Origin of the sequence: Bradyrhizobium sp. 1, from assembly GCF_023073315.1 — a bacterium.
Classification (GTDB): domain Bacteria; phylum Pseudomonadota; class Alphaproteobacteria; order Rhizobiales; family Xanthobacteraceae; genus Bradyrhizobium.
Genome location: NZ_JADPJH010000022.1, coordinates 472,246 through 515,516, shown reverse-complemented (window position 1 = coordinate 515,516; position 43,271 = coordinate 472,246). Strand labels below are relative to the sequence as shown.

Annotated in this window: 54 protein-coding genes, 1 pseudogene and 1 riboswitch; of the genes and pseudogenes, 24 read left to right on the top strand and 31 right to left on the bottom strand. The window is 63.4% G+C overall.

Annotated features, from left to right (window positions below; all coding sequences use genetic code 11):
* Window positions 1–131 precede the first annotated feature (131 nt).
* Both IVB29_RS19190 and IVB29_RS19185 read right to left on the bottom strand, forming a co-directional pair.
* Entirely contained in the window at window positions 132–974 is an 843-nt protein-coding gene (locus tag IVB29_RS19190; protein ID WP_247504925.1) for a MoxR family ATPase, read from the bottom strand.
* 101 nt (window positions 975–1,075) lie between these two features.
* A complete protein-coding gene (locus IVB29_RS19185; RefSeq protein WP_129268120.1) occupies window positions 1,076–1,321 on the bottom strand; it encodes a GlsB/YeaQ/YmgE family stress response membrane protein in 246 nt (81 codons plus the stop codon).
* 123 nt (window positions 1,322–1,444) lie between these two features.
* Here IVB29_RS19185 and IVB29_RS19180 point away from each other — a divergent pair, with 123 nt between their 5' ends.
* The 3 genes from IVB29_RS19180 (at window position 1,445) to sseA (ending at window position 4,080) form a co-directional block, all read left to right on the top strand.
* Window positions 1,445–2,620, top strand: coding sequence for a VWA domain-containing protein (locus tag IVB29_RS19180; RefSeq protein WP_247504924.1), 1,176 nt, complete (start codon window positions 1,445–1,447; stop codon window positions 2,618–2,620).
* Between the two features lie 65 nt (window positions 2,621–2,685).
* Window positions 2,686–3,099, top strand: coding sequence for a rhodanese-like domain-containing protein (locus tag IVB29_RS19175; protein ID WP_247504923.1), 414 nt, complete (start codon window positions 2,686–2,688; stop codon window positions 3,097–3,099).
* 132 nt (window positions 3,100–3,231) lie between these two features.
* Window positions 3,232–4,080 (top strand): 3-mercaptopyruvate sulfurtransferase, encoded by an 849-nt coding sequence (sseA, locus tag IVB29_RS19170; protein WP_247504922.1) that lies wholly within the window; start codon window positions 3,232–3,234, stop codon window positions 4,078–4,080.
* A 68-nt stretch (window positions 4,081–4,148) separates the two neighbouring features.
* On the opposite strand, the gene IVB29_RS19165 is transcribed toward sseA, so the two are convergent.
* Window positions 4,149–4,907 (bottom strand): hypothetical protein, encoded by a 759-nt coding sequence (locus tag IVB29_RS19165; RefSeq protein WP_247504921.1) that lies wholly within the window; start codon window positions 4,905–4,907, stop codon window positions 4,149–4,151.
* Window positions 4,908–5,273: 366 nt separating this feature from the next.
* On the opposite strand from IVB29_RS19165, the gene IVB29_RS19160 reads away from it, so the two are divergent.
* Together IVB29_RS19160 and IVB29_RS19155 are read left to right on the top strand one after the other, a co-directional pair.
* A complete protein-coding gene (locus tag IVB29_RS19160) occupies window positions 5,274–6,479 on the top strand; it encodes a L,D-transpeptidase (protein ID WP_247505143.1) in 1,206 nt (401 codons plus the stop codon).
* A 161-nt stretch (window positions 6,480–6,640) separates the two neighbouring features.
* A complete protein-coding gene (locus tag IVB29_RS19155) occupies window positions 6,641–7,609 on the top strand; it encodes an NAD(P)-dependent oxidoreductase (protein ID WP_247504920.1) in 969 nt (322 codons plus the stop codon).
* A 4-nt stretch (window positions 7,610–7,613) separates the two neighbouring features.
* Here IVB29_RS19155 and IVB29_RS19150 read toward each other — a convergent pair whose 3' ends face one another.
* Window positions 7,614–8,576, bottom strand: coding sequence for a D-2-hydroxyacid dehydrogenase family protein (locus IVB29_RS19150; protein ID WP_247504919.1), 963 nt, complete (start codon window positions 8,574–8,576; stop codon window positions 7,614–7,616).
* A gap of 104 nt (window positions 8,577–8,680) precedes the next feature.
* Entirely contained in the window at window positions 8,681–8,884 is a 204-nt protein-coding gene (locus tag IVB29_RS19145) for a hypothetical protein (protein ID WP_247504918.1), read from the bottom strand.
* Window positions 8,885–9,117: 233 nt separating this feature from the next.
* Here IVB29_RS19145 and ettA point away from each other — a divergent pair, with 233 nt between their 5' ends.
* Window positions 9,118–10,767: an energy-dependent translational throttle protein EttA gene (gene ettA, locus IVB29_RS19140; RefSeq protein ID WP_247504917.1), complete on the top strand. Its 1,650-nt coding sequence runs from the start codon at window positions 9,118–9,120 to the stop codon at window positions 10,765–10,767.
* 7 nt (window positions 10,768–10,774) lie between these two features.
* Entirely contained in the window at window positions 10,775–12,001 is a 1,227-nt protein-coding gene (locus IVB29_RS19135; RefSeq protein ID WP_247504916.1) for a lytic murein transglycosylase, read from the top strand.
* Between the two features lie 90 nt (window positions 12,002–12,091).
* On the opposite strand, the gene IVB29_RS19130 is transcribed toward IVB29_RS19135, so the two are convergent.
* Together IVB29_RS19130 and IVB29_RS19125 are read right to left on the bottom strand one after the other, a co-directional pair.
* On the bottom strand, window positions 12,092–12,376 hold the full coding sequence (locus IVB29_RS19130) for a hypothetical protein (protein ID WP_247504915.1): 285 nt from the start codon (window positions 12,374–12,376) through the stop codon (window positions 12,092–12,094).
* Between the two features lie 252 nt (window positions 12,377–12,628).
* Window positions 12,629–12,964: a hypothetical protein gene (locus tag IVB29_RS19125; RefSeq protein WP_247504914.1), complete on the bottom strand. Its 336-nt coding sequence runs from the start codon at window positions 12,962–12,964 to the stop codon at window positions 12,629–12,631.
* Window positions 12,965–13,096: 132 nt separating this feature from the next.
* On the opposite strand from IVB29_RS19125, the gene IVB29_RS19120 reads away from it, so the two are divergent.
* The 3 genes from IVB29_RS19120 to bfr all read left to right on the top strand — a co-directional run bounded on the left by IVB29_RS19120 (window position 13,097) and on the right by bfr (window position 14,455).
* The gene (locus IVB29_RS19120; RefSeq protein ID WP_247504913.1) at window positions 13,097–13,396 is read left to right on the top strand and encodes a hypothetical protein; all 300 of its coding nucleotides are present in this window, start codon (window positions 13,097–13,099) and stop codon (window positions 13,394–13,396) included.
* A gap of 167 nt (window positions 13,397–13,563) precedes the next feature.
* Window positions 13,564–13,836: a (2Fe-2S)-binding protein gene (locus IVB29_RS19115; protein ID WP_247504912.1), complete on the top strand. Its 273-nt coding sequence runs from the start codon at window positions 13,564–13,566 to the stop codon at window positions 13,834–13,836.
* A 130-nt stretch (window positions 13,837–13,966) separates the two neighbouring features.
* Window positions 13,967–14,455, top strand: coding sequence for a bacterioferritin (gene bfr / locus IVB29_RS19110; RefSeq protein ID WP_092021671.1), 489 nt, complete (start codon window positions 13,967–13,969; stop codon window positions 14,453–14,455).
* Window positions 14,456–14,515: 60 nt separating this feature from the next.
* On the opposite strand, the gene IVB29_RS19105 is transcribed toward bfr, so the two are convergent.
* The 4 genes from IVB29_RS19105 to IVB29_RS19090 form a co-directional block, all read right to left on the bottom strand.
* Entirely contained in the window at window positions 14,516–15,118 is a 603-nt protein-coding gene (locus IVB29_RS19105; protein WP_247504911.1) for an MSMEG_1061 family FMN-dependent PPOX-type flavoprotein, read from the bottom strand.
* Between the two features lie 50 nt (window positions 15,119–15,168).
* Window positions 15,169–15,600 carry a DoxX family protein gene (locus IVB29_RS19100; RefSeq protein ID WP_247504910.1) on the bottom strand — a complete coding sequence of 144 codons (432 nt, stop codon included), beginning with the start codon at window positions 15,598–15,600 and terminating at the stop codon, window positions 15,169–15,171.
* 32 nt (window positions 15,601–15,632) lie between these two features.
* On the bottom strand, window positions 15,633–15,986 hold the full coding sequence (locus IVB29_RS19095) for a hypothetical protein (protein WP_247504909.1): 354 nt from the start codon (window positions 15,984–15,986) through the stop codon (window positions 15,633–15,635).
* Window positions 15,987–16,118: 132 nt separating this feature from the next.
* Window positions 16,119–17,180 carry an alpha/beta fold hydrolase gene (locus IVB29_RS19090; RefSeq protein ID WP_247504908.1) on the bottom strand — a complete coding sequence of 354 codons (1,062 nt, stop codon included), beginning with the start codon at window positions 17,178–17,180 and terminating at the stop codon, window positions 16,119–16,121.
* Window positions 17,181–17,301: 121 nt separating this feature from the next.
* On the opposite strand from IVB29_RS19090, the gene IVB29_RS19085 reads away from it, so the two are divergent.
* Both IVB29_RS19085 and IVB29_RS19080 read left to right on the top strand, forming a co-directional pair.
* Window positions 17,302–17,568, top strand: coding sequence for a DUF2277 domain-containing protein (locus IVB29_RS19085; RefSeq protein ID WP_247504907.1), 267 nt, complete (start codon window positions 17,302–17,304; stop codon window positions 17,566–17,568).
* 96 nt (window positions 17,569–17,664) lie between these two features.
* Window positions 17,665–17,886, top strand: a complete 222-nt coding sequence (locus IVB29_RS19080; protein WP_247504906.1) for a hypothetical protein — start codon at window positions 17,665–17,667, stop codon at window positions 17,884–17,886.
* 143 nt (window positions 17,887–18,029) lie between these two features.
* Here the strand turns inward: IVB29_RS19080 and IVB29_RS19075 are convergent, their stop codons facing one another.
* Window positions 18,030–18,524, bottom strand: a complete 495-nt coding sequence (locus tag IVB29_RS19075) for a collagen-like protein (protein ID WP_247504905.1) — start codon at window positions 18,522–18,524, stop codon at window positions 18,030–18,032.
* Window positions 18,525–18,682: 158 nt separating this feature from the next.
* On the opposite strand from IVB29_RS19075, the gene IVB29_RS38415 reads away from it, so the two are divergent.
* Window positions 18,683–18,817 (top strand): hypothetical protein, encoded by a 135-nt coding sequence (locus IVB29_RS38415; protein WP_256466895.1) that lies wholly within the window; start codon window positions 18,683–18,685, stop codon window positions 18,815–18,817.
* A gap of 100 nt (window positions 18,818–18,917) precedes the next feature.
* Here the strand turns inward: IVB29_RS38415 and IVB29_RS19070 are convergent, their stop codons facing one another.
* Window positions 18,918–19,163, bottom strand: coding sequence for a helix-turn-helix domain-containing protein (locus tag IVB29_RS19070; RefSeq protein WP_092021689.1), 246 nt, complete (start codon window positions 19,161–19,163; stop codon window positions 18,918–18,920).
* Between the two features lie 201 nt (window positions 19,164–19,364).
* Window positions 19,365–20,132 carry an SDR family oxidoreductase gene (locus IVB29_RS19065; protein WP_247504904.1) on the bottom strand — a complete coding sequence of 256 codons (768 nt, stop codon included), beginning with the start codon at window positions 20,130–20,132 and terminating at the stop codon, window positions 19,365–19,367.
* A gap of 280 nt (window positions 20,133–20,412) precedes the next feature.
* Here IVB29_RS19065 and IVB29_RS19060 point away from each other — a divergent pair, with 280 nt between their 5' ends.
* Window positions 20,413–21,978, top strand: a complete 1,566-nt coding sequence (locus IVB29_RS19060) for an outer membrane beta-barrel protein (RefSeq protein ID WP_247504903.1) — start codon at window positions 20,413–20,415, stop codon at window positions 21,976–21,978.
* Between the two features lie 205 nt (window positions 21,979–22,183).
* Window positions 22,184–22,669 carry a J domain-containing protein gene (locus IVB29_RS19055; RefSeq protein ID WP_247504902.1) on the top strand — a complete coding sequence of 162 codons (486 nt, stop codon included), beginning with the start codon at window positions 22,184–22,186 and terminating at the stop codon, window positions 22,667–22,669.
* Between the two features lie 6 nt (window positions 22,670–22,675).
* Here IVB29_RS19055 and IVB29_RS19050 read toward each other — a convergent pair whose 3' ends face one another.
* The 3 genes from IVB29_RS19050 to IVB29_RS19040 form a co-directional block, all read right to left on the bottom strand.
* Window positions 22,676–23,311, bottom strand: coding sequence for a hypothetical protein (locus tag IVB29_RS19050; RefSeq protein ID WP_247504901.1), 636 nt, complete (start codon window positions 23,309–23,311; stop codon window positions 22,676–22,678).
* 255 nt (window positions 23,312–23,566) lie between these two features.
* On the bottom strand, window positions 23,567–23,827 hold the full coding sequence (locus IVB29_RS19045; RefSeq protein ID WP_247504900.1) for a hypothetical protein: 261 nt from the start codon (window positions 23,825–23,827) through the stop codon (window positions 23,567–23,569).
* A gap of 111 nt (window positions 23,828–23,938) precedes the next feature.
* Window positions 23,939–24,325, bottom strand: coding sequence for a RidA family protein (locus IVB29_RS19040; RefSeq protein ID WP_247504899.1), 387 nt, complete (start codon window positions 24,323–24,325; stop codon window positions 23,939–23,941).
* 489 nt (window positions 24,326–24,814) lie between these two features.
* On the opposite strand from IVB29_RS19040, the gene IVB29_RS19035 reads away from it, so the two are divergent.
* A complete protein-coding gene (locus tag IVB29_RS19035) occupies window positions 24,815–25,249 on the top strand; it encodes a hypothetical protein (protein ID WP_247504898.1) in 435 nt (144 codons plus the stop codon).
* 125 nt (window positions 25,250–25,374) lie between these two features.
* On the opposite strand, the gene IVB29_RS19030 is transcribed toward IVB29_RS19035, so the two are convergent.
* Entirely contained in the window at window positions 25,375–26,067 is a 693-nt protein-coding gene (locus IVB29_RS19030) for a glutathione S-transferase family protein (protein WP_247504897.1), read from the bottom strand.
* A 151-nt stretch (window positions 26,068–26,218) separates the two neighbouring features.
* Here IVB29_RS19030 and IVB29_RS19025 point away from each other — a divergent pair, with 151 nt between their 5' ends.
* The gene (locus tag IVB29_RS19025; protein WP_247504896.1) at window positions 26,219–26,443 is read left to right on the top strand and encodes a DUF6429 family protein; all 225 of its coding nucleotides are present in this window, start codon (window positions 26,219–26,221) and stop codon (window positions 26,441–26,443) included.
* Between the two features lie 171 nt (window positions 26,444–26,614).
* Here IVB29_RS19025 and IVB29_RS19020 read toward each other — a convergent pair whose 3' ends face one another.
* From IVB29_RS19020 to IVB29_RS19010, 3 genes are all read right to left on the bottom strand, one after another.
* Window positions 26,615–27,262 (bottom strand): glutathione S-transferase family protein, encoded by a 648-nt coding sequence (locus IVB29_RS19020; protein WP_247504895.1) that lies wholly within the window; start codon window positions 27,260–27,262, stop codon window positions 26,615–26,617.
* Between the two features lie 242 nt (window positions 27,263–27,504).
* A complete protein-coding gene (locus IVB29_RS19015) occupies window positions 27,505–28,032 on the bottom strand; it encodes a mismatch-specific DNA-glycosylase (protein ID WP_247504894.1) in 528 nt (175 codons plus the stop codon).
* Window positions 28,033–28,120: 88 nt separating this feature from the next.
* The gene (locus tag IVB29_RS19010) at window positions 28,121–28,720 is read right to left on the bottom strand and encodes a hypothetical protein (RefSeq protein WP_247504893.1); all 600 of its coding nucleotides are present in this window, start codon (window positions 28,718–28,720) and stop codon (window positions 28,121–28,123) included.
* Between the two features lie 356 nt (window positions 28,721–29,076).
* On the opposite strand from IVB29_RS19010, the gene IVB29_RS19005 reads away from it, so the two are divergent.
* Together IVB29_RS19005 and IVB29_RS19000 are read left to right on the top strand one after the other, a co-directional pair.
* On the top strand, window positions 29,077–29,949 hold the full coding sequence (locus tag IVB29_RS19005) for an HAD family hydrolase (RefSeq protein WP_247504892.1): 873 nt from the start codon (window positions 29,077–29,079) through the stop codon (window positions 29,947–29,949).
* On the top strand, window positions 29,939–30,685 hold the full coding sequence (locus IVB29_RS19000) for a hypothetical protein (RefSeq protein WP_247504891.1): 747 nt from the start codon (window positions 29,939–29,941) through the stop codon (window positions 30,683–30,685). Before IVB29_RS19005 ends, IVB29_RS19000 begins: the two co-directional genes overlap by 11 nt.
* Before the next feature lie 41 nt (window positions 30,686–30,726).
* On the opposite strand, the pseudogene IVB29_RS18995 reads toward IVB29_RS19000, so the two are convergent.
* A pseudogene (locus IVB29_RS18995) lies at window positions 30,727–30,963 on the bottom strand (mismatch-specific DNA-glycosylase); the annotation flags it as partial.
* 100 nt (window positions 30,964–31,063) lie between these two features.
* On the opposite strand from IVB29_RS18995, the gene IVB29_RS18990 reads away from it, so the two are divergent.
* The gene (locus IVB29_RS18990) at window positions 31,064–31,351 is read left to right on the top strand and encodes a hypothetical protein (protein WP_247504890.1); all 288 of its coding nucleotides are present in this window, start codon (window positions 31,064–31,066) and stop codon (window positions 31,349–31,351) included.
* 265 nt (window positions 31,352–31,616) lie between these two features.
* Window positions 31,617–32,123, top strand: a complete 507-nt coding sequence (locus IVB29_RS18985) for a class I SAM-dependent methyltransferase (protein ID WP_247504889.1) — start codon at window positions 31,617–31,619, stop codon at window positions 32,121–32,123.
* 22 nt (window positions 32,124–32,145) lie between these two features.
* Here the strand turns inward: IVB29_RS18985 and thiC are convergent, their stop codons facing one another.
* The 6 genes from thiC to IVB29_RS18955 form a co-directional block, all read right to left on the bottom strand.
* Window positions 32,146–34,044 carry a phosphomethylpyrimidine synthase ThiC gene (thiC, locus tag IVB29_RS18980; RefSeq protein WP_247504888.1) on the bottom strand — a complete coding sequence of 633 codons (1,899 nt, stop codon included), beginning with the start codon at window positions 34,042–34,044 and terminating at the stop codon, window positions 32,146–32,148.
* 168 nt (window positions 34,045–34,212) lie between these two features.
* Window positions 34,213–34,821 (bottom strand): thiamine phosphate synthase, encoded by a 609-nt coding sequence (locus IVB29_RS18975; protein WP_247504887.1) that lies wholly within the window; start codon window positions 34,819–34,821, stop codon window positions 34,213–34,215.
* Complete coding sequence (locus IVB29_RS18970) at window positions 34,808–35,590, bottom strand: thiazole synthase (RefSeq protein ID WP_247504886.1); 783 nt, start codon at window positions 35,588–35,590, stop codon at window positions 34,808–34,810. Before IVB29_RS18970 ends, IVB29_RS18975 begins: the two co-directional genes overlap by 14 nt.
* 192 nt (window positions 35,591–35,782) lie before the next feature.
* Window positions 35,783–35,980, bottom strand: a complete 198-nt coding sequence (thiS, locus tag IVB29_RS18965; protein ID WP_092021728.1) for a sulfur carrier protein ThiS — start codon at window positions 35,978–35,980, stop codon at window positions 35,783–35,785.
* Window positions 35,971–36,990, bottom strand: a complete 1,020-nt coding sequence (locus IVB29_RS18960; protein WP_247504885.1) for an FAD-dependent oxidoreductase — start codon at window positions 36,988–36,990, stop codon at window positions 35,971–35,973. The genes thiS and IVB29_RS18960 overlap by 10 nt, the downstream gene beginning before the upstream one ends.
* Window positions 36,978–37,122, bottom strand: a riboswitch (TPP riboswitch). (Overlaps the previous gene by 13 nt.)
* A gap of 26 nt (window positions 37,123–37,148) precedes the next feature.
* Entirely contained in the window at window positions 37,149–37,688 is a 540-nt protein-coding gene (locus IVB29_RS18955) for a lytic transglycosylase domain-containing protein (protein ID WP_247505142.1), read from the bottom strand.
* Window positions 37,689–37,934: 246 nt separating this feature from the next.
* Between IVB29_RS18955 and IVB29_RS18950 the strand changes: the two genes are divergently transcribed.
* Window positions 37,935–38,150: a hypothetical protein gene (locus tag IVB29_RS18950; protein ID WP_247504884.1), complete on the top strand. Its 216-nt coding sequence runs from the start codon at window positions 37,935–37,937 to the stop codon at window positions 38,148–38,150.
* A 2-nt stretch (window positions 38,151–38,152) separates the two neighbouring features.
* Here IVB29_RS18950 and IVB29_RS18945 read toward each other — a convergent pair whose 3' ends face one another.
* Together IVB29_RS18945 and IVB29_RS18940 are read right to left on the bottom strand one after the other, a co-directional pair.
* Window positions 38,153–39,478, bottom strand: a complete 1,326-nt coding sequence (locus IVB29_RS18945; RefSeq protein ID WP_247504883.1) for an ATP-binding protein — start codon at window positions 39,476–39,478, stop codon at window positions 38,153–38,155.
* A gap of 13 nt (window positions 39,479–39,491) precedes the next feature.
* Window positions 39,492–40,232 (bottom strand): response regulator, encoded by a 741-nt coding sequence (locus IVB29_RS18940; protein WP_247504882.1) that lies wholly within the window; start codon window positions 40,230–40,232, stop codon window positions 39,492–39,494.
* Window positions 40,233–40,412: 180 nt separating this feature from the next.
* Between IVB29_RS18940 and IVB29_RS18935 the strand changes: the two genes are divergently transcribed.
* Window positions 40,413–40,997: a hypothetical protein gene (locus tag IVB29_RS18935; protein ID WP_247504881.1), complete on the top strand. Its 585-nt coding sequence runs from the start codon at window positions 40,413–40,415 to the stop codon at window positions 40,995–40,997.
* Window positions 40,998–41,240: 243 nt separating this feature from the next.
* Window positions 41,241–41,771, top strand: a complete 531-nt coding sequence (locus IVB29_RS18930) for a PRC-barrel domain-containing protein (RefSeq protein ID WP_247504880.1) — start codon at window positions 41,241–41,243, stop codon at window positions 41,769–41,771.
* 98 nt (window positions 41,772–41,869) lie between these two features.
* Here the strand turns inward: IVB29_RS18930 and IVB29_RS18925 are convergent, their stop codons facing one another.
* The gene (locus tag IVB29_RS18925; protein WP_247504879.1) at window positions 41,870–43,081 is read right to left on the bottom strand and encodes an ABC transporter substrate-binding protein; all 1,212 of its coding nucleotides are present in this window, start codon (window positions 43,079–43,081) and stop codon (window positions 41,870–41,872) included.
* Window positions 43,082–43,271 lie beyond the last annotated feature (190 nt).

The window sequence follows — 43,271 nt, the reverse complement described above, 5'->3', positions numbered from 1 at the left end:
GAAGCATCGTCCGGTGCAGCGGTGCGCTGCAGAGCCGGGGCCCATGTCGCCGCAGAGTACCGTGTCGCCTTCTGGGTCCCGGCTCTGCGCAGCAGCGTTGCACGCTGCAGCGCGTCCGGGACACGAGAGGCCTACACTTCCCTTCTGCTCAAAAACGCCAGCCGCTCGAACAGATGCACGTCCTGCTCGTTCTTGAGCAGCGCGCCGTGCAGCGGCGGGATCAGTTTTCGCGGGTCGCGCTCGCGCAACTGCTCGACGCTCATGTCTTCGTTGAGCAGCAGCTTGAGCCAGTCGAGCAGCTCCGACGTCGACGGCTTCTTCTTCAACCCCGGGACCTCGCGCACCTCGAAGAAGATGCGCAACGCTTCCTCGACCAGGCGCTTCTTGATGTTGGGGAAGTGGACGTCGACGATGCGGGTCATCGTGTCGACGTCGGGGAATTTGATGTAGTGGAAGAAGCAGCGGCGCAGGAAGGCGTCCGGCAGCTCCTTCTCGTTGTTGGAGGTGATCATCATGATCGGGCGCTGCTTGGCCTTGATCGTCTCGCCGGTCTCGTAGACATGGAATTCCATGCGATCGAGTTCGAGCAGGAGGTCGTTCGGGAATTCGATGTCGGCCTTGTCGATCTCGTCGATCAGCAGCACCGGGCGCTGCTCGGCGGTGAAGGCGTCCCACAGCTTGCCGCGCTTGATGTAGTTCTTGATGTCGGACACCCTGGCATCGCCGAGTTGGCTGTCGCGCAGGCGCGATACCGCGTCGTATTCGTAGAGGCCCTGCTGCGCCTTGGTGGTGGACTTGATGTGCCAGGTCAGAAGCGGCGCGTTCAGCGCCTTCGCGACTTCTTCCGCCAGCACCGTCTTGCCGGTGCCGGGCTCGCCCTTGATGAGGAGCGGGCGCTCCAGCACGATCGAGGCATTGACGGCGACCTTGAGATCGTCGGTCGCAACATAGTCCTTGGTGCCGGTAAATTTCATTGCGCGTCCTTGTTGGTCGTCGTCCCGGGCATTGCTTCATTGCCCCGGTCGCGACATGGGAACGGCCGCGCATGGCGGCCGTTCCTGGTTCGGTCAGGCTTTCAGACCCGTTTTATCAGCGAAAGGATGACCAGCACAATCACCGCGCCGATCGTGGCATCCACGATGGCGCCGACCGTGCCGGTGGCGAGCTCGATATGGAGCTGGGGCAGCACCCAACTCGCGACCAGCGCGCCGATGATGCCGACAACCATGTTGCCGATCAGCCCAAATCCCGCCCCGTGGACAATCTTGCCGGCAAGCCAGCCGGCGATGGCGCCGATGATGAGTGCCGCGAGAATTCCCATTGCAAACGTCCCCAAAACAACTCCGTGAGATGGTCAATTCTAGAGCAAAAAGCCTCCCGGTCCAGCGCCCCGCGGCGATCTCCGCCCCTTGACGTTCGTCCCCCGACGGGCAATCTGTCACCCATGTTCCTGCAATTCTTTACGTCTCTGCGCGATGCGCAGGTCCCCGTGACGCTGCGCGAATACCTCACGCTGGTGGAGGCGCTCGACGCTGATCTGGCGGACTACTCGGTCGAGAATTTCTACTATCTGTCGCGCACCGCGCTGGTGAAGGATGAGCGCAACCTCGACAAGTTCGATCGCGTCTTCGGCACGGTGTTCAAGGGGCTGGAAAGCCTGCTTGACGCCATGGAAGGGGCCGAGATTCCCGAGGAATGGCTGAAGAAGCTCGCCGAGAAATACCTCACCGAGGAAGAGAAGAAGCAGATCGAGGCGATGGGCTGGGACAAGCTCATGGAGACGCTGAAGAAGCGCCTCGAGGAGCAGAAGGGCCGGCACCAGGGCGGCTCGAAATGGATCGGCACCGCAGGTACCTCGCCGTTCGGCGCCCACGGCTACAATCCCGAAGGTGTCCGCATCGGCCAGGAAAAGAACCGCAACAACCGCGCCGTGAAGGTGTGGGACAAGCGCGAGTTCAAAGACCTCGACGGCAATGTCGAGCTCGGCATCCGCAACATCAAGGTGGCGCTGCGCCGCCTGCGCAAGTTCGCGCGCACCGGCGCGCCCGACGAGCTCGACCTCGACACCACCATCCGCGAGACCGCCAATCACGGCTATCTCGACGTGCACATGCGTCCCGAGCGGCGCAATGCGGTGAAGCTCCTGGTGTTCTTCGACATCGGCGGCTCGATGGACGCGCATATCGAGCAGGTCGAGGAGCTGTTCTCGGCGGCGAAGAGCGAGTTCAAGCACATGGAGTATTTCTACTTCCACAATTGCCTCTATGAAGGCGTGTGGAAGCAGAACAAACGCCGTTTCACCGACCGCACCCCGACCTGGGACGTGCTGCACAAATATCCGCACGACTACAAGATCGTGTTCGTCGGCGATGCCTCGATGTCGCCTTACGAGATCATGGTGCCCGGCGGCTCGGTCGAGCATGTCAACGAGGAGCCCGGCTCGGTCTGGCTCGACCGCATCATCCACACCTATCCGCATTCGGTGTGGCTCAATCCGGTCGCGCAGAAGCACTGGGACTATTCGGAATCGACCACGATCATCAAACGCATCTTCGCCAACCGCATGTATCCGATCACGATCGAGGGGCTCGAGGGTGCGATGAAGGAATTGACGCACTAACTCCTTGTCATTCCGGGCTCGATGCTGCGCATCGCCCCGCAATGACGAAAGAGAAGGGAAAAGACATGCCCCAGACCATCACCCGCGGCATCAAGGCGCTGATCGACGAGGCCAATGCCGAGATCGAGACGCTGTCGGCCAAGGACGCCATCGAGATTTCCAAGAACGGCGACGTCATCATCGTCGACATCCGCGACCCCCGCGAGATCGAGCGCGACGGCCGCATCCCCGGCGCATTCGCCTGTACTCGCGGCATGCTCGAATTCTGGATCGATCCGCAGAGCCCCTACGCCAAGCCGGTGTTCCAGGAGGACAAGAAGTTCGTGTTCCACTGCGCCGGCGGCCTGCGCTCCGCGCTCGCCGCCAAGACCGCGCAGGACATGGGCCTGAAACCCGTCGCCCACATCGCCGGCGGCTACGCCGCCTGGCGCGACGCCGGCGGTCCGGTGCAGCAGTGGGAGCCGAAGAAGAAGGGTTAGTTCTCTCCCTTCGTCATTCCGGGGCGCGACGAAGTCGCGAGCCCGGAATCCATTCATCCACCAACTCTGCCGCACAATGGATTCCGGGCTCGCCCTCCAGGCGCCCCGGAATGACCACAAGGAAAGACTCGCATGACCGATCCCCTCGTCTCCACCGAATGGCTCGCCGCCCACATCAACGATTCCAACGTCAAAGTGCTCGACGCCAGCTTCAAGCTGCCGGGCGTGCTGCCGTTGCCGAAGGACGATTATCTCGCCGCGCATCTGCCGGGCGCCGTGTTCTTCGACGTCGATGCTGTCTCGGATCATTCCAACCCGCTGCCGCACATGTATCCGAGCGCCGAGCAGTTCGGCCGTGACGCAGGCCAACTCGGCATCTCCAATGCCGACACCGTCGTGCTTTACGATGCCGGCGGCTGGGTGGCCGCGCCCCGCGCATGGTGGATGTTCCTGGCCTTCGGCCACGCCAATGTGCGCATCCTCAACGGCGGCCTGAAGAAGTGGCGCGCCGAGGGGAGGGCCACCGAGACCGGCGAAGTGAAACCGAAGCCGGCGAGCTTCAAGGCGAGCTACGATGCAAAGCGCGTGCGTAGCATGCAGCAGCTCGTCGCCAACGTCGAAAGCCGCGCCGAGCAGGTGATCGACGCGCGCGCCGCTGAGCGTTTCGAGGGCCGCGCGCCCGAGCCGCGCGCGGGCATCCGCTCCGGCCACATCCCCGGCGCGCGCAACGTGCCTTATAACCAGCTGTTCGATGCGGCGACCGGCACGATGAAGCCGCTCGAAGATCTCCGCGCCGCCTTCACTGGCGCAGGCGTCAAGCTCGATGCGCCGATCGTGACAAGCTGCGGCTCCGGCGTCTCAGCCGGCGTGCTGACGCTCGCGCTCTATCGCCTGGGGATTACCGACACCGCGCTCTATGACGGCTCGTGGTCGGAATGGGGCCAGGAAAAAGGCCCGCCGATCGCGACGGGAGCGGCTTGAACGGTTGATAGCGGCCGCGGCGGTGGTGCGGTCCCTCGCCCCGCAAGCGGGGCGAGGTGAACCAAGTGTCAGCGCGTGCGCGTGGCTGTCGTGGCGAGCGTTTGCTGCGGCTGGCCGAACGGATCGAGCGCCTGGTTGATCTGCTGAGGCGGCGGGCGCCGCACGATGCGGTGACGCTTCTTCGGCTTGTGCGCACGTGGCTTGCTCCCGGGCGTCGCGCTGCCGGCTTTGGTCGTCGCCGGCACAAGCTCGTTCAGCGCAGCCATCCTGGCCGCTGCAATGTCGGTCACGCGCGATGCCGGCGCCAGCGTCGCGGTTCGCGGCACTTCGGGGGCGGTCGCTGCTGGTGCGGGTGTCTTCGTGGCGATGGAAGCCGTCGTGTCGGCGGGGGTGAGTGTGTCCGCAGGCGCGGGAGGCGCAGCCTCACTCTTGGCGGGCTGCGCGACTGGCGCTTCGGCGGCGGGCGGAGCCGCCTCTGGAACCGGCGCGATGGCGGCGACCTGAGCCTTAGCCTCGAGCGTCACCGCGGCCATCTGCTCGGGGCTTGTTTCGACCGCGGGCAGCCCAATGCTCGGGATCTGGTCCGGCATCGCAGGCGTCGCCTCATTGGCGGCGGGCTCCACGCGGAGTGCCGCGAGCACCGGTTGGGCCGGGGCCGGCTCGGACGCCTGCGCAAACATCTGCTCCTGCGGGCCGTTCCGCCAGGACGGGTTGCTGACATACTGCTCGTGGCTCGCCCGCAGCAGCGAGGCGGCCCCTAAGCCGAACACCAGGATGGAGGTAGACAGCAGGATCGCGGCAAGCAGAAAGCGAAAGCCGGGAAGCATTGACGGATTACGAATTTCCGCCCCGGCGGCGTGTGGCCAGGGCCCATGAGCCATCTGAACGCGGTGACGGTACTGCTTGCCGCGTTCGCCACGCGGGGATTTGAGCTCAAAGCGGTGGCGAATCAGGCTGATTCGACCATATCGCAACGCCTCTGCGACGTTCCGTAAAAAACAGGGCGGTGGCTCCGGCAATCTACGGCGTGATGCGATTTCCGCCCCGTGATGCAACGGAGCAACTGTGTGCGATTGCATCACAAATCGCTAAATCAGGCACAATCAGCCTGTTATGTCTTGAATGTGCCGCTATCTTCGGTCATTTGGCCGTTAACGGCTCGGACGGGGCCCGGGGACTACATAAGAGCGATGATGATCAAACATTTTCTGACGATATGCGCTGCCGCAACAGTCGCTGCGGCGGGAACCTCGCTCGCACAGGCCCAGAGCTATCCGGTCCAGCAGGCGCCGAGCTATGGCGCGCCGGCCGAATATCGCCCCGGCGACCGCACGCCGAATTTCGACGCGCTAGAAGATGACGACGACGCGATGCCGCAGGCCTCGCTGCCGCCGCCAGGCCCGGGCGGCCCGATGAGTTCACCCAACGATCCGCGCTATGGCCGCCCCGTTGGTCCGCCGGTCTATTCGGCCGCCCCGCCGCAAGGCCCGGTGATGTCGCCGGATGATCCCCGTTATGGCCGTCCCGCCGGCGCGCCCGTCTATTCGGCTGCGCCGCCGCAGGGACCAGTGATGTCGCCCGACGATCCGCGCTATGGCCGCCCCGCTGGCGCGCCGCAGGTGATTTATGCCGACCGCCCGGGCCAGGCGCCGGGCAGCGACGGCATGCGTCCGCCGGAAGCCGTCGGTGGCCCGGCCGCGACCGGAGCAGTCTCGCAGCAGCCCGCCGTCGGCGCCGATGGCCGGCCGATGGCGATCGCCTCATTGCCGCCCGAGGAGCAGCCTGACGCGGCTCCGGCGCAGCTGGCGCCGAACCTGCGCCGTCAGGAAGTGTCGCTGGCGACCAAGGAGCCGGCTGGCACGATCATCGTCGATACCCCGAACACCTATCTCTATTACGTCCTCGGCAACGGCCGTGCGGTCCGTTACGGCGTCCGCGTCGGCCGCGACGGTTTCACCTGGACCGGCGTGCAGAAGATCACCCGCAAGGCCGAGTGGCCGGATTGGCATCCGCCGACCGAGATGATTGAGCGCCAGCCCTATCTGCCGCGCTTCATGGCCGGCGGCCCTGGCAATCCGCTCGGCGCCCGCGCGATGTATCTCGGCTCGACCGTGTATCGCATCCACGGCACCAACCAGCCCTCGACGATCGGCAAGTTCGTCTCCTCCGGCTGCATCGGCATGCTGAACGATGACGTCTCCGATCTGTTCGAGCGCACCAAGGTCGGCACCCGCGTGGTGGTGATGCCGGGCGGTCCGGCGCCGGGAACGGCGACCGCGTCCGCTGCGCCCATGCCTGGTGCCGCTGGTCCGGCTCCGATGGCGGCCCAGGCAGGTCCCGTCCCGGGTACGCAGCCGACAGTGGTCCCGCCGCTGCCCGCGCCGGTCACCGTGCGCTAGGTTCGCGTGGAACAATCGAGTTGATTTGCGGCGCGTGTGCCTCGGCCACGCGCCGCAAATGTTTGTGGCGCCGATTCCGCCCGCCAGTGTGTTCGCCGGGTTGAATCCCTGCACGCGTCGACTACCTCACGGAAGAATTGCAACGACGTGAGGAGCACAGGATGCGAATCTTTGTTGCAGGCGCGACCGGTGCGATCGGTCGTCATCTGGTTCCCATGCTCATCGCCAGGGGACACACGGTCGTCGGCTCCACGCGAGCCGCGGAGAAGGCCGGGATGCTCATGGCATTGGGGGCCGAACCCGTTGTCGCCGATGGCCTCGATGCCGAAGATCTTCGCGCGGCGGTGATTTCGGCCAAACCCGAGGTCGTGATCCATCAGATGACGGACCTTGCGGCGGCCACAGATCTCCGTCATTTCGATCGCGCCTTTGCGAAGACCAATCAGCTGCGAACGCTGGGAACCGACATCCTGCTGAGCGCAGCACGCGAAGCCGGAGCCGGACGTTTCATCGCGCAAAGCTTCTGCGGCTGGACCTTCAGCCGCACCGGCGGGGCGGTCAAGGCGGAAGCGGATGAACTCGATCCGGATCCGCCGGAAGAGCTGCGCCGTACCCTCGAGGCTCTCCAATATCTCGAGCGGACCGTATCGGCATCATCGGACCCCGCGGGCATCGTGCTGCGCTACGGATTCTTCTATGGCCCCGGGACCGGGACGCTCTCGCCGGCGATGATCGACCAGTTGCGCCACCGGCGCGTGCCGCTGATCGGCGATGGCGGCGGTACCTGGTCGTTCACTCACACCGAAGATGCCGCCTCTGCCACGGTCGCAGCAGTCGAGCGTGGCCGCCCGGGCAACATCTACAATGTCGTCGACGATCACCCGGCACAGGTCAGGGAATGGCTGCCGGCGTTGGCCGAGCTGGTGGGCGCCAGGCCGCCGCTTCACGTGCCGGCATGGCTCGGCCGGTTGCTGGCCGGTGAGCATATGGTCTCGATGATGACGCAGGTGCGAGGTGCTTCCAACGCCAAGGCCAAACGCGAACTCGATTGGCGCCCTGCTCATACTTCCTGGCTCGACGGTTTCGCCGACGTGGCAAGGCAGTCCGCCAGCCAGCGCTCGGCGGCCTGAGGCATCAGGCGAGCTTCCGCGGCAGCTCATTGCCCCTGGTGAAGGCGTCGATCGCCTCGACCATCTGGCCGTAATGGATGCGCAGACCGTCCTCGGTGGCGTAGCCGAGATGCGGCGTCAGCACGAGATTGTCGAGCTTGCGGAAGGGATGATCGACCGGCAGCGGCTCGACCGAGAACACGTCGATGCCGGCGCCCGCGATCCTCTTCTGCTGCAACGCCTCGAGCAGCGCCTGCTCGTCCACGATCGGTCCGCGCGCGGTGTTGACAAGGAAGGCGGTCGGCTTCATCCGCGCGAGATCGGCAGCTCCGACGAGTCCGCGCGACCGATCGCTCAGCACCACGTGGATGGAGATGATATCGGCCTTGGCGAACAGCTCCTCCTTGGTGGCGTAGCCGACGCCGGCCGCCGCGCACTTCTCGGGCGTCAGATTCGGGCTCCAGGCGATCACGTTCATGCCGAACGCCTTCGCAATGCCCGCCATCTTGCTGCCGAGCTTGCCGAGGCCGACGACGCCGAGCGTCAGGCCCTCGATCTCGACGCCGGCAAAGGTCTGCCAGGGCTCGCCGGCATGCATGCGCACGTTCTCGCGGCCGATGCCGCGGGTCAGTTCCAGGATCAGGCCCATCGTCAGAGGGGCGGTCGGATCGCGCGAGTACTGCGTGCCGCCGACGGTGACGCCTTTCGCCTTCGCAGCCTCCATGTCGATCGAGGCGTTGCGCATGCCGGAGGTCAGCAGCAGCTTCAACTTCGGCAAGCTGTCGAACAGGCTCTTGGGGAACGCGGTGCGCTCGCGCATCGCGCAGATGATGTCGAAATCGGCGAGCGCGCTGGCCGCGGCCTGCTCGGAGGCGAAAGGATGGCTGAACACCGTGGCGTCGACGCGGTCGGACAGTTTCGGCCAGTCGGCGACGTCGAGGGCGATGTTGAAATAGTCGTCGAGAATTGCACAGCGCAGCCGCGTCATCAGCGTTCATCCATGGCGAGAGGTGGAACCAGGCCATGGTTGCGCGCAATCGCGACCGTGCGCAAGGCGCTCGCGTCTTCAAAAATTCGATAGGTGATAAGGGCTCAGAGGTCGCGGGGCTTCAGCCGGAACGGCGCGTTCATGCCGTGCTTGGCGCGCCAGGCGGGGCCGGGGCCGCGCATGTAGTGCAGCTCGGGCCGGTAGGGGTTGAAGGCGGTGGCGAAGAAGCGCTTCCAGAAGCCCTTGACCTCGGACACGCTCCCGGCGTCGGCCGGAACGGCGATGGAGTGGGTCTCGATCAGAGCCATGGGTCGGCCTCGCTGTGCTCCCCGTTCATTCTGAGCGGGTGGCGCTGTTTCCGCGCGAGACCGAGCTTTGGCCTGATTTATTAAAAGAAAGTTTCAATTGTCCGGATCGGGGCCCGGATGGTGTCCGTCCAGTATTCATCCGTGGTGAACGGAGGGAAAACATTGCCCTTTGGGGGCGGGATCGCTACATCGGCGGCAAGCAAATTTCCTCAAATCGAAGGTATTCGGGACCCATGGCGCGCCAGTTCGTCTATTTCATGCAGGGCCTGACCAAGAGCTACCCGACCCGCAAGGTGCTCGATAACGTCCATCTGTCGTTCTATCCGGACGCCAAGATCGGCGTGCTCGGTGTCAACGGCTCGGGCAAGTCGACGCTGCTCAAGATCATGGCCGGCCTCGACAAGGAGTATAACGGCGAGGCTTGGGTCGCCCAGGGCGCCCGCGTCGGCTATCTCGAGCAGGAACCACATCTCGATGCGACGCTCTCCGTGCGCGAGAACGTCATGCTGGGCGTCGCCAAGCAGAAGGCCATCCTCGATCGCTACAACGAATTGGCGATGAACTACTCCGAGGAAACCGCCGACGAGATGACCAAGCTGCAGGACGAGATCGAGGCCCAGGGCCTCTGGGATCTCGACAGCAAGGTTGACCAGGCCATGGACGCGCTGCGCTGTCCGCCTGACGATGCCGACGTGACGAAACTCTCGGGTGGTGAGCGCCGCCGCGTCGCGCTCTGCAAGCTGCTGCTCGACCAGCCCGAACTTCTGCTGCTCGACGAACCGACCAACCATCTCGATGCCGAGTCGGTGTCATGGCTGGAAGGTCATCTGCGTAGCTATCCCGGTGCGATCCTGATCGTCACCCATGATCGCTACTTCCTCGACAACGTCACGAGCTGGATCCTCGAGCTCGACCGCGGCAAGGGCATTCCCTACGAGGGCAATTACTCGTCCTGGCTGGTGCAGAAGCAGAAGCGGCTGGAGCAGGAAGGTCGCGAGGACGCCGCCCACCAGAAGACGATTGCCCGCGAGCAGGAATGGGTCGCGTCCTCGCCGAAGGCGCGTCAGGCCAAGTCCAAGGCGCGCTACCAGCGCTACGAGGATCTGCTCAAGCTGGCGAGCGACAAGCAGAGCCAGACCGCGCAGATCGTCATTCCGGTCGCCGAGCGTCTCGGCGACAACGTGGTCGATTTCGAGGCCCTCAGCAAAGGCTATGGCGATCGCCTTCTGATCGACGATCTCACCTTCAAGCTGCCGCCCGGCGGCATCGTCGGCGTCATCGGTGCCAACGGCGCCGGCAAGACCACGCTGTTCAAGATGATCACCAAGCAGGAAACACCGGACAAGGGCACGATCACGGTCGGCGAGACCGTGCATCTCGGCTATGTCGACCAGTCCCGCGATGCGCTCGACGGCAACAAGAACGTGTGGGAGGAGATCTCCGGCGGCAACGAGTTGATCCTGCTCGGCAAGAGGGAAGTGAACTCGCGCGGCTATTGCTCGTCGTTCAACTTCAAGGGCGCCGACCAGCAGAAGAAGGTCGGCGCGCTCTCCGGCGGTGAACGCAACCGCGTGCATCTCGCCAAGATGCTCAAGTCCGGCGCCAACGTGCTGCTGCTCGACGAACCGACCAACGATCTCGACGTCGACACGTTGCGCGCGCTCGAAGAAGCGCTGGAAGACTTTGCCGGCTGCGCCGTCATCATCAGCCATGATCGCTGGTTCCTCGACCGCATCGCGACCCACATCCTCGCCTTCGAAGGCGAGAGCCATGTCGAATGGTTCGAAGGCAACTTCCAGGATTACGAGAAGGACAAGATGCGCCGTCTCGGTCAGGACAGCATCATTCCGCACCGCGTGAAGTACAAGAAGCTGACGCGGTGATGTCGGCATGATGCGGCGGGTGCTCATTGCTGCGGTGATCGTTTTCACCTGTGGCCTTTCGCCCGCCCGCGCCGCCGACGCCGCTTTCACGCAGTTCATCGCCTCGCTGTGGCCGGAAGCACAGGCCGCAGGCGTGTCGCGGGCGACGTTCGAGCAGCAGACGCGCGGGCTCGAGCCGGACTACAAGCTGCCCGATTTGATCCTGCCGGGACGGCCCGCGACCGGCGCGCCGTCGCAGGCCGAGTTCGTGCAGGTGCCGGCGGACTACGTCAGGGAAGCCTCGATCGCGCGGCTTGCGAGCGAGGGGCAGCGGCTGCTGCAGAAATATCGAGCGCAGCTTACCCAGATCGAGAAAAGCTCTGGTGTGCCCGCGACCGTGATGCTCGCGATCTGGGGACGTGAGACCGATTACGGCCGCTACACGCTCCCCTACGATCTCGTCCGCGTACTGGCGACACAGGCCTATGTCGGACGCCGCAAGGACACCTATCGCAACGAGTTCATCCTCTCGCTGAAGATTCTTGGCGAGGGCGTGGTGACGCGCAAGGACATGCGTTCGTCCTGGGCGGGCGCCACCGGGCTCACGCAATTCCTGCCGTCGGAATATTACAAGCACGGCGTCGACTTCGACGGCGATGGCCGCATCGACATCTGGCATTCGGTGCCGGATGCGCTGGCCTCGGCCGCGCAGCAGCTCGTCAACAAGGGCTGGCAGAGCGGTGTGCGCTGGGCCTACGAGGTGCAGGCGCCGGCGAAGGTCGATTGCACCACCGGCGTCCCCGAAGTGACGAAGCCAATCGGCCAGTGGCTGCGCGAAGGTTTTGTGCCGGTGCGCGGGCAGAAGTTAAGCGCCGCCGAGCAGGCGCAGCCGGCGTCGTTGCTACAGCCGGAGGGTATTTACGGTCCGGCGTTTCTGACCACGAAGAATTACTTCGTCATGAAGGAATACAATTTCTCGGATCTCTACGTGCTGTTCGTCGGCCATCTCAGCGATCGCATGACGAGCCCGCTTCCGTTCGCGACGCCGTGGGCCGCGTCGAAGCAGTTGCGCACCAAGGACGTCGAGACCATGCAGCGCGGGCTCACCCGCGTCGGGCTCTACAAGGACAAGATCGACGGCAAGGCCGGGATGCAGACGCGCGCGGCGCTCGGCGCCTATCAGAAGTCGGCAGGACTGAAGGTCGATTGCTGGCCGAGCGAAGAGGTGCTGCGCTCGATCCAGGCGGCGCGTTAGGCCGACCAAGAAAAAAGCCCGGCCGAGGTGCTCGGCCGGGCTTCGATCGCGGCGCTCATGAGCGCCTCACGATCAGATCTCGCAATCAGATCAGTAGCAGACGCGAACCGGGCGAACGGCCCAGCCGTAGCCGTCCCAATAGCGCTGGCGCTGCCAGTAGCAGGGCGGGGGCGGCGGGCCGGGTTCGGCCACATAAACCGGTCCGCCATAGGCCGGACGGCTCGACGCGATGGCGCCGCCGATGATTGCGCCGCCGAGCAGGCCGGCCGCGATGCCGACGCCGACGCCGTCATGGGCCTGAGCGGACGGAGTGGCGGTCACCAGCGAACCGGCGATCGCCGCAACCGTGAGGGCGGCAACTAAAGTCTTCTTCATGCTCTTGGCTCTCCTGGGAGATGAACGCATCTTGTTAGAGGCGTCCAGGTTTCAAAGGTTCACGCACACGCTGATCGAATTGGCCTTGCAGCTAGGAAGCGCGCAAATGGTCAATCCATCGTAAACGCGCACGGAGCTGTGACGAGAAAAAGCGGTCTTTTTCGGGCCCCAAAATGAATAGCGCATCCGTAGTGAACCGGCCCAAGCAACTGCTCCGGGCGAAGCGATTCACACGAACGGGCTCACGGCGTCTCAGCCGCAAACCCGGACGCGGCGGACGCGCCAGGCATAGCCGTCCCAGAAGCGCTGCTTCTGCCAGACGCAGCCATCGCCATAATAGTCGTCGGCGACGTAGCCCGGACCCGGCGCGTAGTAACGAGGCGGGTAGTAGCCGGGGCCATAACCCGGACCATAGCCATAGGCCGGACCGGGGCCGTAATACGGGGAGGCCAGCGCGCCACCGACAATGGCACCACCGATGATCCCCGCGGCCACGCCAGCAGCGACACCGCGCTGTGCATGGGCCGGCGTTCCGGCGGTCAGGACCAGGGTGGCGGCGGCAGCGATTGCCATAAGCGTCTTCTTCATGGGTCGACCTTTCACACACGGATACGGAACTGTTCCGGCCAAAGTTCCATACTTCGTTTGAATGATCAATGAACGGCAAACTGCCCGGTGCGACCAATAATTAGGAAATGCGACTTTTGGCCCCGGGAGACGATGATGAACGTCCTGACCAATGCCCTGATCGCCGTCGGGGCTGTCGGTGTGATCGGCTATGCCCTGATGACCCATATCCAGAACCGCGGCCAGCGCCGCTCGCGCGCTAGCGCGGGCGGCGATGCCGGTGGGGGCGACAGCTATTCGGATACGACGAATGACGGCTTCTCGCTGGGCAGCTGGTTTTGCAGCGACAGTTCCGGGAGTTCGACCGACAGCGCCGGCTGCTCCACGAGCGATAGCGGCGGAGGTGGAGATTGCGGAGGCGGCGGCGATGGTGGCGGGGGCGGCGGCGATTAGGTCCCGATCTGGCTCCATCTTGATCCAGCGCAATCGCCTATTTTAGAGCCGTTCTAGGCTGGTTCCGGGCCAGTTTGGAATAGCTTCAAATACCGGTTTTTCCCTTTGCATCCGGACGGTCCCTTAAATATCGATGATGGCGCATCACCGAAGGGCCTGCCGCTTCCATGATCGTTTGTTCCTGTAACGTGCTGAGCGATGACGACGTCCGCGCCGCTGTCGCCGAGTCCGAAGACGCCGTGCGCCATGCCAAGCAGGTCTATGGATGCCTCGGCTGCAGCGCCGAATGTGGCCGTTGCGCCCGGACGATTAAGACCATCATCGACGAAGCGCTTGGCCCCTGCGCCAAGTCCTGCTGCTCGGGCTGCCCGCATAGCCACACCGTGGCCGCCAATGACGAGACGGCCGAGCCCGTCCAGTTCGCCCTCGCGGCTTGCTGAAAACTTCCCCATTCTGGCTGAGCTTTTCCCCGGCTGCGCTCCCGTAGCCGGTTGCCCTCGTGTTTAAACTGACTTAGAAGCATTCTAAAGTCGGTTAGGGCCGATTTGGACGCAAGATTTGGAGTGCATCATGCAGGGCGACGCAAAAGTCATCGACTATCTCAACAAGGCGCTGCGCCACGAGCTGACTGCAATCAACCAGTACTGGCTGCACTACCGCTTCCTCGACAATTGGGGCCTGCGGGACATGGCCAAGGTCTGGCGCAAGGAATCCATCGAGGAGATGGAGCATGCCGACAAGCTCACCGAGCGGATTCTGTTCTTTGACGGCTTCCCGAACATGCAGGTGCTCGATCCCTTGCGCATTGGCCAGAACGTCAAGGAGATCATCGAATGCGATCTCGCCGCCGAGATGAGCGCGCGGGCGCTCTACCAGGAAGCGGCCGGCTATTGCAACAGCGCCAAGGACTACGTCACGCGTGACCTGTTCGAGAAGCTGATGAGCGACGAGGAGCATCACATCGACTTCCTCGAAACCCAGCTCGATTTGATCGGCCGCATCGGCCTCGAACTCTACACCCAGAAGCACGTCGGCGGGCTCGAGGGCGAGGGGCACTAGGCTCCGCTCTCGCCACGCATTCCATCGTCATCCCGGCGAAGGCCGGGGCGACGTTGTGATTTACAGCTGCGTCTTGTAGCGCTCTTCCACGATTTCCTGGCTCTCCGGTTCGCCGAGGCCGGTCTGGTCGTGGATGACCTGGCCGATGCTCGGCATCACCGAGCGCTGCACCTTCTCCGGCGACCACAGCTTTGAGCGCATCAGCGCCTTGCCGCAGTGGAAATAGACTTCGCTGACCGCGACGCTCAGCACCGCGCGCGGCGGCTTGCCGTACTCCACCATCGAGGCGAGCAGATTCGGGTCGATCGACAGCGTGCCGCGGCCGCCGACGCGCAGCGTCTCGTCGATCCCCGGCACGAAGAACAACATGTGCACGAAGCCCGAGCCCTCGACGACGTTGCGAAAACTGTCGATGCGGTTGTTGCCGGCACGGTCGGGCATCAGCAATTGGTTGGGACCGGCGACATGGACGAAGCCGATGCCACCCCCGCGCGGGGAGGCATCGACGCTGCCGTCAGTGCCCGACGTCGCGAGCACGCAGAACGGCGACATCTCGATGAATTTTTTCGCATGCGCGTCGATCGCGGGGCGTGCCTTGGCGATCACGCGCGGGCTCGGCTTCGCATAGATGGTGGCGAGGTCTTCGGTGCAAAGGTCAGTCACGAAGGTCTCCCTGTCTGAAGACTTGAGGATATCATCCTCTGGCCCGATCGCTATCGGCTTTTGTCACGCCGCCACGGCCAGTCGATGACGCCGGCGCAATAAAGCGCCGACCAGATCAGAACCGGCTGGAGCGCCAGCCGTGGCCCGTGATAGAGCCAGCTGTTGGGAATGGGTGGGACGTCGATGCCCTCGATGGCGTGCTTGATGTTCGCCGGCCACACGCAGAGCCCATAGAGCGCGAGCGCGACGCCTGCCCACCAGCGTAGCGGCTTCGTCACCAGCGCGATTGCGCCGGCGATCTCGCACAGGCCGGTCAAGAGGATGACCTGGGCAGCGAACGGCACCCAGGACGGCGTCATCGCGAGCAGTTTGTCCGGAACCCAGAGATGCGCGACGCCGGCTGTGAGATAAAATGCCGCCAGAACGAAGCGCATCACGGTGCGCGTGAGATCGCTTGCAGGAGCCATCAGGCGAACTAGCATGCGTGGCTCCAGGGCGCCATCGCAGAACGGGCCTACACTGCGTCCGCCGGAACGAAGCAGCTGATGATGATGGTGCCGCGATGATGGACGTACCACACCACGGCCTGGCCGACCGGATTGCCGCGATCTCGGATGAGGGCGCGCTCCGGCACCTCCATCCACTGTCCCTCGATCGGCACCCAGTAGGTGCCACCGCGCACGTCGTAGTCGGTGCGGTGACCGTCGGAGATGTCGCAGCAGGGCACGCCGTTCGGCGCCATCACGCTCTTGAACCAGGCGCGGATGTCGGGCGGGACGTTGTCGTATTGCCCGTTGTCGAACGCGAACGCGGCGCTCGTCAGCGCCGTCGTCGCAGCGAGCCAAACGCACAGCGCGAGCCTGTGCATGCGGTCCTCCTCATCGCGAGTCGATTCTAGTTGCGATGATTAAGCCCGAGCTGTCAGCGCATTGCATGCTCAAATAATATGCGACGCGAGGTGCGCCGCATATGATGCGTTGCGATATGGGCGGACGCGATCTTACATCGTCCGCTGCGGCGCAGTTTGCAGCAATTGTCGGACCTGCTCGACGTAGAATTTCGCATTGCCGGTCGTGCCGTGGCCGCGCGTCTCGGTGCTTGCCGGGATGAGATACAGTTTGCCGTTCTTGATCCTTTTCATCGCAGCATCCGTGACGCCGGTCTCCGGCGGGTTGCGCTCGTCGTCGGCGGAATTTATCAGCAGCAGCGAGGCTTCGATTCCCTCCAGCTTCCCGGCGGCATTGTAGTCGTGCGAGGCTTCCCACTGGTAGATGAAGTCGTTGGCATCCGCCGTGATCGGTATCGTGAGCCGCTCGTCGACGATCTTGTCGGCCTTGGCCGCCGTCGGCGCCTGCGATTGATAGGCCAGCGTTCCGCCGATGCTGGCGATGCCGTAGGCGGTGATGGCGTATTTCATCATGCGCGGTTGGCTGGCGTAATTGCCGCCATTGTAGTCGGGGTCGTTGCGTATGGTGTCGAGCATGATCCGCCGCAGCATCCAGTTGCGCGACGCCATCTCGGTCGGCTGCGAGGCCATCGGGATCAGCGCGTCCATCGCCTGCGGATATTTCTCGCCCCACAGCCAGGTGTGCATGCCGCCCATCGAATTGCCGAAGACGAGCCGCAGATGCTTGACGCCGAGCCCCTCCGTCACGAGGCGGTACTGCGCCTCGACCATGTCGTCGTAATCGTATTTCGGAAAGGCGGTCTTCATGCCGTCGGACGGCTTTGACGATTTGCCGTGGCCGATACCATCGGGAATGATGATGTAATATTTGGATGCGTCGAGCGGCTGTCCCGCACCGAACAGCTCGCCGGCAAAGGCAGGTGTCAACATGCTCGCCGCTGATCCGCCCGAGCCGTGCAGCACCAGCACGGGCTGGCCGCCCGGTTCGCCGACGGTGGTGTAGTGCAGCCGCAGCTCCGGCAGGGTCTCGCCGGTGTGGAACTTGAAGTCTTTGGCGATCCAGTCGCCTTGCTTGAGCGCCGGATAATCGGCCGCCATGGCCAGCGTCGAAACGGACAGCAGAACGGCCGCTAGTGCCGCGCAAGAAGCCTTCATGTTTCTCTCCCCATGCGGCTCATCATTGGCGGCCGCGTTGCGGCGGACCTTAGCAGAAGCGTGCGGAAGGATGTAGGATTTCGCCGCCGCCGATCGTCTTCAAGAAAACCGGAGAGACTGCATGTGCCGCAACATCAAGACGCTGTTCAATTTCGAGCCACCGGCCACAGAGGACGAGATCCATGCCAGCGCGATCCAGTTCGTGCGCAAGCTATCCGGCTTCAACAAGCCGTCGCAGGCCAACGAGGCGGCGTTCGACCTCGCTGTGGCCGAGGTCTCGGAATCTGCGCGAAAACTCCTGACCTCACTGCACACCCATGCGCCGGCGCGCGACCGTGAGGTCGAGGCGGAGAAGGCGAAGGAACGCTCACGGTTGCGCTTTGGCTAGCGGCTCCGGCGGACACTTCCGTGATCTGGCTCACGGTAGGGGCCGCCGCAACTTGCAATGATGTCTGCCGGGGTTTTGACAGCCCGGAGCACGACCATGAGCCGCCCCCTTCTTCCGCTGAAAGCAGGTGCCATCGTCTTCACGCTGTTGTGGACCGCGTGGATGATGTGGTGGAGCGGCTCGTTTTCGAGCGCGAACGTCGTCATCCTGGCACTGTGCGGCGCTGCGGTCGGTTATCTCTGGTATCGCGCCATGCGCTGGCAATTCGAGCGCATGGGCATGCTGCCGCGCAAGGATGATTCCTCCGGGACCTCTTGAATATCTTGCGTGTCCCGGACGCGGTGCGGCGCGAAGTGCCGATCCGCAGAGCCGGGACCCAGGAATTGCGCGCATTGCTCCTGAGAGGGGCTCCGGCTCAGCAGCGCACCACTGCGTGCTGCGCTGCGTCCGAGGTACGAGCGCTAGTCCTTGTGGCCGTGCTTCTTCTTTTTCTTCTTTTTCTTGTGCTCGTCGTCTTCGCCGTCGTCGTCGTCCTCGAGGTCTGTCTCGCCGGCCTCCTGCACGGCGGCCTCCAGCGCCGCGCGCTCGGCGGCTTCCTGTGCTTCTTGCTCGGCGGCTTCGCGTTCGCGCTGGCGGCGGCGTTCGTCCCAGGCGTCGAAGAGCTGATCCAGCCACGGCAGCACCTGCTCGATCGAGGGCAGCTGGCCGGGCGGTCCGGCCTCGCCGCGCGGGCCCTGCGGTCCGGCTGCGCCCCGCGCACCGGCTTCACCGGGCTTGCCCGGCAGCCCGGCCTTGCCCTGCGCGCCGGCCTTTCCGGCCGCGCCGGGCTTGCCTTGCGGCCCCGGCTTGCCGCGCGTGCCGTCCGGTCCGCGCTTGCCCGGATGCCCCTGCGGACCCGGCCGTCCTGGCTCGCCCTGCCGCCCACGCGGCCCCTGCCGTCCCTGATCGTCTGCCACGCCACTACTCCCTCTGCGGAAGCAAGCTACTTAGCGGCGTTTGACGACAGCAGCAATTCCACACGCGCATCGCGACAGGCTTGATCAACATCAATCGGCGGCAGGGGACGCCGTGTCATTGAGTTGCGCACGGCCACAACCTTCCCGAGGAGCGCGTGATGCGAGCTGCGTGTACCATCTTCTGCCTGTCGGCAGTCATCCTCGCAGTTGCAGTCGGGCTTGCCCATCTGCTCGTGCCTGATGTCGTGCCGGTCGCCTTTGCCGAGGAGCCGCAATCGTCATGGCCGTCATGACAGCCTTCGTGCTGCGCGCCATCGAACTGATCGCGGCTGCCGTCGCGATCATTGCTCTTGCGGTTCTCGCCGGCGGACTGATCGGTCGCGCCGTCACGCGCTAATCGTGATAGGCGGGTACCTCGATGCCCGATGCGGCATAGATCCTGATCTTGTTGCGCAGCGTGCGCACCGACAGGCCGAGCACGCGCGATGCGCGGGTGCGGTTGCCGTCGCAGCGCGCCAGCGTCTGGAGCACGAGCTCGCGCTCGACTTCGTCGACGGTTGCGCCGATCAGCAGCGGAACGATCTGGTTGGGAGCAAGGAATTGCGCGTCCTGCGGCGCCGCGACATGAACAGTGGTCATCAACACACCCCGATCAACGCCCGCTTCCTTCGCTGGAAGCGGATCGAGAACAACGACCCCCAGGCCGTAGATCTACGGTGGGCGGGTTTGGTTAATGAAAGGTTAATCGCGGGCGATCGCACGAGATGACCTTGGGAATGCCGCGCCGCCGCCGTGATTGGCACGAGATGCATAGCGAAGCGGACGTATTGCGCGCCTTGCTCACACCGTCCGGTACCCACCGTCCACCATCACGATCGTTCCGGTGACGTAAGCCGACATATCCGACGCCAGAAAGATCGCGGGCCCCACGATATCCTCCGGCTTGCCGGTGCGCGCCAGCGGCGTGTGATCGACGAAGGCCTGCACCAGCGCCGGATTGGTCGCGCGCACATTGGCGTTGATGTTGGTTTCAATGAAGCCCGGCCCGATCGCGTTGACGCGCACGCCTTCCTTGCCGAGCTCGACCGCGAGCGCCTTGGTGAAGCCGAGCACGCCGTGCTTCGAGGTCGTATACGCCGCCGAGCTTGGCGTGCGCAGATGCACGAAGGACTGGATCGAGCCGATATTGACGATGCGGCCTTTGCTCGCGCGCAGCGGGCTGAGGAACGCCTGCGTCATGTTGAAGACGCCGTTGAGGTTGAGCGAGATGATGTCGTTCCAGTCTTTCGCCACCGTCTCCGTCTCGGCGGTGAAGGCGTTGCGGCGGGTGATGCCGGCATTGTTCACGAGGATCGAGACCTGTCCGACCTTGTCGGCGACTTGCTTGGCGAGCGCAAAACAATCGTCGCGTTTGGTGACGTCGAGCGCAAAGCTCACGGCCTTGCCGCCGGCCGTGCGGATGCCCTCGGCGGCTTCCGCGACGGTGTCGGCGTTGACGTCGAGCAGTACCAGTTGCGCGCCCTCGCGCGCGTAGCCGGCCGCGATCGCCCGGCCGATGCCGGAACCGGCACCCGTGACGACGGCGATGTGATTTTGGAGAAGAGGCATTGGGGTTTCCTCGGCTGCTTGTTTTTGATGTTGATGGCGAGACTAGTTGAAAACGGAAGCGACGGATACGTCGCGCGGCGCTCGCGCCTTGTGCAATTCGGCGCCGCGGCGGCTCGCGGTGGATGTGGCAGAGTTACCACGGCACGGCAGGAAAGCCGTCGGTTCGCTTTTGTCCAACTCGCGGTCGCTTGCGCCCAAGAAGCCCGGAGCCGTTGGCCTCACACCGTGTCTCGCATACAGGGGGCGGCGGCGATTCCGCGCGGACGGGGATATTGGGCGCATGAAGAAGGTGATCTGCGGAAGTACGGCGCTGATAGCGTTCGCGGTGGCGGGGCCTGCCCTGGCGGCGGATATCGGGGCCGCGCCGGCCTACAAGGTCCCAGCGGCGGTCGCGTCGGCTTGGAGCGGGTTCTACGCCGGTCTTGGGCTTGGCTTCCGTGCCGCGCGCACCGACGCCGTGACGACATCGGAGACGATTGCCGGCATCCCGCAAAATCTGGCGGATGGACGGCCGACCGGCGCGTCCTTCGACGGGCTCGGCTTCCGCACCAGTTCCTATGTCGGATTCAACTGGCAATTCGCGCCGCAATGGATCGCGGGCCTCGAAGGCGATGTCGGCTTCGCCGACCAGTCCACCAGGCGCCAGTCGCAGGCGTTTTCGCCCGGCTTCAGCTTCTTTGCCCGGCCGCCGGACAGTCTGGCGGTGAAGACCGATTGGGACGCCAGCCTGCGTGCGCGTCTCGGCTTCCTGCTCACACCCGCCACGCTGGCCTATGCGACCGGCGGCGTCGCCTGGCAACGGAGCGAGTTCAGTTCGATCTGTGCCATCGACGGCTGTCTTGACTTTGGCCTCTCGCCCTCCGTGATCTCCGCCTCACGCATACAGGCCGGCTGGACCGTCGGCGGCGGCATCGAGACCGCGCTCGGCGGCAACTGGATCGCACGTGCCGAATATCGCTACGCCGATTTCGGCGCGGTACCTTTCACCATTGCGCGAACTGCTGCTTCCGGTTCGCCCCTCAATTCGACCTCGGACAATTTCGATCTGAAAATACGGACTCACAATGCCTCGTTCGGCGTGGCCTACAAATTGGGCGACCCGATCGTGGCGGGAGCGCAGGCATCGTTGATCACCAAGGCAGCGCCGATCGCGATGTCGTGGACCGGCCCCTATGTCGGTCTTGGTCTCGGTGCCCGCGCGCTGCAGGCGAATGCGGCGGCGAGATCGGAACTATTTGGCGGTGCACCGATCCCGATTTCCGAGCATGCCGTGCCATTCAACGGCACTGCGTTCCGCGCCAGCCCCTATGCCGGCATCAACTGGCAATTCGCACCCAAATGGGTCGCCGGTATCGAGGGCGACGCCGGCTTTGCCGACCAGAGCGCCACGCTCGCCGGATATCCGGTCTCGGCCGCCTTCGGCACCTTCCACGAGGCCGCCGATTCGCTCGTGGTGAAGGCGACATGGGACGCGAGCCTGCGCGCGCGGCTCGGCTTCTTGGTGACGCCGGCGACGCTGCTGTTCGCGAGTGGGGGCGCCGCGTGGCAGCATGACGAGGTGATCTCGACCTGCGGAAGCGCGCCCTGCCGGCGCACGTTCAGTGTCTCGCCGTCCGTGATCGCGAACTCCACGACGAAGCTCGGCTGGACCATCGGCGGCGGCCTAGAGACGGCGCTCGGCCATCACTGGCTGGCGCGCGCCGAATACCGCTTCGCCGATTTCGGCACCTCGAGCTATACGATCAGCCGGACGTCGGCCTTCGCGCCAGCCAACACCATCGACACTTTCGACGTCACGCTGCGCACCCACACTGCGACTTTCGGTCTCGCGTATCAGTTCAACTGACCAGAGCCGGGTCTGTCCTGGCCGGCCGCGATCGCCCGGCCGATGCGGAACCGGCGCCCGCGACGGCGGCCGCGCGGTTTGCGCGCAATGCCGGGACAATTTCCTCGCGATTTCGTTTCCAAGTTTCATGAAAGGCTAACCCGAAATTAAGGGGTCAGAAACGGCGGCCTTGGCATACTGATCTTCATTGCTAAACGTTGCGCGCATGATGGAACGGCTTGAATCCTGGAAACTGGCGCTTGAGCGCCTGCGGTCGGCGGAGCCGGCCGATTGGACCGACGCGGGCCGGCTCGTGGCCGAGATCGCGCGGATGAGCACCGACACCACGCTGCGCCAGGCGGCCGAGCAGGCGCTTCCGGTGCTGCGCCAGGCCGCGGACAATGACGATCACGGCGTCACGCTGGCGGCCCGGCGCCGGATCGGCGTGGTCCTCGAGGTCGTTCACGATCTGACCGCGCCGCGCTTCGGCCGCCGCAACGCCGCGCCGAAGAAGCTCTCCAGCGAGGATCGCGCCCGCAAGATGCTCGGCCTGCCGCTCGCGGTGCAGCTCACCTGCGAGGACATCAATCAAGCCTATCGCCGCGCCGCCAAGGGCATGCATCCCGACCAGGGCGGCAGCGCGGAGGCCTTCATCAACCTCGCCGCCGCGCGCGATATCTTGATTCATCCCGGCGCGCACAAGGACGCGTGAGAGCGCTCAGCTCTTGTCGACGCAGCTCGGATAGGGCGCGGTTTCGCCCGCTACGATCGGGCAGAGATCGATCGGGCTCAGTTCGAGCAGTCGCTTCTGCCAGCTCTCGTCGTTGACCGGCGGCTCATCGCTCTCGGGGCCGCGCTCGGCCCATTGGATGGTGTAGTAGTCGGTCGCACCCTTCAGCGTGATCAGCAGTGCGGTCTCGCTGTGGCGCGTCGCGCCGCTGTCGACGCGGCCGCAGCCGATCACCGCGCCAAAACCCTCGAAGCGGCCGAACTTCAGGGCGCCGAAGGGCCGCGCCGCAAAGCTGTCGGGGCAGGCCGATTTGAAGCCGCCGGCGATGGTGCCCGCGAACATCTCGGGCGAGGCGCCCGGCGTCAGCGTCATGCCCTTCTCGCCCGTGACCGTGATCATCTGGGTCCAGCGCTCGGGCGTCTCGCCTTTGAGCACGGCCTCGCGGATGTAGTGGCCGCCCTTGGTGTTCTCGAACACCGCAGAAAAATTCGACGGCATCGCGAAGGAGACGAGCTGGCCGAAGATCGGCGAGATCACGCGGAAGGAATTTGGCGCTTGCGCTTGCGCGGTTGCGGCGAGCAGGAACGATGCGGCGAGAATTTTTGCGGTCGTCGTTGCACGCATCGATCTGCTCCAAGGTCGCGAGGCAAAAAAACGGGCGGGCAAGGACGCTAGCATCGCACCCTTGCCCGACCCTTGTCGTCCGCCGATCGAATTCTTACCAGCTGCGCCCCGGACAAGACGTGAGTGGTTCCGCATCCCGGTCAGGTTCAAAGCGCGCACGCGGGTTTGCGGCTGAAACCGAGGGGATGCCTGCAAAAGAAAAAGGGCGGATCGCTCGCGCGACCCGCCCTCGAAATCCGATCTGTCGCGTCAGGCTCAGAGCGTGCAGCGGCGCTCCGCGCGCAGCTTGATCTGGAGGTCGGAGGCGGCGGTGAAGGTCGGGAGCGGCTTGCTGACGACCTTGTAGGTCGAGGCGCCCCACTGGAACGGCTTGTAGCGAAGGTCCTCGTTCCAGACCTGGCAGATGCCGGTGTTGTCCCAGCGGATCACGTAATAGCCGGGTGCCGCCGAGGCCGGCGCGGCGAACACTGAGGTGGCAATGCCGGCAACGGCACAAAGGGCGAGAACGCGACGCATGAAATATCTCCTGATGGGGAACGTGAGGGAAACTGGTGCGGCAAAATGGTGCGGCTGGCAAGCCGCACCACGGTCGATCACGGATATGTCAGGAGAGGTCCCCCTTGCGGGCTATCCTTTGGCCAGCGACGCCACTGCCTCGATCTCGATCAGCATCTTCGGATCGGGCAGCGCCTGCACCACGCAAGTCGTACGTGCAGGATAAGGCGGCGGGCCGAAGGCGCCGGCATAGAGCGCATTCATGGCGGCAACGTCGGAGGCGCGGGTCAGGAGCACGTTGACCTTGGCAAGGTTGCGAACGGTTGCACCGGCCTCGTCCAGCACGCGTTTGATGTTCACGACGACATTGGCGAACTGCGCCTCGAAACCGTCGGGCAGCGCGCCATTGGCGTCGAAGCCGGGAATGCCGGAGACGAACAGGAGGTCACCGACACGCGTCGCAAAGGACAGCGGCGGCGACTTCACGTGCGGCGGGGGCGCGAAATGCTGGATCGGCATGGGATCACCTCGGAAGGGCTGAGACGCGTGAAGGGTAGCGACATGCGAGGGAGTTGCAATCGGGATCGGGGAAAGGGGGCAAAACAAGAAAATGCGAAAACAACCCCATGCACAGTAGAAACCCAGTGGAAATCATTGGTCTTTTTTAAAATCGGGAAAAGCGAAATAATCGGTTGCGCCGTCGGGCAAAACAGGGGCAGAATGGCATGATGCTCTTCGCCTCTCCCCGCGTGCGGGGAGAGGCCGGAATTTGCGGAGCAAATTCCGGGTGAGGGGGAGCCTCCGCCAATCCAACTGCGAGTGCTTATGCGGAGGCAGCCCCTCACCCCAACCCTCTCCCCGTAAGAACGGGGCGAGGGGGCGCGCCTTGCAAGCGGGGCAACGCTCGTTCCCACACCCGCTCCCATCATGTTGCCGCCGCGATCGATCGGATAGATTCACTCCGTCTGATTCGCTTCCTTCCTTGAAAAATAGCCCCGGAGATACTCCATGAAGATCGCCACCACCCTTCGCGCCGCGCTGGTCGGCCTTGCTGCGCTTGCCGGCCTTTCGACCTCGGCGATGGCCGACGGCGGCACCGTGGTGCTGACGATCTACAAGGCGGGCTGGATCATCGGCGGGTCCGGTGGCTCCGGCGTGCTCAGCTTCCGCGGCCGCTCCTATTCGCTCTCGACCGGCGGGCTCGATTACGGCCTCGTCTTCGGCGGTTCCAAGACCGTGCTGCGCGGCCGCGTCTCCAACATCAACCGTCCCTCCGATATCGCCGGCGTCTACGGCGCCGCGGGTGCCGGCATTGCCGTGGGCCGCGGCGCCCGCGCCATCGTGCTCACCAACCAGAAGGGCGCGGTACTGGAGCTCAGCGGCACGCAGGTTGGCCTGATGGCGAACGCGGATCTCAGCGGACTGGCTATCACGATGCGGTAGGACGGCGGTGCCGTAGGGTGGGCAAAGGCGCGCAAGCGCCGTGCCCACCATCGGTGCCGGTACGACACGAAACAAGTTGGTGGGCACGCTTCGCTTTGCCCACCCTACGAGATACGAAGCCCGGACTACGATCTCACCGCCGCATGGATTCGCTCGCAATGCGCGACCAGATTTTTGTGCGTATCGACGAACGCCTTCAGCGGGGTCGGGATCGGGAAGTAATAGATGTTGGCGATGAAGCCGTAGATGCCGGCATCAATGCTAGCAGGCGCTGCGCCGTGCACGAAGCCCGCGGCGGGGACGATCTCGGCCAGCGCCTGCAAATCGGCGAGACCTCGGTCATAGGCCTGCTCGGGCGTGTAGCGGCCGATGCCCTGGTAATGATAGCGCTGCGAATTGTAGGCCTTGGCCTTCTCGAATCCGGCCGCATCGATCTGCGGATGCTGCGCGATGAAGCCATCGCGGAACGCCGGATAATAGCGCTCGTCCTTCCAGCGCGAATACGACATCACCCAATAGAGATCATCCAGCATCCGGGTGACCAAATGATTGGTCCGGCGCTGTTCGGCTGACAGCGCCGCATCGATGCTCAGCCGATATTTCGTGCTTGCATGCGCGATGATGGTCTCGCTGTCGCCGACGGTCTCGCCGTCGTCGACGACATAAGGCAGCTGCCCGCGCGGCGCGGCGGAGGCATCGAAGACATGCTCGTGCACGAACGGCACGCCCGCGAGTTTCAGGAAGGCGAAAACCTTGAGGCCGTAGCCGTTGTTGTCGGCGACGCCGAACAATTCCGGGTAGGAGTAGAGGGTCAGCATGCGACGCTCCTGACGCTCCTCTTGACCGGGGCAGCATGCAGGGGCGCCGTGCAGGGCGCAACAGTATTCGGTGAATGCATCTGACGTCGAGGTATTGCGGACTGCCTGTTGCGCAATAGAATAACCTCAATCCACTTTCCGGGAGGTCAAGATGGCCATCAACGAGGACAAGATCGACGACGCTGCGCTCGCCCTGCTCTATCTGACCCTGCACGATGGCTATCGGGCATGGAAGGGCATGGACTGGGACGTCCTCGGCCGCTTGTACGACAAGGGGATGATTCATGATCCCGTTGGCAAGGTGAAGTCGGTGGTGTTCACCCCCGAAGGACTGGACCGCGCGAAAGCGCTGTTCACGGAATTGTTCGAGGAGTGATGCCCTGCTTCGTAGGGTGGGTTAGCCGCCCACAAACTCCCTCTCTCCACGCATGACGGCGCAAGGCGTAACCCACCTCTTCTTTGTCCGCGGAGACAGACGTGGTGGCTGACGCCCTGCAGATTCGCTTCGCGTATCTGCAGGGCTAAGACGCAGTACGACTAACCCACCCTACGAACCCGATGCAGCCGTAAACACCGCCAACTGCGCATCGAACGCGCGCCGGAACGCCGGCCGCGCTTCGCCGCGGGCGACATAGGCGGCGATATCAGGATATTCGTCCAGCAATCCCGTTGCGTTCAGCCGGCGCAGCACGGTCACCATCATGAGATCGCCGGCACTGAACGCGCCGTCGAGCCAGTCGACACCGCCGAGGCGACGCGACAATTCGCCGAGCCTGACACGAACGCGATCCTTCAGGACAGGCAAGCGCTCCTCGTACCAGCTCTTGTCGCGCTCAAACAGCATCGCCATCCCGAGCTCGACGATCGGCGGCTCCAGCGTGTTCAGCGCGGCGAACATCCACGCAATCGCGCGCGCTCGGGCGTTGGCATCCTTCGGCAGCAATCCATCATGGCGTTCGGCGATATGCAGCACGATCGCGCCGGTCTCGAACAGGGTGAGGTCGCCGTCCTCAAAGGTCGGGATTTGCCCGAACGGATGCAGCGCAAGATGTGCCGGCTCCTTCATCGCCTTGAACGAGATGAGGCGAACATCGTACGTCTGCCCGACCTCCTCGAACGCCCAGCGCACCCGCATGTCGCGCGCCTGTCCCCGGCCGCGGTCGGGCGAGCTTTCAAAGGCGGTGATGATGGGCATCGGGGGGCTCCGGGGTGATTGGGCGTTGTTTCAGAGGACGAACGGGCGGGAGGGATTCCGACAGGCTAGTGCGAAGTGCGAGTGGCGGCGTGCCCCGGACGCAGTGCAGCGCGCCGCCACTTGCGGCGTGATGCGCTGCAGAGCCGGGGCCCATGGCGAACGCATGCCGGACCTTCTGGGTCCCGGGTCTGCGCTGCGCTTGCCCGGGACACGAGAGCAGAGGCAATTCGTGAGTGCGCCGTTCAGCGCGCGCGAGCGATCCACGCCGCCAACTCCCGCCAGGGCTCCAGCGTCCAACGCCCCGACGCAGCCCCCGACGGCGACGGCAGCACGAACACCTCGGGCAAGCCTGCATCGCGCTTCTGCCGCCCCAGCGCAATCCGGTTCGATGGCCTGCCGTAAAACAAGCTCGCCGCCTTCTTGCTCGTGAACGCAACCGTCCTCGGCCGATATGTTTCGATCTTGGCCCTGAAGCCGGGCACGTCGATCGACTCAGCCGCGATCTGGTGATCCATCCCGGCGCCCGACTTGGAGAGATCGGTGAAGCCGATCCCGAGCTCGATCAGCGATGCGAACTCGCCCGGCTGATACCGCCGCGGCGTGATCCCAGCCTCATGGATCGCGCGCCAGAAGCGGTTGCCGGGATGGGCGTAGTAGTGCCCGAGCTCGGCCGAGCGCGTCGAGGCGGCGGTGCCGACGAAGACGAGGCGGAGGTCGGGAAGGAGTTGGTCGGGGAGGCGGTGGGGCTCGGGTGCGGGCAAATCATCCATCCGCAGAGTTGTAGCCCGCATGAGCGTCAGCGAGATGCGCGGCCGCTGTCAATCCCGGATTTCGCTTCGCGCATCCGGGCTACGCTCGCTACTTTCCAAAATAGAACTCCCACATTTGAATATAGCTTACGGTGGTAGTCCCCAAAATCGTGACAGCGATAATGATGGGCGGGACGATGCTCTTCGAGACCCTAAAAAAGAACAGCACCAGCAAACATATTGAGGCCAACACCAAGTTCAGTTCAATCCAAGGGACGACAGGGGCGCCGCGAAAATAAGCTGAGATCGCCCAAAGCGTGTCAATAACCATCAACGCCAGAACACACCAATAGAAGCTTTTCCATTGGCCCGGCGAAAGAGCCCGCGACATAACAAAGAAGATCGCGGACTCCAGCATGAAGACAACGCCGTCTATCATAAGAAAACTGGAATAGAAGGCAGGTACGCTTTTAACGTCCAGATACGCCCGGAAGATGTGGCGGCTCATCCCATGAAAGAACGGGAAAATTAGCAGCAAAAAACCAAGGAGAGTTGGCAAGCGCTCCCAATAAACAATCTGTTCATCGGGTTTGGTCGCCTTATCCGCGATGGCTTGCTTGAACGCCTCGCTCAGTGCGAGCGCGAGCACAACTGTAAAGGCGCGCTGAAAAAACGAAACTGCATCTTGGTAGTCGGCGCCTAAAGGCATTCTTGCTCTCTGGATGTCTCGATGAACGAATGGTCTTCGACCCGAGGGTAAGGTAGCCGATTAGACTACGAATCCATTGTGCCAGCTATTGCCCCGGTGCCAGCGTCCGATGGGCTTGGCTAATCACAAGAGGAGGCCTTCGCGATCGCGCTCGTTCAGGCCGGCTTCTGGACAAATCTTGACAGTGTTCACGTTTTGTTTTAGTCGTGAGGTGGTGGATTGATCTTGATGAGCGAGCCATTAGGCGAAGTCAGGCATCAACTTGGCTTCACGATGCACACGATAGGCGCAATAAGTGCTGATTGAAGCGCGTCCCTGAGGATGTGCCGTACCGCTCTAGCATGAGACGTCCAAGAATGAAAAAGACTGCTCTAATCACTGACCTAGATAATACGCTCTTCGATTGGGTAGATCTCTGGTTCGCGTGCTTCTCGTCGATGCTCGACAGCATCGTGGACATTAGCGGAATAGCCAAGGATGTGCTCGTTCCCGAGATTGCAGCTGTCCACCAGAAACACGGAACTTCCGAGTATTCTTTTCTGATTGAAGAGATACCTTCTCTGAGGCCTATTCTTCGTGGTCGTAAGGCCACAGAGGTATTTGCTCCGGCTATTGAAATCTTTCGCCGTAAGCGACGCGATCACCTAGTCCTGTTCCCCACCGTCGCGGAAACCCTCTTGAAGATCAAAGGTAAGGGGACCCGAATAATTGGCTACACAGAATCGATGGCCTTCTATTCTAACTATCGCATACGGCGCCTGGGTTTAGATGGGGTGCTCAACTATGTTTTTTGCCCAGAGGATCATCGGCTACCCGAAGGGCTCAGTGAAAGCGACCTCCGGAACTATCCGGCCTCTCACTATGAACTGAAATACTCCAAACAGGAGTTCACGCCGCGTGGATCGAAGAAGCCCGATACGGCAGTCCTAGATGCGATTATTGCTGATCTGAACTTAAATAAGCGCGACTGCGTTTACATCGGCGATAATCTTTTCAAAGATGTCGCGATGGCACTTGATTGCGGCGTAGAAGACGTTTGGGCCAAGTATGGTCAAGCGCACAAGCGGCCTGAGTATCAGCTGCTAATTGACGTCACTCATTGGTCTCCTGATGAGGTTCAGCGCGAACAAACGATAAAGCAACGAGACGTAAATCCGACGCACGTTCTCGATAAGAGCTTCGCGCAGCTCACAGAAATGTTTGAGTTTGGAGATTTTCATGGCCAGTGATCTTCGGCTGCGAGATGAGCGGGCGAAGCAAATTGCCGACGTTTGGAAAACGGTCGTCGGTGTGCAAATGCATTTCAACGACATTGGGATGCGGATACGCGGTCTTTTCGTAACAATGCTGTTGGCCTTATTCGCGTCGATTGGCTTCTTGCTTGACAAGAAACTCTCTCTCTCGGTCTCTCGGGTCAACATTCAATTCGCAACCGTTGTGCCGATATTCGGCGTCTTTGTTACGATGCTGTTCTACTTCATGGACCGGTATTGGTTTCATAGGCTTTTAAAGGGTTCGGTGAATCATGCGATCGCAATCGAGAACAAATATCGAGAGCAGCTACCCGAACTCGCGTTGAGTGATCAGATCGGCCGGGAAAGCTTCTTCAAACCAACGGGCGTCATTTGGCTGGCCGCTAAAATTTTTGTTCGCCACGAGAGATTCAAAGAGAAGGGCCTCCTGCATTCCGATGGCAAGCTGGAGCTGTTCTATAAGCCTATGATGGTCGTCTTGGTTCTGACGTCCATTCTGTTGGCGGCACTAGGAGGTGTATCTCTGAATGGTAAGCATGATAGTGAGCGTGTGATCTCTACTCCCGCCGTCAGACCGGCGGCGGCAGCCGTGACACCAAGTCCACTGCCTTCGGCAACGCAAACTGCCTTACCCGTATCCTCGCCGCAACCCGCCTTGCCGACGCCTCCACCCAGCGTGACCACGCCACCAGCATCGACGAAACAAAAATAGGATTCGCTCCAAGGGTGATCGGCTGCGGCTTGCATTCAGCTTGGTCTAAAAGACAGCCGGGCCTTGAACCCCGGCACGTCGATCGATGCGGCCGCGATCTGGTGAACCATCCCGGCGCCCGACTTGGACAGATTGGTGAAGCTGATCCCGAGATGCAGCAGCCCGGCGAACTCGCTCGGCTGATAGCGCCGCGGCGTGATGCCCGCCTCATGGATCGCGCTCCAGAAGCGGTTGTGGAGATGGGCGTAGTAGTGCCCGACCTCGGCTAAGCGTCGCGCCTTCTCTTGCGAGCTGAAATCCATTTCCAATTGCTCTTTATAGTAGTATAGTAGAATACATACTCGTAAAAAATTGATCTCGTATTCATTTGGAGCCAATATGAAAATACCCGAAGTCGCAACGAAGATGCGCGAGATTGCCGGACAGATTCAAGGCGATTATCCGAAGGAAGCTGCTGAGCTTCTGGAACTGACGGAAGAGCTTCGGCGACGATCCGCAGCAGGACCGAGAGCTCCGGCCACAAGCACGCCAATGACGCCCGAGCTTGCGGAGGAAATCCGAGAATTCGCTAAGGACAATCCCGGTATGTCCCATCAAGACATCGGGGTGGTGTTTAACGTGAACCATGGTCGCGTCAGCGAAGCTATCCGGGGCAAACGGAAATAAACTTCGTTCGACAGGCGAATACTAGCCACTGCGTCCTTCACTCATTGCGTGTTGGCGTACACTCGCGTGGTGATTCGAATTCAATGGGAACGCTATGCAAAATGTGTCGCACGCTGTTATGTCCCAACGAATCGAGGCAAGGGATAGCCCCGATGATTTCCCTACGCCGCCTTGGGCAACGCGTGCGCTACTTGAGCACATCTTGCCGACCAAGGAGACCTTAATCGAGCAGTCGTGTTGGGAGCCGGCATGCGGGGCGGGGCATATGTCGAAAGTGCTGGGCGAGTATTTCCGAACAGTTAGGTCATCAGATGCTTATGACTATCAGTACGGTGATATCCGCGATTTCGTGACATCTTCGATCGAAGAAGGTTCATGTGATTGGATAATCACCAATCCGCCATTCCGCCTTGCTGAAGAATTTGTGTTGCGTGCCATGAGGGGTGCTCGCAGAGGGGTCGCCATTTTGGCTCGTAGCGTGTTTCTAGAAAGCGTAGGTCGATACAATGCGATCTTTCGCGACCGTCCGCCGACAAAGTTTGCGCAATTCAGCGAACGCGTTCCAATGGTGAAGGGTCGTCTTGATCGAAAGGCCTCGACTGCAACTGGCTACGCTTGGCTAGTCTGGGAAAGAGATGCAACAGCGCAGGTGCCGCAACTGATGTGGATTCCCCCCTGCCGAAAACAGCTAGAACGCGCTGAAGACTATGAAAATCCTCAGCGCGCAAGTATGAGCTATGATCCGTTCGGTAGTTTGCGTCCGCTCCCGTAACGATTGGCGCAGCGTCGCCCCCTCACAACACCCGATTACTCTCCTTCACCTTCTCCGCATCCAGATAAACGCTTGAGCCCATCTCCTTGAACTTCGCGCTCATCTGCTTCATGCCGTCCTCGGCGGTCCCGCTCAGCGACATGCCGATGCTGTTCGGATCATTCAGCGTCGCCGCGTAATCCCGCACATCCTGCGTGATCTTCATCGAGCAGAATTTTGGACCGCACATCGAGCAGAAATGCGCGACCTTGTGGGCTTCCTTCGGCAGAGTTTCGTCGTGGAAGTTTTTTGCGGTCTCGGGGTCGAGGCCGAGGTTGAACTGGTCGCTCCAGCGGAAGTCGAATCGGGCGCGGGAGAGCGCGTCGTCGCGGAGCTGGGCGGCCGGGTGGCCCTTGGCGAGATCGCTGGCGTGGGCGGCGATCTTGTAGGTGATGACGCCGACCTTGACGTCGTTGCGGTCGGGGAGACCCAGATGCTCCTTCGGCGTGACGTAGCAGAGCATGGCGCAGCCGAACCAGCCGATCATGGCGGCACCGATGCCTGAGGTGATGTGGTCGTAGCCCGGCGCGATGTCGGTGGTCAGGGGCCCGAGGGTGTAGAACGGCGCTTCGCCGCACTCCTTGAGCTGCTTGTCCATGTTGATCTTGATCTTGTGCAGCGGCACGTGGCCGGGGCCTTCGATCATGACCTGGCAGCCCTTGTCCCACGCGACCTTCGTCAATTCGCCGAGCGTTTCGAGCTCGGCAAACTGCGCGCGGTCGTTGGCGTCAGCGATCGAGCCCGGACGCAGGCCGTCGCCGAGCGAGAACGAGACGTCATACTTGCGCATCAAGTCGCAAATTTCGTCGAAGTGGGTGTAAAGAAAACTTTCCTTGTGATGCGCCAGGCACCACTTCGCCATGATCGAGCCGCCGCGCGAGACGATGCCGGTGACGCGGCTGGCGGTGAGGTGGATGTATTGCAGGCGCACGCCGGCGTGGATGGTGAAATAGTCGACGCCCTGCTCGCACTGCTCGATCAGCGTGTCCTTGTAGAGCTCCCAGGTCAGCTTGACCGGATCGCCGTCGCACTTCTCCAGCGCCTGATAGATCGGAACGGTGCCGATCGGCACCGGCGCGTTGCGCAAAATCCATTCGCGGGTGGTGTGAATGTTGCGGCCCGTGGAGAGGTCCATCACGGTGTCGGCGCCCCAGCGGATCGCCCACACCATCTTCTCGACCTCTTCCTCGACGGAAGACGTCACTGCCGAGTTGCCGATATTGGCGTTGATTTTTGTGAGGAAGTTGCGGCCGATGATCATCGGCTCCAACTCGCTGTGGTTGATGTTGCAGGGGATGATGGCGCGGCCGCGCGCGATCTCCGAGCGCACGAACTCCGGAGTGATGAAGGCGGGGACTTCCGCGCCAAAGCTTTCGCCGTCGGCGAGCGCTGCTTCGGCACGTTCGAGCTGTTCTTTGCGGCCGAGGTTTTCACGGGCGGCGACGTAGATCATCTCCTTGGTGATGATGCCGGCGCGGGCGAATTCGAGCTGCGTGATCTTGTGGCCGTCGAGGCCGCGCAGCGGCTGGTGATAGGCCGAGAAGGCGCGCGCGGCCTTGTCGGTGGAGACGCTGCCATTGTCTTCCGGCTTGATCTGGCGGCCGTCATATTGCTCGACGCCGCCGCGCTCCAGCACCCAGGCTTTGCGGCCGCGCGCGAGACCTGCGTTGACGTCGATGGTCACGCTTGGGTCGGTGTAGGGGCCCGAGGTGTCGTACACCGGCAGGTTCGGCTCGCCGGCGCCTTCGGACAGGATGATCTCGCGCAAGGGCACGCGGATGTCAGGGGCGGCGTCGGGCGACGCGAAGATTTTTCGCGAGGAGGGAAGGGGGCCGGTGGTGACGGCGGGGACGGTCTTGTCGGGGTTGGAGCGGATGTTCATGGGATCCTCCGGTTTAATTGGTATGCGTGTGCGTCGGGGCGACGCTGGTGAGTTCTTGCTCCGTCATTGCGAGCGCAGCGAAGCAATCCAGAATCTCTCTGCCGAGGCAGTCTGGATTGCTTCGTCGCAAGGGCTCCCCGCAATGACGAGTGGAAAGAGCGAGGCGCATCACGCCGCCTCCGCAGATAGGCCGAGCCATTGCCGTACCCGTGCGTCGGGGTCGGCATTCTGGGTGACGTCGGAAACGACAGCAATCGAATCCGCGCCCGCGGCAAAGATCTCCGCAGCGTGCTCGAACTTGATGCCGCCGATCGCGACCAGCGGGATGGTGCCGATACGCTTCTTCCATTCCGCGATCTTTGGAATGCCCTGCGGTTCGAAGCGCATCGACTTCAGCGTGGTGAAGAAGATCGGGCCCAATGCGACGTAATCGGGCTTTGCGGCAAGCGCGGTTTCGAGCTCAGCCTCGTCATGGGTGGAAACGCCGAGCGACAGGCCGGCCTCGTGGATCGCGTTGAGATCCGCGTCCGCCAGATCTTCCTGGCCGAGATGCAGATATTTTGCGCCGGCAACGACTGCCGCGCGCCAATAATCGTTCACCACGAGCTTGGCCTGCGTGCCGTTTGTGATCGCCAGCGCATCGGTGACGATCTGGAGCGCGTCGGCATCGTTGAGGTCCTTCGCGCGCAGCTGGATGGTGCCGACGCCGAGCTTTGTGAGACGCTCGACCCAGGCAAGGCTGTCGACGACGGGATAGAAGCGATCAGGATACGGCATGCCAGAACGGGGTCCCAACGACAGGGGTGGAGGGGGAGGCGAAGTCGCGGGCGTTCATCAGCCCGGCTTCGTAGGCGGAGCGGCCGGCATCACAGCCGAGGCGGAAGGCGTTGGCCATCGCGACGGGATCAGCGGCTTTGGCGATGGCGGTGTTGAGCAGCACGGCGTCATAGCCGAGTTCGAGCGCTTCGGCGGCGTGCGAGGGCGCACCGATGCCGGCGTCGACCACCAGCGTGATGTCGGGCAGCCGCTCGCGCATCAGCTTGAGCGCATCGCGGTTGGTGATGCCGCGGGCCGAGCCGATGGGAGCTGCCCACGGCATCACCACCTTGCAGCCGGCATCGACCAGGCGGTTCGCGACCGAGAGATCCTCGGTGCAATAGGGGAACACTTCAAAGCCGTCCTTGATCAGGATGCCGGCGGCTTCGACCAGGCCAACGACGTCGGGCTGCAGCGTGTCGTTGTCGGCGATCACCTCCAGCTTGATCCAGGACGTGCCGAACAATTCGCGCGCGAGCTTTGCGGTCGTCACCGCTTCGCGCACGGTGCGGCAGCCGGCGGTGTTCGGCAGCACGGCCACATCGAGCTCGCGGATCAGCTTCCAGAACGCATCGCCCGACTTGCCGCCGGCGGATTCGCGGCGCAGCGACACCGTCACGATGTTCGAACCGGAGGCGCGGATCGCCGATTGCATGATCGCCGGCGAGGGATAGAGCGCGCTGCCGATCAGCAGGCGGGAGGCGAAGGTTTTGCCGTAGAAGGTCACCATATGGGAGGTGTCTCCTCGTTAGCTCCCTCGCCCCGCTTGCGGGGAGAGGATTGGGGTGAGGGGGGCACTCCGCAGGGACGGTGACAGAGAGACTCGCGGAGAGTCCCCCTCACCCGGAATTTGCTTTGCAAATTCCGGCCTCTCCCCGCAGGCGGGGAGAGGCGAAGGAAGGCGGCGATGGCTTTCATCACCTCACCCTCCCTGCCGCGGCGTGATGATCTCGATCTCGTCGCCGGCCTTCAGGCTGGTCTCGGCCCAGCGGCTTTTCGGCACGACGTCGTAATTGAGTGCGATCGCGAAATGGGTGCCCTCGTAGTCGAGCTCGGAGAGCAGCGCGTCGACGCTGGCCGAGTTCACCTCGCGCTGCTCGCCGTTCACCATCACGCGCATTGCATCACCTCATTGTCGATCTGGCCGCGCTGGACGTATTGCAGTGTCAGCTCGGCCAGTGCCGGCGCGATCAGGAAACCGTGGCGGTAGAGTCCGTTCACGCTGATCTGGCCGCCGCGAATGCCGATACGCGGCAGATTGTCGGGATACGCGGGGCGAAGGCCCGAACCAAACTCGACGATGCGCGCCTCGCCAAACGCCGGATGCACGGCATAGGCCGCGCCCAAAAGCTCCAGCGCGGAGCGGACGCTGACGCCGGTATCCTCGGCCTCGATCGAGGTGGCGCCGAGCATGAACAAATTGTCCTCGCGCGGGATGACGTAGAGCGGCCAGCGCGGATGGATCAGCCGCACCGGGCGGGCCAGCTGCACCTCGCTGGTCTCGATCAAGATCATCTCGCCCTTGACGCCGCGCAGCTCAGGCTGCTCGTCGCGGGCGCCGAGGCCGCGGCAGTCGATCACGATGCCGTCGAGACCTTGCAGATCTCGGGCGGTGACGTCGCTGGAGAATTTGATGGTGCCGCCGGCAGCTTTGATGCGCTCGTGCAGCTTTGGCAGCACGCGGCGCGGCTCGACATGGCCCTCGGTCGGGAAGAACAGCGCATCGCGAAAACGGCCTTCCAGCGACGGCTCGAGCTCGGCGAGTTCAGCAGCATCGAGCCGGCGGTGGCCTTCCGTCATCCGCGCAAAACGCTCAAAATCGTTGCGCTCGCGCGGATGGGCGACGACCAACGAGCCGTTGAAGGGCGTGTCGGGCAGCTCGCGGCGCCAGATATCGAGCGAGCGCTGGCCGAGCCTGGAGATGATGGGCTCGGAAACCTCCGCCTCGCACCAGGGCGCGAGCATGCCGCCGGCCCAGTGGCTGGTGGCATCGGTCATGGCCGCGTCACCGCGCTCGTGGAGGGTCACGCAATGGCCGGCCTGCGCGAACAACAGCGCTTGCCAGGCCCCTGCAATGCCTGCCCCGATGATGGATACCGGTGAATCCGGACGTTTGGTCGTCTGCAACATCCCTGTCCCTTCGCCGGCATGACCCGGATCAGGTTCAAAGGGTCACCGCGGTCCTGGGCCGGCTTGCTGAAGTGCAGGCTTGCCCATTTAGCGGTATCTCAGCTCCTCCTCGGAGCACCCCTCGGAACGGCTCTAATGTAGGCCAGTGACGGCTGGTGTCAACGCATGTTCCCGGGAACCTGCGCCCGCGCATTGCGGACGCGCTGGGCCAGCTTCTTGTGCGGGAGGGTGCCGAATATCGGCTGCGGGTTGCCGTTCGGCTCCAGCCAGGTCTCAGTGCTGGCCTGTTGCACCATCTGCTGCCGCTGGTGCTTGGCAACGTAGTAATAGCCGCCCGCGAAATAACGCACCGCCCGGGCGTGGTCGCCATTGGCGGCGTGATAGGCGCCGGCGAGGTATTTGACGGCGTAGGTGAGATTGGTGTTGGGATCGCGCAGGCCTGCGGCATCGCCGGTGTAGCCGACGCCGCGCGCGGTCGCGAGCTTGATCTGCATCAGGCCGATGGTGCCGCCATGGCCGACCAGACCTGGCTGGTAGCGGCTCTCGCGCATGATCACGCGGTGCACCAGCGCCTCCGGTACGCCGTTGGCGCGCGCATGGGCCGCGACCATCTCGGAATAGTCGGCTTCGCCCGCGAAGGCGGCCTGCGACGACATCAGTCCGGCCGCAATGAGCGCGGCAACGCGTAAAATTTTCATCATATCCCTGATGTCCCCGAGCGGCGATGTCTTAAGTCACCTGCGCCCGGTGCCGTTAGGCCCCCCGAACGCGGCGATGATGTGACCAAACGCCGCCGCTCTCGATTTCGCGGCGCAGAGCCGTCGTGACGACTCAATTCTGGCGCAAGAGTTCCCTCAGGCGGGCAACTCGCGACAGCACGCCTGTCTATTCGCGCTAGGATGCGAAAGCGAGTATGAAGCGGTCTGCGAATCGGGAGAGGTGCCATGACAAAAACAAACATGGTCAAAGCCCAGACCAGCGATATCCCCAGACGGAATCCCTGTGCCCAGTGCGGCACGCCGATCGCGCAGCCCGACTGGATCGAGCCGGGCGAGGGGCGCGTGTCCTATCTCTGGACCTGCCACGCTTGCAACTATCGCTTCGAGGCGGTGGCAATCTTCGACGAGATGCCCATCGCGCACCCGCCGCTCGCGGCCTGAAGCTACGCAGCCAGCCGCGGCTGCTGCCACACCGGCAATTGCATCCGCACGATGAGCCCGTGCGGCTCGCGGTCGTGCAGCGACAGCTCGCCGCCATGGGCGAGTGCGATCGCGCGCGCGATCGACAGGCCGAGGCCGAAGCCGGTGGAATCGTCCATGGTGCGGGCGTCGTCGCCGCGCACGAACGGCTCCAGCATCTCCTGCTTGCGCGCGTCGGAAATGCCGGGGCCGTCGTCCTCGACGTCGATGACGAGTTTTGTGCCCGATATGTCGAGGCGGACCGTGACCTCGGCGCCGAAGCGCACCGCGTTCTCGACGAGGTTGGTGACGCCGCGATGCAGATCGTCGGGACGGGCCGCGGCGGTTGCAGATAGCGGGCCCTCGTAATGCACGACATGGCCCATGTCGCCGAACTGGTCGGCGATCAGTTGCAGCGTGCTGGCGATGTCGACCAGGGTCACCGCCTCGACCTTGCGATCGTTGCGCAACAGCGACAGCACGCTTTCCAGCATCGAACGCATCTGGTCGAGATCGATCAGCATGCGCTTGCGGTTGCCTTCGTCCTCGATGAACTCGGCGCGCAGGCGCAGCCGCGTGATCGGGGTGCGCAGATCGTGGCTGATCGCGGCCAGCATCTTGGTGCGATCGGACATCAGCCGCGCGATCCGCTCATGCATGCGGTTGAGCGCGCGCGCGACCGAGCGCATCTCCTCCGGGCCGCGTTCGGGCAGCGGCTCGCCGGCGACGTCCAGGCTGAAATTCTCGGCGGCCTTGGCGAAGGACGACAGCGGCGCCGCCAGCGCGCGCGCCGCCCACAGGCCGAGCACGCTGATGGAGATGAAGGCGGTCATCAGCGTCACCAGCCACGGCGCGCCCCAGAACCACGGACGCGGACCGCCGTCGACACGGCCGGCGATGATGGTGCCGTCGGGCAATTGCACGCCGATGCGCCGCGCACCGCCTTCGGGACCGAGCTGCATCACCTTGTAGGACTGGCCGAGGTGGCGGCGCATGCCGTGCACGTGCATGCCTTCGCTCTCGTCGACGATCGTCGCCGTGCCGGGCGCGATCGTCTCGAGGCCGAGCTTGGGGAAGGCACGGCTGAGATTGGCGATGAGGCGCGGCCGTTCACCGGCTTCGCTCGAGCCGAGCAGCAGCGCGGCATCGGTCAATTGATGGGCGCCGTCCGGCGGCGTGTCCAGGCGGTCCGGCCGGCTGATCAGGAAGGCGGCGGTGACGACGAGATGGAGCGTGACGGTGGACGCCAGCACCAGCGCGGCGATCTGCCCGCCGATACCCTTGAGATGGAAGAACCCGAACGGCCTCATCGTCGGCGTTCCGTCAGCTGCTCATGGGCGCAGCGACTGCTTCAGTCCTGGGCGTGAATAGATAACCGCCGGAGCGCACCGTCTTGATGATGGAGGGATCGGCCGGGTTGGGTTCGATCTTGCGGCGGATGCGGCTGACCAGCACGTCGATCGAGCGCTCGAACGAGCCGGTGTTGCGGCCCTGCGTGAGGTCGAGCAGGCTGTCGCGCGACAGCACGCGGCCGGGCCGTTCGCAGAACGTCCTGAGCAGATCGAACTCGGCGCTGGTCACCGCGACGCGCGCGCCTTCCGGATTGCGCAGCTCGCGCAGGCGCAGATCAATGCGCCAGCCCTCGAAGGCGAGCGTGCTTGCGCCTTCGATCGAGCTCGCCGCCTGTGCCGCGGCCTGGCGGCGCAGCACCGCGTTGATACGGGCGAGCAGCTCGCGCGGGTTGAAGGGCTTTGGCAAATAGTCGTCGGCGCCCATCTCCAGGCCGACGATGCGGTCGACGTCCTCGCCGCGCGCGGTCAGCATGATGATCGGCGTCTGTGCCTCCGCGCGCACCTTGCGGCACAGGCTGAGACCGTCCTCGCCGGGCAGCATGACGTCGAGGATGATGAGGTCCACGCGATGATCGGCCATGGCGCGCGACATCTCGCGGCCATCGCTCACGGCGGTGACATTGCAGGCGTTGTTGCGCAGGTACTTCGCAATCAACGTCCGCGTTTCGCGGTCGTCCTCGACGACCAGGATGTTGGGATTGGTGATGGCCATGCGCTTTGTTTGTCCAAGATTCGGGCCAAAAGGCGAAGATTTTTGTTTCAGATTGTTTCTGGACGTCTCTACGTAACACGCCGCAACGAGCAGGCAGTGGAGCGGCAAGATCTCGTTAAGGCCGTTAACCATATCGTGGCGCAATCGCGTACGAAACCCCGCAAAAACCACGGTATCATCATGACCTCGATTTCGGCGGCCTCCGCCGGTAATTACCAGTCTCCGCTGCAAAAGCTGCAGCAGGAATTGCAATCGGAAGTGTCCGACGGCACGATTTCGTCGTCGGACCAGTCCGCCCTCACGACCGCCCTGCAAGACATCGATACCGCGCTCCAGCAGAGCCGCTCCAGCGATCAGTCGAGCGGCGCCAGGCCGTCCAAGGACGGCCTGAAGTCGAAGATCGACGACCTCATCTCCGGCGAGGTCTCGAACGGGACGCTGACGTCGGACCAGGCCACCGAGCTGAAGGGCGTGTTTCAGTCCGCCTTCGCCAAGGGGCCCGGCGGCCCAGGCGGTGCGGGCGGCCCCCCGCCCGGTCCGCCGCCGTCGGATGGCGGCTCCCCTTCAGACTCGTCGTCGACATCGACCACGGATTCGACAAGCAGCAGTTCGACCGACAGCAGCACGGCCAAGCTCCTCGAGCAGTTCCTCCAGGCGCTGCAGCAGTCGCAATCGTCGAGCTCGTCCTACGGGGCCAACGGCAGTTCGACGAGCGCATCGAGCAGCTCGGACTTCTCCGCACTTCTGATCGACTACCAGAGCTGACTTCAAGAGCTGACTTCCAGAGCTGACCTGACGACGCAGGTCGGCGCGTTCCCCGCCACGCTCGTGCTCACCCAGGCGCACGGTCGTCGGCGGGGAATTGTGCATCTGGAACGTTCCCGCGCGCGGGAACTTTCATCGCAACGCAGCGCCATTATTGCGCGACGAAATTGCCGCGTCTCAGGAACTGCGAGTAGGCAGCGTTGTTCTCCCAGCACAAGTTTTCTGCTGAAGGAGAGGACAACAATGTTGATGAAATCGATCGCCGCCGGTCTTGCCGGCACGGCTCTACTTGCGACCGTTACGTTTGCGCAATCGCCGACCGCCACGACCGACACCAGCAAGGCACCTGCCGCGGCGGCAACCACCGCCACTTCGGCTTCCGGCGAGTGGCGCACGTCCAAGATGGACGGCATCAATGTCTACAACGACGCCAACGAGAAGATCGGCTCCATCAGCGATCTGTTGATGGACAAGAGCGGCAACGTCAAGCTCGCGGTCATCGGGGTCGGCGGCTTCCTCGGCATGGGCGAGCACATGGTTGCGATCCCGTTCGAAAAGCTGAAGTTCGTCAACCAGCCGGTTGCCAACACGACCGCGAACAACAGCGCCAATCGCCCGGCTGCGACCACGACTACCGGCGCTGCGACCACAGGCACTGCCAACAATAATGCGTCGACGACGTCGTCTTCGTCGAAGTGGTATCCGGACCACGCCGTGTTCAACGCGACCAAGGACGAGCTGAAGAACATGCCCGAGTTCAAGTACTCGGAGTAATGCGGCTCAGAACGCCTGCTAAACGAAGCGCGCCCGGTTTTCACCGGGCGCGCTGTCGTGACTTTGTTAGCCCGCCCCTTGCGGGGCGAGGGAGAATCTCAGTGCGTCACCAGCGGGCAGCCGCCCTTGTCGAGCGGGCGGAACGCCTCGTCGCCGGGCACGGTGGCAATCAGCTTGTAGAGGTCCCACTCGCCCTTGGATTCCTCGGGCTTCTTCACCTCGAACAAATACATGTCGTGGACCATGCGGCCGTCGATGCGGATCTTGCCGTTTTTGGCGAAGAAGTCGTTGACCGGCGTGGCGCGCATCTGCGCCATCACCTTCGGCGCCTCGTCGGTCGTGATGGCCTCGATCGCCTTCAGATAGTGCATGGTCGCCGAATAGAGCCCGGCCTGGATCATGGTCGGCATGTGCCCGACCTTGTCGTTGAAGCGTTTTGAGAAGGCGCGCGTCTCCTCGTTCATGTCCCAGTAGAACGCGTCGGTGACGATCAGGCCCTGGGTGGCCTTGATGCCTAGCGAATGCGTGTCGGTGATCTCCTGCAGCAGCGCGATCATCTTCTGCCCGCCTTGCACCAGGCCGAACTCGGCGGCCTGCTTCAGCGCATTGGTGGTGTCGCCGCCGGCATTCGCGAGCGCGACCACCTTGGCCTTGGAGGCCTGGGCCTGGAGCAGGAAGGAGGAGAAGTCCGACGAATTGAGCGGATGGCGGACCTCGCCGAGCACCTTGCCGCCGCTCTCCTTGACGACGTTGGCGGCGTCGCGCTGCAGCGCCATGCCGAAGGCGTAGTCGGCGGTGACGAAGAACCAGGTGTCCTCGCCGCGCTTCACCATCGCCTTGCCGGCGACGTTCGACAGCGCGTAGGTGTCGTAGGTCCAGTGCACGGTGTTGGGCGAGCAGGCCGGGCCTGTGATGTCGGAGGAGCCGCCGCCGGAATTGATGTTGATCTTGTTCTTCTCGCGCGTCAGCGCCGAGATCGGCAAGGCGACGGACGACGTCGGCACGTCGAAGATCGCGTCGACCTTGTCGTTGTCATACCAGTTGCGGGCGATGTTGACGCCGACGTCAGGCTTGTTCTGGTGATCGGCCGCGACCACCTGCACAGGCTTGCCGGCGACCTTGGCGCCGTAATCGGCAACCGCCATCTCGACGGCGGCAAGCGAGCCCTTGCCAGTTGCGTCCGCATAGAGGCTCGACATGTCCGTGAGCACGCCGATCTTGACGACGTCGTCGGAAATCTGCGCCTGCGCGGCGCCTGATGTGGCGGCGAGGGCAAGACCGGCCGCGACCACGGCGATGAGTTTTTGCATGTTGTTTCTCCCTTGGCGTTGTTGTTTGGGTTTGTTGCGGGGACCGTTGTAGCCACAATCGGTCGCGGCAGGTAAGCCAAAGATGCGTGAGGGGGCGGCGAATATGCAGGGCGCGATGGTGCTCTTACGCCTCTCCCCGCTTGCGGGGAGAGGCCGCAGCGCATCGGAGATGCGATGCGGATGAGGGGGA

Excerpts from the sequence above, each read along its gene's own strand:
- IVB29_RS19190 (WP_247504925.1), bottom strand. The coding sequence starts at position 974 with ATGAAATTTACCGGCACCAAGGACTATGTTGCGACCGACGATCTCAAG.
- IVB29_RS19185 (WP_129268120.1), bottom strand. The coding sequence starts at position 1,321 with ATGGGAATTCTCGCGGCACTCATCATCGGCGCCATCGCCGGCTGGCTT.
- IVB29_RS19180 (WP_247504924.1), top strand. The coding sequence starts at position 1,445 with ATGTTCCTGCAATTCTTTACGTCTCTGCGCGATGCGCAGGTCCCCGTG.
- IVB29_RS19175 (WP_247504923.1), top strand. The coding sequence starts at position 2,686 with ATGCCCCAGACCATCACCCGCGGCATCAAGGCGCTGATCGACGAGGCC.
- sseA (WP_247504922.1), top strand. The coding sequence starts at position 3,232 with ATGACCGATCCCCTCGTCTCCACCGAATGGCTCGCCGCCCACATCAAC.
- IVB29_RS19165 (WP_247504921.1), bottom strand. The coding sequence starts at position 4,907 with ATGCTTCCCGGCTTTCGCTTTCTGCTTGCCGCGATCCTGCTGTCTACC.
- IVB29_RS19160 (WP_247505143.1), top strand. The coding sequence starts at position 5,274 with ATGATCAAACATTTTCTGACGATATGCGCTGCCGCAACAGTCGCTGCG.
- IVB29_RS19155 (WP_247504920.1), top strand. The coding sequence starts at position 6,641 with ATGCGAATCTTTGTTGCAGGCGCGACCGGTGCGATCGGTCGTCATCTG.
- IVB29_RS19150 (WP_247504919.1), bottom strand. The coding sequence starts at position 8,576 with ATGACGCGGCTGCGCTGTGCAATTCTCGACGACTATTTCAACATCGCC.
- IVB29_RS19145 (WP_247504918.1), bottom strand. The coding sequence starts at position 8,884 with ATGGCTCTGATCGAGACCCACTCCATCGCCGTTCCGGCCGACGCCGGG.
- ettA (WP_247504917.1), top strand. The coding sequence starts at position 9,118 with ATGGCGCGCCAGTTCGTCTATTTCATGCAGGGCCTGACCAAGAGCTAC.
- IVB29_RS19135 (WP_247504916.1), top strand. The coding sequence starts at position 10,775 with ATGATGCGGCGGGTGCTCATTGCTGCGGTGATCGTTTTCACCTGTGGC.
- IVB29_RS19130 (WP_247504915.1), bottom strand. The coding sequence starts at position 12,376 with ATGAAGAAGACTTTAGTTGCCGCCCTCACGGTTGCGGCGATCGCCGGT.
- IVB29_RS19125 (WP_247504914.1), bottom strand. The coding sequence starts at position 12,964 with ATGAAGAAGACGCTTATGGCAATCGCTGCCGCCGCCACCCTGGTCCTG.
- IVB29_RS19120 (WP_247504913.1), top strand. The coding sequence starts at position 13,097 with ATGATGAACGTCCTGACCAATGCCCTGATCGCCGTCGGGGCTGTCGGT.
- IVB29_RS19115 (WP_247504912.1), top strand. The coding sequence starts at position 13,564 with ATGATCGTTTGTTCCTGTAACGTGCTGAGCGATGACGACGTCCGCGCC.
- bfr (WP_092021671.1), top strand. The coding sequence starts at position 13,967 with ATGCAGGGCGACGCAAAAGTCATCGACTATCTCAACAAGGCGCTGCGC.
- IVB29_RS19100 (WP_247504910.1), bottom strand. The coding sequence starts at position 15,600 with ATGCTAGTTCGCCTGATGGCTCCTGCAAGCGATCTCACGCGCACCGTG.
- IVB29_RS19095 (WP_247504909.1), bottom strand. The coding sequence starts at position 15,986 with ATGCACAGGCTCGCGCTGTGCGTTTGGCTCGCTGCGACGACGGCGCTG.
- IVB29_RS19090 (WP_247504908.1), bottom strand. The coding sequence starts at position 17,180 with ATGAAGGCTTCTTGCGCGGCACTAGCGGCCGTTCTGCTGTCCGTTTCG.
- IVB29_RS19085 (WP_247504907.1), top strand. The coding sequence starts at position 17,302 with ATGTGCCGCAACATCAAGACGCTGTTCAATTTCGAGCCACCGGCCACA.
- IVB29_RS19080 (WP_247504906.1), top strand. The coding sequence starts at position 17,665 with ATGAGCCGCCCCCTTCTTCCGCTGAAAGCAGGTGCCATCGTCTTCACG.
- IVB29_RS38415 (WP_256466895.1), top strand. The coding sequence starts at position 18,683 with ATGCGAGCTGCGTGTACCATCTTCTGCCTGTCGGCAGTCATCCTCGCA.
- IVB29_RS19070 (WP_092021689.1), bottom strand. The coding sequence starts at position 19,163 with ATGACCACTGTTCATGTCGCGGCGCCGCAGGACGCGCAATTCCTTGCT.
- IVB29_RS19065 (WP_247504904.1), bottom strand. The coding sequence starts at position 20,132 with ATGCCTCTTCTCCAAAATCACATCGCCGTCGTCACGGGTGCCGGTTCC.
- IVB29_RS19060 (WP_247504903.1), top strand. The coding sequence starts at position 20,413 with ATGAAGAAGGTGATCTGCGGAAGTACGGCGCTGATAGCGTTCGCGGTG.
- IVB29_RS19055 (WP_247504902.1), top strand. The coding sequence starts at position 22,184 with ATGATGGAACGGCTTGAATCCTGGAAACTGGCGCTTGAGCGCCTGCGG.
- IVB29_RS19050 (WP_247504901.1), bottom strand. The coding sequence starts at position 23,311 with ATGCGTGCAACGACGACCGCAAAAATTCTCGCCGCATCGTTCCTGCTC.
- IVB29_RS19045 (WP_247504900.1), bottom strand. The coding sequence starts at position 23,827 with ATGCGTCGCGTTCTCGCCCTTTGTGCCGTTGCCGGCATTGCCACCTCA.
- IVB29_RS19040 (WP_247504899.1), bottom strand. The coding sequence starts at position 24,325 with ATGCCGATCCAGCATTTCGCGCCCCCGCCGCACGTGAAGTCGCCGCCG.
- IVB29_RS19035 (WP_247504898.1), top strand. The coding sequence starts at position 24,815 with ATGAAGATCGCCACCACCCTTCGCGCCGCGCTGGTCGGCCTTGCTGCG.
- IVB29_RS19030 (WP_247504897.1), bottom strand. The coding sequence starts at position 26,067 with ATGCTGACCCTCTACTCCTACCCGGAATTGTTCGGCGTCGCCGACAAC.
- IVB29_RS19025 (WP_247504896.1), top strand. The coding sequence starts at position 26,219 with ATGGCCATCAACGAGGACAAGATCGACGACGCTGCGCTCGCCCTGCTC.
- IVB29_RS19020 (WP_247504895.1), bottom strand. The coding sequence starts at position 27,262 with ATGCCCATCATCACCGCCTTTGAAAGCTCGCCCGACCGCGGCCGGGGA.
- IVB29_RS19015 (WP_247504894.1), bottom strand. The coding sequence starts at position 28,032 with ATGGATGATTTGCCCGCACCCGAGCCCCACCGCCTCCCCGACCAACTC.
- IVB29_RS19010 (WP_247504893.1), bottom strand. The coding sequence starts at position 28,720 with ATGCCTTTAGGCGCCGACTACCAAGATGCAGTTTCGTTTTTTCAGCGC.
- IVB29_RS19005 (WP_247504892.1), top strand. The coding sequence starts at position 29,077 with ATGAAAAAGACTGCTCTAATCACTGACCTAGATAATACGCTCTTCGAT.
- IVB29_RS19000 (WP_247504891.1), top strand. The coding sequence starts at position 29,939 with ATGGCCAGTGATCTTCGGCTGCGAGATGAGCGGGCGAAGCAAATTGCC.
- IVB29_RS18990 (WP_247504890.1), top strand. The coding sequence starts at position 31,064 with ATGAAAATACCCGAAGTCGCAACGAAGATGCGCGAGATTGCCGGACAG.
- IVB29_RS18985 (WP_247504889.1), top strand. The coding sequence starts at position 31,617 with ATGTCGAAAGTGCTGGGCGAGTATTTCCGAACAGTTAGGTCATCAGAT.
- thiC (WP_247504888.1), bottom strand. The coding sequence starts at position 34,044 with ATGAACATCCGCTCCAACCCCGACAAGACCGTCCCCGCCGTCACCACC.
- IVB29_RS18975 (WP_247504887.1), bottom strand. The coding sequence starts at position 34,821 with ATGCCGTATCCTGATCGCTTCTATCCCGTCGTCGACAGCCTTGCCTGG.
- IVB29_RS18970 (WP_247504886.1), bottom strand. The coding sequence starts at position 35,590 with ATGGTGACCTTCTACGGCAAAACCTTCGCCTCCCGCCTGCTGATCGGC.
- thiS (WP_092021728.1), bottom strand. The coding sequence starts at position 35,980 with ATGCGCGTGATGGTGAACGGCGAGCAGCGCGAGGTGAACTCGGCCAGC.
- IVB29_RS18960 (WP_247504885.1), bottom strand. The coding sequence starts at position 36,990 with ATGTTGCAGACGACCAAACGTCCGGATTCACCGGTATCCATCATCGGG.
- IVB29_RS18955 (WP_247505142.1), bottom strand. The coding sequence starts at position 37,688 with ATGAAAATTTTACGCGTTGCCGCGCTCATTGCGGCCGGACTGATGTCG.
- IVB29_RS18950 (WP_247504884.1), top strand. The coding sequence starts at position 37,935 with ATGACAAAAACAAACATGGTCAAAGCCCAGACCAGCGATATCCCCAGA.
- IVB29_RS18945 (WP_247504883.1), bottom strand. The coding sequence starts at position 39,478 with ATGAGGCCGTTCGGGTTCTTCCATCTCAAGGGTATCGGCGGGCAGATC.
- IVB29_RS18940 (WP_247504882.1), bottom strand. The coding sequence starts at position 40,232 with ATGGCCATCACCAATCCCAACATCCTGGTCGTCGAGGACGACCGCGAA.
- IVB29_RS18935 (WP_247504881.1), top strand. The coding sequence starts at position 40,413 with ATGACCTCGATTTCGGCGGCCTCCGCCGGTAATTACCAGTCTCCGCTG.
- IVB29_RS18930 (WP_247504880.1), top strand. The coding sequence starts at position 41,241 with ATGTTGATGAAATCGATCGCCGCCGGTCTTGCCGGCACGGCTCTACTT.
- IVB29_RS18925 (WP_247504879.1), bottom strand. The coding sequence starts at position 43,081 with ATGCAAAAACTCATCGCCGTGGTCGCGGCCGGTCTTGCCCTCGCCGCC.